Origin of the sequence: Arthrobacter gandavensis, from assembly GCF_039528575.1 — a bacterium.
Classification (GTDB): Bacteria; Actinomycetota; Actinomycetes; order Actinomycetales; family Micrococcaceae; genus Arthrobacter_B; species Arthrobacter_B citreus_B.
The window spans coordinates 286058-342534 of sequence record NZ_BAAALV010000002.1; the positions used below are offsets into that span (position 1 = coordinate 286058).

At 66.7% G+C, this 56477-nt stretch carries 53 protein-coding genes, 1 tRNA gene and 2 pseudogenes (1 of these 56 cut by a window edge); 37 read left to right on the forward strand and 19 right to left on the reverse strand.

Annotation, left to right across the window (positions count from 1 at the left end; all coding sequences use genetic code 11):
* Positions 1 to 39 precede the first annotated feature (39 nt).
* Both ABFX29_RS04545 and ABFX29_RS04550 read right to left on the reverse strand, forming a co-directional pair.
* Entirely contained in the window at positions 40 to 333 is a 294-nt protein-coding gene (locus tag ABFX29_RS04545; RefSeq protein WP_246167198.1) for a MoaD/ThiS family protein, read from the reverse strand.
* Positions 330 to 1433 carry a WD40/YVTN/BNR-like repeat-containing protein gene (locus ABFX29_RS04550; RefSeq protein ID WP_152225236.1) on the reverse strand — a complete coding sequence of 368 codons (1104 nt, stop codon included), beginning with the start codon at positions 1431 to 1433 and terminating at the stop codon, positions 330 to 332. The genes ABFX29_RS04545 and ABFX29_RS04550 overlap by 4 nt, the downstream gene beginning before the upstream one ends.
* Positions 1434 to 1578: 145 nt before the next feature.
* On the opposite strand from ABFX29_RS04550, the gene ABFX29_RS04555 reads away from it, so the two are divergent.
* The 5 genes from ABFX29_RS04555 (at position 1579) to ABFX29_RS04575 (ending at position 6197) form a co-directional block, all read left to right on the forward strand.
* Positions 1579 to 2499 carry a DUF4031 domain-containing protein gene (locus ABFX29_RS04555; RefSeq protein ID WP_152225237.1) on the forward strand — a complete coding sequence of 307 codons (921 nt, stop codon included), beginning with the start codon at positions 1579 to 1581 and terminating at the stop codon, positions 2497 to 2499.
* A complete protein-coding gene (locus ABFX29_RS04560) occupies positions 2492 to 3742 on the forward strand; it encodes an MFS transporter (RefSeq protein WP_152225238.1) in 1251 nt (416 codons plus the stop codon). The genes ABFX29_RS04555 and ABFX29_RS04560 overlap by 8 nt, the downstream gene beginning before the upstream one ends.
* Entirely contained in the window at positions 3739 to 5097 is a 1359-nt protein-coding gene (locus ABFX29_RS04565; RefSeq protein WP_152225239.1) for an MATE family efflux transporter, read from the forward strand. Before ABFX29_RS04560 ends, ABFX29_RS04565 begins: the two co-directional genes overlap by 4 nt.
* A 52-nt stretch (positions 5098 to 5149) precedes the next feature.
* Positions 5150 to 5740 carry a DUF308 domain-containing protein gene (locus ABFX29_RS04570; RefSeq protein WP_152225240.1) on the forward strand — a complete coding sequence of 197 codons (591 nt, stop codon included), beginning with the start codon at positions 5150 to 5152 and terminating at the stop codon, positions 5738 to 5740.
* Positions 5741 to 5804: 64 nt separating this feature from the next.
* Complete coding sequence (locus ABFX29_RS04575) at positions 5805 to 6197, forward strand: hypothetical protein (RefSeq protein ID WP_211372319.1); 393 nt, start codon at positions 5805 to 5807, stop codon at positions 6195 to 6197.
* A 27-nt stretch (positions 6198 to 6224) separates the two neighbouring features.
* Here the strand turns inward: ABFX29_RS04575 and ABFX29_RS04580 are convergent, their stop codons facing one another.
* The 3 genes from ABFX29_RS04580 to ABFX29_RS04590 all read right to left on the reverse strand — a co-directional run bounded on the left by ABFX29_RS04580 (position 6225) and on the right by ABFX29_RS04590 (position 10080).
* Entirely contained in the window at positions 6225 to 6620 is a 396-nt protein-coding gene (locus tag ABFX29_RS04580) for a hypothetical protein (protein WP_152225241.1), read from the reverse strand.
* Between the two features lie 185 nt (positions 6621 to 6805).
* Positions 6806 to 9349 carry a S1 family peptidase gene (locus ABFX29_RS04585; protein ID WP_152225242.1) on the reverse strand — a complete coding sequence of 848 codons (2544 nt, stop codon included), beginning with the start codon at positions 9347 to 9349 and terminating at the stop codon, positions 6806 to 6808.
* 161 nt (positions 9350 to 9510) lie between these two features.
* Positions 9511 to 10080 (reverse strand): CGNR zinc finger domain-containing protein, encoded by a 570-nt coding sequence (locus tag ABFX29_RS04590; protein WP_152225243.1) that lies wholly within the window; start codon positions 10078 to 10080, stop codon positions 9511 to 9513.
* Between the two features lie 99 nt (positions 10081 to 10179).
* Between ABFX29_RS04590 and ABFX29_RS04595 the strand changes: the two genes are divergently transcribed.
* Together ABFX29_RS04595 and ABFX29_RS04600 are read left to right on the forward strand one after the other, a co-directional pair.
* Positions 10180 to 11241: an EamA family transporter gene (locus ABFX29_RS04595; protein WP_152225244.1), complete on the forward strand. Its 1062-nt coding sequence runs from the start codon at positions 10180 to 10182 to the stop codon at positions 11239 to 11241.
* 94 nt (positions 11242 to 11335) lie between these two features.
* Entirely contained in the window at positions 11336 to 12265 is a 930-nt protein-coding gene (locus tag ABFX29_RS04600) for a cytochrome b/b6 domain-containing protein (RefSeq protein ID WP_152225245.1), read from the forward strand.
* Positions 12266 to 12293: 28 nt separating this feature from the next.
* Here ABFX29_RS04600 and ABFX29_RS04605 read toward each other — a convergent pair whose 3' ends face one another.
* Entirely contained in the window at positions 12294 to 13838 is a 1545-nt protein-coding gene (locus ABFX29_RS04605; protein WP_152225246.1) for a long-chain-fatty-acid--CoA ligase, read from the reverse strand.
* Between the two features lie 134 nt (positions 13839 to 13972).
* On the opposite strand from ABFX29_RS04605, the gene aztD reads away from it, so the two are divergent.
* Both aztD and ABFX29_RS04615 read left to right on the forward strand, forming a co-directional pair.
* A complete protein-coding gene (gene aztD / locus ABFX29_RS04610; RefSeq protein WP_152225248.1) occupies positions 13973 to 15199 on the forward strand; it encodes a zinc metallochaperone AztD in 1227 nt (408 codons plus the stop codon).
* Between the two features lie 106 nt (positions 15200 to 15305).
* Complete coding sequence (locus tag ABFX29_RS04615; protein WP_152225250.1) at positions 15306 to 15938, forward strand: ScbR family autoregulator-binding transcription factor; 633 nt, start codon at positions 15306 to 15308, stop codon at positions 15936 to 15938.
* 247 nt (positions 15939 to 16185) lie between these two features.
* Here the strand turns inward: ABFX29_RS04615 and ABFX29_RS04620 are convergent.
* Positions 16186 to 16347, reverse strand: a pseudogene (locus ABFX29_RS04620) (manganese catalase family protein); the annotation flags it as partial.
* A 1017-nt stretch (positions 16348 to 17364) separates the two neighbouring features.
* Between ABFX29_RS04620 and ABFX29_RS04625 the strand changes: the two are divergent.
* Positions 17365 to 17541, forward strand: a pseudogene (locus tag ABFX29_RS04625) (CinA family protein); the annotation flags it as partial.
* On the opposite strand, the gene ABFX29_RS04630 reads toward ABFX29_RS04625, so the two are convergent.
* Both ABFX29_RS04630 and ABFX29_RS04635 read right to left on the reverse strand, forming a co-directional pair.
* On the reverse strand, positions 17538 to 19187 hold the full coding sequence (locus ABFX29_RS04630) for a RecQ family ATP-dependent DNA helicase (RefSeq protein ID WP_152225253.1): 1650 nt from the start codon (positions 19185 to 19187) through the stop codon (positions 17538 to 17540). The pseudogene ABFX29_RS04625 and the gene ABFX29_RS04630 sit on opposite strands and share 4 nt — an antisense overlap.
* Positions 19188 to 19258: 71 nt before the next feature.
* Complete coding sequence (locus tag ABFX29_RS04635; RefSeq protein ID WP_152225255.1) at positions 19259 to 20143, reverse strand: dihydrodipicolinate synthase family protein; 885 nt, start codon at positions 20141 to 20143, stop codon at positions 19259 to 19261.
* Positions 20144 to 20207: 64 nt separating this feature from the next.
* On the opposite strand from ABFX29_RS04635, the gene ABFX29_RS04640 reads away from it, so the two are divergent.
* Positions 20208 to 21275 carry a serine hydrolase domain-containing protein gene (locus ABFX29_RS04640; RefSeq protein ID WP_152225258.1) on the forward strand — a complete coding sequence of 356 codons (1068 nt, stop codon included), beginning with the start codon at positions 20208 to 20210 and terminating at the stop codon, positions 21273 to 21275.
* Positions 21276 to 21308: 33 nt separating this feature from the next.
* On the opposite strand, the gene ABFX29_RS04645 is transcribed toward ABFX29_RS04640, so the two are convergent.
* A complete protein-coding gene (locus tag ABFX29_RS04645; RefSeq protein ID WP_152225260.1) occupies positions 21309 to 21821 on the reverse strand; it encodes a hypothetical protein in 513 nt (170 codons plus the stop codon).
* Positions 21822 to 22081: 260 nt separating this feature from the next.
* On the opposite strand from ABFX29_RS04645, the gene ABFX29_RS04650 reads away from it, so the two are divergent.
* The 8 genes from ABFX29_RS04650 (at position 22082) to ABFX29_RS04685 (ending at position 30042) form a co-directional block, all read left to right on the forward strand.
* Positions 22082 to 23608 carry a SulP family inorganic anion transporter gene (locus ABFX29_RS04650; RefSeq protein WP_152225262.1) on the forward strand — a complete coding sequence of 509 codons (1527 nt, stop codon included), beginning with the start codon at positions 22082 to 22084 and terminating at the stop codon, positions 23606 to 23608.
* 162 nt (positions 23609 to 23770) lie between these two features.
* Complete coding sequence (locus tag ABFX29_RS04655; RefSeq protein ID WP_152225265.1) at positions 23771 to 24655, forward strand: amidohydrolase family protein; 885 nt, start codon at positions 23771 to 23773, stop codon at positions 24653 to 24655.
* Positions 24652 to 25827: an acyl-CoA dehydrogenase family protein gene (locus ABFX29_RS04660; RefSeq protein WP_152225266.1), complete on the forward strand. Its 1176-nt coding sequence runs from the start codon at positions 24652 to 24654 to the stop codon at positions 25825 to 25827. Before ABFX29_RS04655 ends, ABFX29_RS04660 begins: the two co-directional genes overlap by 4 nt.
* Positions 25828 to 25841: 14 nt before the next feature.
* The gene (locus ABFX29_RS04665; protein WP_152225268.1) at positions 25842 to 27308 is read left to right on the forward strand and encodes an AAA family ATPase; all 1467 of its coding nucleotides are present in this window, start codon (positions 25842 to 25844) and stop codon (positions 27306 to 27308) included.
* Between the two features lie 67 nt (positions 27309 to 27375).
* Entirely contained in the window at positions 27376 to 27849 is a 474-nt protein-coding gene (locus tag ABFX29_RS04670) for an RNA polymerase sigma factor (protein WP_387011830.1), read from the forward strand.
* Positions 27846 to 28445, forward strand: coding sequence for a methylated-DNA--[protein]-cysteine S-methyltransferase (locus ABFX29_RS04675; protein WP_152225272.1), 600 nt, complete (start codon positions 27846 to 27848; stop codon positions 28443 to 28445). Before ABFX29_RS04670 ends, ABFX29_RS04675 begins: the two co-directional genes overlap by 4 nt.
* Positions 28442 to 29128, forward strand: coding sequence for an alpha-ketoglutarate-dependent dioxygenase AlkB family protein (locus tag ABFX29_RS04680; protein WP_152225274.1), 687 nt, complete (start codon positions 28442 to 28444; stop codon positions 29126 to 29128). Before ABFX29_RS04675 ends, ABFX29_RS04680 begins: the two co-directional genes overlap by 4 nt.
* A gap of 47 nt (positions 29129 to 29175) precedes the next feature.
* The gene (locus ABFX29_RS04685) at positions 29176 to 30042 is read left to right on the forward strand and encodes a DNA-3-methyladenine glycosylase family protein (RefSeq protein ID WP_275124632.1); all 867 of its coding nucleotides are present in this window, start codon (positions 29176 to 29178) and stop codon (positions 30040 to 30042) included.
* Positions 30043 to 30071: 29 nt separating this feature from the next.
* Here the strand turns inward: ABFX29_RS04685 and ABFX29_RS04690 are convergent, their stop codons facing one another.
* Positions 30072 to 30455: a DUF1304 domain-containing protein gene (locus tag ABFX29_RS04690; protein WP_170287695.1), complete on the reverse strand. Its 384-nt coding sequence runs from the start codon at positions 30453 to 30455 to the stop codon at positions 30072 to 30074.
* Between the two features lie 261 nt (positions 30456 to 30716).
* Here ABFX29_RS04690 and pstS point away from each other — a divergent pair, with 261 nt between their 5' ends.
* From pstS to ABFX29_RS04705, 3 genes are all read left to right on the forward strand, one after another.
* Complete coding sequence (gene pstS, locus ABFX29_RS04695) at positions 30717 to 31832, forward strand: phosphate ABC transporter substrate-binding protein PstS (RefSeq protein WP_152225280.1); 1116 nt, start codon at positions 30717 to 30719, stop codon at positions 31830 to 31832.
* Between the two features lie 166 nt (positions 31833 to 31998).
* Positions 31999 to 32199 (forward strand): hypothetical protein, encoded by a 201-nt coding sequence (locus ABFX29_RS04700; RefSeq protein WP_152225282.1) that lies wholly within the window; start codon positions 31999 to 32001, stop codon positions 32197 to 32199.
* A gap of 97 nt (positions 32200 to 32296) precedes the next feature.
* Positions 32297 to 33793 (forward strand): mannitol dehydrogenase family protein, encoded by a 1497-nt coding sequence (locus ABFX29_RS04705; RefSeq protein ID WP_152225284.1) that lies wholly within the window; start codon positions 32297 to 32299, stop codon positions 33791 to 33793.
* Here ABFX29_RS04705 and ABFX29_RS04710 read toward each other — a convergent pair.
* The 3 genes from ABFX29_RS04710 to ABFX29_RS04720 all read right to left on the reverse strand — a co-directional run bounded on the left by ABFX29_RS04710 (position 33790) and on the right by ABFX29_RS04720 (position 36485).
* Positions 33790 to 35193, reverse strand: coding sequence for an APC family permease (locus tag ABFX29_RS04710; RefSeq protein WP_152225286.1), 1404 nt, complete (start codon positions 35191 to 35193; stop codon positions 33790 to 33792). The genes ABFX29_RS04705 and ABFX29_RS04710 overlap by 4 nt on opposite strands.
* 277 nt (positions 35194 to 35470) lie before the next feature.
* Positions 35471 to 35547 (reverse strand) — tRNA-Met (locus ABFX29_RS04715).
* 80 nt (positions 35548 to 35627) lie between these two features.
* On the reverse strand, positions 35628 to 36485 hold the full coding sequence (locus ABFX29_RS04720; RefSeq protein WP_246167201.1) for a sugar-binding domain-containing protein: 858 nt from the start codon (positions 36483 to 36485) through the stop codon (positions 35628 to 35630).
* A gap of 195 nt (positions 36486 to 36680) precedes the next feature.
* On the opposite strand from ABFX29_RS04720, the gene ABFX29_RS04725 reads away from it, so the two are divergent.
* The 7 genes from ABFX29_RS04725 (at position 36681) to ABFX29_RS04755 (ending at position 45028) form a co-directional block, all read left to right on the forward strand.
* On the forward strand, positions 36681 to 38060 hold the full coding sequence (locus ABFX29_RS04725; RefSeq protein ID WP_152225290.1) for an ABC transporter substrate-binding protein: 1380 nt from the start codon (positions 36681 to 36683) through the stop codon (positions 38058 to 38060).
* Positions 38057 to 39001 carry a carbohydrate ABC transporter permease gene (locus ABFX29_RS04730; protein ID WP_055242366.1) on the forward strand — a complete coding sequence of 315 codons (945 nt, stop codon included), beginning with the start codon at positions 38057 to 38059 and terminating at the stop codon, positions 38999 to 39001. Before ABFX29_RS04725 ends, ABFX29_RS04730 begins: the two co-directional genes overlap by 4 nt.
* A gap of 2 nt (positions 39002 to 39003) precedes the next feature.
* The gene (locus ABFX29_RS04735) at positions 39004 to 39894 is read left to right on the forward strand and encodes a carbohydrate ABC transporter permease (protein WP_152225292.1); all 891 of its coding nucleotides are present in this window, start codon (positions 39004 to 39006) and stop codon (positions 39892 to 39894) included.
* The gene (locus ABFX29_RS04740) at positions 39891 to 40904 is read left to right on the forward strand and encodes an NAD(P)-dependent alcohol dehydrogenase (protein ID WP_338079127.1); all 1014 of its coding nucleotides are present in this window, start codon (positions 39891 to 39893) and stop codon (positions 40902 to 40904) included. Before ABFX29_RS04735 ends, ABFX29_RS04740 begins: the two co-directional genes overlap by 4 nt.
* Before the next feature lie 71 nt (positions 40905 to 40975).
* On the forward strand, positions 40976 to 41932 hold the full coding sequence (locus ABFX29_RS04745; RefSeq protein WP_152225295.1) for an AraC-like ligand-binding domain-containing protein: 957 nt from the start codon (positions 40976 to 40978) through the stop codon (positions 41930 to 41932).
* Between the two features lie 110 nt (positions 41933 to 42042).
* Complete coding sequence (locus ABFX29_RS04750) at positions 42043 to 43467, forward strand: aldehyde dehydrogenase family protein (RefSeq protein ID WP_055242372.1); 1425 nt, start codon at positions 42043 to 42045, stop codon at positions 43465 to 43467.
* 37 nt (positions 43468 to 43504) lie between these two features.
* The gene (locus ABFX29_RS04755; RefSeq protein ID WP_152225297.1) at positions 43505 to 45028 is read left to right on the forward strand and encodes a GMC family oxidoreductase; all 1524 of its coding nucleotides are present in this window, start codon (positions 43505 to 43507) and stop codon (positions 45026 to 45028) included.
* A 95-nt stretch (positions 45029 to 45123) separates the two neighbouring features.
* Here ABFX29_RS04755 and ABFX29_RS04760 read toward each other — a convergent pair whose 3' ends face one another.
* Complete coding sequence (locus ABFX29_RS04760; RefSeq protein WP_152225299.1) at positions 45124 to 45693, reverse strand: TetR/AcrR family transcriptional regulator; 570 nt, start codon at positions 45691 to 45693, stop codon at positions 45124 to 45126.
* Between the two features lie 83 nt (positions 45694 to 45776).
* Between ABFX29_RS04760 and ABFX29_RS04765 the strand changes: the two genes are divergently transcribed.
* Both ABFX29_RS04765 and ABFX29_RS04770 read left to right on the forward strand, forming a co-directional pair.
* Entirely contained in the window at positions 45777 to 46955 is a 1179-nt protein-coding gene (locus ABFX29_RS04765) for an MFS transporter (protein ID WP_211372322.1), read from the forward strand.
* Between the two features lie 114 nt (positions 46956 to 47069).
* On the forward strand, positions 47070 to 48308 hold the full coding sequence (locus ABFX29_RS04770) for a CynX/NimT family MFS transporter (RefSeq protein WP_152225301.1): 1239 nt from the start codon (positions 47070 to 47072) through the stop codon (positions 48306 to 48308).
* Here ABFX29_RS04770 and ABFX29_RS04775 read toward each other — a convergent pair.
* Entirely contained in the window at positions 48305 to 49120 is an 816-nt protein-coding gene (locus ABFX29_RS04775) for an SMP-30/gluconolactonase/LRE family protein (RefSeq protein WP_152225303.1), read from the reverse strand. The two genes, ABFX29_RS04770 and ABFX29_RS04775, sit on opposite strands and share 4 nt — an antisense overlap.
* Before the next feature lie 174 nt (positions 49121 to 49294).
* Here ABFX29_RS04775 and ABFX29_RS04780 point away from each other — a divergent pair, with 174 nt between their 5' ends.
* Both ABFX29_RS04780 and ABFX29_RS04785 read left to right on the forward strand, forming a co-directional pair.
* Positions 49295 to 49765 (forward strand): nucleoside deaminase, encoded by a 471-nt coding sequence (locus tag ABFX29_RS04780; protein WP_152225305.1) that lies wholly within the window; start codon positions 49295 to 49297, stop codon positions 49763 to 49765.
* 86 nt (positions 49766 to 49851) lie between these two features.
* Positions 49852 to 50673 carry a DUF1295 domain-containing protein gene (locus tag ABFX29_RS04785; RefSeq protein ID WP_152225307.1) on the forward strand — a complete coding sequence of 274 codons (822 nt, stop codon included), beginning with the start codon at positions 49852 to 49854 and terminating at the stop codon, positions 50671 to 50673.
* Here ABFX29_RS04785 and ABFX29_RS04790 read toward each other — a convergent pair.
* Positions 50670 to 51188 (reverse strand): GNAT family N-acetyltransferase, encoded by a 519-nt coding sequence (locus tag ABFX29_RS04790; protein ID WP_152225309.1) that lies wholly within the window; start codon positions 51186 to 51188, stop codon positions 50670 to 50672. The genes ABFX29_RS04785 and ABFX29_RS04790 overlap by 4 nt on opposite strands.
* Positions 51189 to 51318: 130 nt before the next feature.
* On the opposite strand from ABFX29_RS04790, the gene rlmN reads away from it, so the two are divergent.
* On the forward strand, positions 51319 to 52545 hold the full coding sequence (rlmN, locus tag ABFX29_RS04795) for a dual-specificity RNA methyltransferase RlmN (protein ID WP_152225311.1): 1227 nt from the start codon (positions 51319 to 51321) through the stop codon (positions 52543 to 52545).
* Between the two features lie 74 nt (positions 52546 to 52619).
* On the opposite strand, the gene purB is transcribed toward rlmN, so the two are convergent.
* Entirely contained in the window at positions 52620 to 54044 is a 1425-nt protein-coding gene (gene purB, locus ABFX29_RS04800; RefSeq protein WP_152225313.1) for an adenylosuccinate lyase, read from the reverse strand.
* A 212-nt stretch (positions 54045 to 54256) separates the two neighbouring features.
* Between purB and ABFX29_RS04805 the strand changes: the two genes are divergently transcribed.
* Together ABFX29_RS04805 and ABFX29_RS04810 are read left to right on the forward strand one after the other, a co-directional pair.
* The gene (locus tag ABFX29_RS04805; RefSeq protein WP_152225315.1) at positions 54257 to 54532 is read left to right on the forward strand and encodes a hypothetical protein; all 276 of its coding nucleotides are present in this window, start codon (positions 54257 to 54259) and stop codon (positions 54530 to 54532) included.
* On the forward strand, positions 54529 to 55890 hold the full coding sequence (locus ABFX29_RS04810; RefSeq protein WP_152225317.1) for a hypothetical protein: 1362 nt from the start codon (positions 54529 to 54531) through the stop codon (positions 55888 to 55890). The genes ABFX29_RS04805 and ABFX29_RS04810 overlap by 4 nt, the downstream gene beginning before the upstream one ends.
* Here ABFX29_RS04810 and ABFX29_RS04815 read toward each other — a convergent pair.
* A complete protein-coding gene (locus ABFX29_RS04815) occupies positions 55887 to 56285 on the reverse strand; it encodes a phage holin family protein (protein WP_152225319.1) in 399 nt (132 codons plus the stop codon). The two genes, ABFX29_RS04810 and ABFX29_RS04815, sit on opposite strands and share 4 nt — an antisense overlap.
* 114 nt (positions 56286 to 56399) lie before the next feature.
* On the opposite strand from ABFX29_RS04815, the gene ABFX29_RS04820 reads away from it, so the two are divergent.
* Positions 56400 to 56477, forward strand: partial view of a histidinol-phosphate transaminase gene (locus tag ABFX29_RS04820; RefSeq protein ID WP_152225321.1) — the 5' end (the start) only. Its footprint extends 1062 nt past the window's final position; 78 of the gene's 1140 nt are visible here — the first part of the coding sequence; its start codon is at positions 56400 to 56402; its stop codon lies beyond the right edge, outside the window.

The following is a 56477-nucleotide window of genomic DNA, read 5'->3' on the forward strand; positions in this document are numbered from 1 at the left end:
TAACTCCCGAGAACATCCCACCTGCCGGCAGGAAGATCCTTAGCCGCCGGCGATGGACTGCAGGATCAGCACTTCGGCCCCGGGACTGACCTCGCTGTGCTGGCGGTCCAGCCCGCGGATGTCCTCGCCGTCCACATATATATTGACGAACCGCCGAACAGTTCCCCGCTCATCGCGGATACGCCGTTCCAGGATGGGGAAGCGGGAACCCAGTCCGTCCAGCAGTGTGCCCACCGTCAGGCCTGCCGTTCCGGGAACGCTGAGTTCCCGGGTTCCGCCTGCGGCAGCCGCCAGGACATCCGGAAGCAGGATCCGCACTTCGGTGCCGGTCACGGAGCTGAACTTCCGACGGCGGCGGCCCGGACGCAGAGGACATCCGGCAGATTGGACGTGACGAGGGCAAAGGTTCCGCCCTCATCGGCACTGGCATACACATCGCCGGCCCGGGTCCCGAAGTAGACTCCGGCTGGCTCAGCCGTGTCCACCGCTGCGGCATCGCGCAGGACTGCGTTGTATTCGGCCGTGGGCAGCCCGCTGTCCTGCCTGGTCCAGGATTGTCCGGCATCCGTGCTTCGGTAGACGGCCAGCTCGCCGCCGGGCGGAATGCGCTCGCCGTCGGCAACCAGCGGAATGGTCCAGAGGGTGCCGCCGGTGTGCGGATGCGCCAGCATCACGAATCCGAAGTCCGCCGGGAGGCCGCCGGCAATCGACACCCACGTGTCTCCGGCATCGTCACTGCGGTAGACCCCGTGGTGGTTTTGCGCGTACAGCCGGTTCGTATCTGCCGCGTCCCGCGCCACCTTGTGTACGCACTGGCCGAATTCCGGGTTCGGATCGGGCAGGAAATAGGCGGAAATCCCCTGGTTGCGGGCCGTCCAGGACGTTCCGCCGTCATCGGAGCGGTAGACCCCGCCGGAACTGATCGCCACATGCACGCTCTCGTCCGCCGGGCTCGGAAGCACCGTGTGTGCCGCCGCTCCGCCGTAACCCTCGCCCCACTCCGGACGGTGGGGATGGTTCCACAGTGCCTCATTCAGTTCGAAGCTGGTGCCGCCGTCGGTGGACTTCCAGACCGAGATCGGTTCACAGCCGGCCCAGATGACCCCCGGGCGTTCTGCCGAGTCCGGCTGCAACTGCCAGATGCGTCCCAGTGCCTCCCCGGTTTCGGGCGGAAACGCGATGGCCCCCGCCTCGGGCTCCGTCCAGCTTTCACCCAGGTCTTCAGAGATCACGACGGTGGGCCCCCAGTGCGGGGAGAGCAGCCCGGCCAGGATGCGCGGCGGCGAATGCCTGGTGTCCAGGGCGACGCTGGCTACCTCATTCATAAGGAAAAAGGGCCCGCTGAGCTTCCAGTCTGTACGGTCGCTGCTTTGGGCAAGCCACAGGCCCTTGCGGGTGCCAATGGCAAGGAGGGTGTCCCCGGTCTGCGTCATGGCAGATATTGGACCACCCGGAGGGCGGCTGGACAAGGGAGTTCCGAAGCCGGATGGCGCGCCGGTTAAGGGCCGGATGGAAAATGCGCAGCCGGTGGGCTAAGGATGGAGGAATGGTTCCTGCAAATTCCCTGGACGTGCGCGCTTGATCTACATCGATCCGCCGCTCTGGCCGGCTCACGGGACGTACTTCTCCCACCTGGTTTCCGACTCCTCGCTGGAAGAGCTTCACGCCTTCGCCGACGCAGCGGGGATTCCCCGCCGTGCCTTCGACCGGGACCACTACGACGTGCCGCAGCAGCGCCATGCGGACCTGGTGGCCGCCGGAGCCACCCCGGTTGACGGCGCCACCCTGGTCCGTGCGCTGATTGCCGGTGGACTGCGCATCCCGGCACGCGAACGGGCAGCATCGCTGGTGCATCCGCTGCGCAGGCGCTGGGACTCCCTTGTCCCCGGCGCGGAGGACCTGGGTGCCGAGCTGCTGAACCGCTGGGGTGAGCCCCACCGGCACTATCACGACCGGCGGCACCTTTTGCAGGTGCTCGAAGCGCTGCACCGGCTGGGTTGTTCAGACCGTCCGGTGCTCCTGGCCGCCTGGTTCCACGACGCCGTGTACGACGGCGTGCCGGGGGCTGATGAGGACGCCTCGGCAGTACTGGCCGAGGAGCTTCTGCCGCCCGCCGGGATCCCTGCAGCGGAGTCCGCCGAGGCCGCACGGCTGGTCCGCCTTACGGCGGCCCATGACCCCACACCGGATGACGAACGCGGGAAAATGCTTTGTGATGCGGACCTGGCAGTGCTGGGCAGGGCACCGGCGGACTATGACCGCTACGCGGCCGACGTCCGGCGGGAATACCGCCATGTGGAGGATCCTGCCTTCGCTGCCGGCCGGAGACGAGTGCTGGAAGCACTGCTCGCCCGGGAGGGCGGACTGTACCGAACCCGCCGCGCAGAAGATCTCTGGGGAACCGCAGCGCGGGCCAACCTGGCCCGTGAACTGGCTTCCCTGGCGCGGAGCAGCTCCCCAGCCGGGACCAGCAGCGAATCCGGTGCGGGCCGTGGCTGAAACTGCCGGTTTCGCCGGCCACACCCGGGGCAGCTCCGGATACCGCAGGGTGCTGGTGGGCCTGGCCGCCGCGGGAGTGGCAACCTTCGCGCAGCTCTACTCGGTGCAGGGCCTTTTGCCCCAGCTCGCCGCAGACTTTGACATCAGCGCAGCCACGGCGGCGCTCAGCGTATCGGCGGCAACACTGGGCCTGGCCGCCGCGGTCATCCCGTGGTCAGCTGCGGCGGACCGCTTTGGCCGCCTGCCGGTCATGCGCGCAGCGATCATCACAGCCGTTGTCCTTGGGCTGATGGTTCCGCTGTCCACTGACTTTTCCGTGCTGCTGGTCCTGAGGTTCGCGGAGGGTGCGGCGCTGGGAGGGATTCCTGCCGTAGCACTCGCCTACCTGAGCGAGGAGGTCAGTCCGGTCCACGCAGCAGTGGCCGCCGGAACATATGTTTCGGGAACCACTGTTGGAGGTCTTGCAGGACGCATCCTCGCTGCGCCTGTAGGAGAATATTCCTCCTGGCGCATAGGTGTGGCGGCGGTGAGCCTGCTCGCTGCTGCCGCCGCCGTCGTATTTATGCTCGCCGCGCCGCGGCAGCGCGGCTACGTTCCGCAGCGCAGGGCCCGCGGCGGGGGTTCGCTGGCTTTCCGCCTGGCCGTAAACCTCCGTTCGGGGCGCCAGCTGGTGCTGTACGCGCAGGCCTTCCTGCTCATGGGCGGGTTCGTGGCCGTATACAACTACCTGGGATTCCGGCTCGAGCTTGCTCCGTTCAATTTGCCCCAGTCCCTCGCCAGTTCCCTTTTCCTGGCCTATCTGGCCGGAACCTGGTCCTCGCGCTTCGCCGGCAAGGCGTCAGGACGGGTGGGCGGCGGACGCCGGACCGTGCTGCTGGCGTGCACGGCAGTAATGGCCGGCGGTCTGGTTCTGACCGTGCTGCAGTCCCTGGCGGCCGTGATTGCGGGCCTGGTGATCTTCACCGCCGGTTTCTTCGGAGCCCACGCGGTGGCCTCCGGCTGGGTGCCGGTCCTGGCATCGGACGGCCGGGCCCAGGCATCCTCCCTCTACAATCTCGCCTATTACACCGGTTCCAGCCTGGTGGGCTGGGCAGCGGGACTGTTCTTCCAGGGCGCAGGCTGGAACGGACTGGCCGCATTTGTGCTCGCCCTCATGGGTGTTGCCGCGGCCCTGGCAGCAACCCTGCCCAGAGAGCAGAAGCAGCCGGGAAGCGCCCGTGCCGGCCGTAGGCTTAAAACGTGAAAACCCGGACCCCTGCCTCGAACCGGACGCTCGGCCGGCAGATCCTTGCCCTGGCCCTCCCGGCTCTGGGCGCACTTATCGCCGAGCCGCTGTTCCTGCTCGCCGACGCCGCCATTGTTGGCCATCTTGGCGTCAACCAGCTCGCCGGCGTCGGGCTTGCTTCCACCGTGCTCCAGACCGCCGTCGGACTGATGGTTTTCCTGGCCTACTCGACCACCGGAACCGTGGCCCGGTTCCTCGGCGGGAACCGGCGCCGCGAGGCCATTGCCGCAGGCAGGGACGGTATCGCCTTGGCAGTCCTGCTGGGCGTGGCGCTCTCCACCGCCGGCATCCTGCTCGCACCCTGGCTGACCGGAGCACTCGGAGCGCAAGGGGAAGTACAGCAGTTCGCGGTGGACTACCTGCGCTGGTCGATGCCCGGCCTGACAGCGATGCTTGTCGTTCTGGCCGCCACCGGCGTCCTGCGCGGCCTTCAGGACACCAAGACGCCGCTGGTCGTTGCAGTTGCCGGGTTCAGCGTGAACATTGGACTGAATTTCCTGCTGGTCTACGGATTCGACCTGTCCGTCACCGGCGCTGCGCTGGGCACCAGCATCAGCCAGTGGGGCATGGCTGCGGCCTACCTCGTCATGGTGGCGCGGATGGCCCGGCGACAGGGCGTGTCCCTGCGGCCAACTGCTGCAGGCATCACCGCCGGCGTGCAGGTTGGTTCCTGGCTCATGCTGCGCACGGCGAGCCTGCGCATTGCGGTGCTTGCCGCCGTCGTGGTTGCCACCGCCCAGGGGCCGGTCTCCCTCGCTGCGCACCAGCTGGTCATGACGTTCTTCACTTTCCTTGCCTTCGCGCTGGATGCCCTGGCGATTGCAGCCCAGGCCATGATCGGCAAGGAACTGGGCGCCGGGAACCGGGCGGCGGCCAGGGAGCTGACCCGAAAGATGTCAGTGTGGGGAGTGGGTTTCGGCATCATCACCGGTGTGCTGCTGGCTGCAGCGGCACCGTTCGCCGGCTGGATTTTTACCACCGATCCCTCGGTGGTCCACGCTCTGACCGCAGGCCTGTGGGTGCTGGCTGCGGCGCAGCCTGTCTGCGGCCTGGTCTTCGTCCTGGACGGAGTTCTGATCGGAGCCGGAGATGCCAAATACCTGGCCGTGACCGGCGTGCTTAACCTGCTGGCCTACCTTCCACTGCTCTGGTGGGTCCATGTCTCGGGCCTGGAAGGGGGCTCGGGAATCGCCTGGCTGTGGGCGGCCTTTGGGCTGGGGTATATGACAGCGCGTGCGGTGACGCTTTACTGGCGGGCCCGCTCGGATGCCTGGATGGTGACCGGTGCGGCATCCGGCAAAACGAACGACTAAGCTAAGAACCGGCCGGACCGGCCGTCAAGCAACCTGAAAGCGGAGGCTCGCCGTGGGCGCACCCCACCCCAAAGCACCCTGGGTTCCGATTCTTCTCCGTTCCGCGATCGCCGCGGTCTACGGCGGAGTGACCATCTTCTGGCAGGAACCCACACTTTCCGTGCTCGCATTCGCGGGCGGACTGTACTTCGTCCTGACGGGCGTAAGCCTGTGGCGCATGTCCGCGCTGGCCCGTTCCTGCCAGGTCCCGCAGGTTCCGGGAGCCCTGCTGGTGTCGGCCGCGCTGTACACCGTGGCCGGCGTCGTTGTTGCGCTGGCCCAGTCCACAACCGTCTTTGCCTACGTGGGCGGAGCCGCCCTGCTGGTGGGCGGCCTCATTGAGTTCGCCTTCTGGTTCCGGGTCCGCAGGGACTTCACTCCCGCACGTGACTGGCTGATTACCGGTGCCGCCGCGATCGGCGCCGCAGCCCTGATGCCGGCGTTCCTGGCACTGGCGGAAAGCAGCCATGTACGTGCGCTGCTGGGCGTCAGCGGAGGTTCCGCCGTCATCATTGCCGTGGTTCTGGCGATCTCCGGCCTGGGGCTGCGCCATGACGCGAGCCTGGCACCGGAGAGCAGCGAAGCGTCGAAGGCCGTAAACTAGTACCATCCGCGGTCTTCTACCAAAGGTAGAAGACCGCCCAGCCGACAACGCAGGAGGACAAATAGTGGCGAAGAGCCAGCCCGGCGGGACGCAGAAACGGAACTCCGTGAAGGCCCCGCTGGTTTTCTCCGCAGTCCTGGCCGTCATTGCCGGCATCACCACCATGATCTTCGCCACCGGCGGAGCCACCAAGGAACTGCGCCTCGACCTTGGCCTGACGGCCGCCGGGATCGCATTCATCGCCTCCCTGCTGATTTCCTCGCTGCTCCTGATGACGGAGAAGCCGAACCCGGACCACCTCAGCGAAGGGTCCGGCGTCAACCGGACCTCCGCCAAGATCCCGGGCGGCGCCGGCAGCGTCGGTGCACCCGCCCCGCGCAATGACAAGGCGCCTGCTGAAGGCACCGCTTCTGCCGACCCGGAGCCCAAGAACGCAAAGGGCGGCAGCGAACAGTAGGCGGGAAGCTGGTTCGCAGACTGCGGTTCAGCTTTTCCGGCGCTTCCTGGGCCGGTTTCTTTTGGCCGGGACCGTTCCGGCGGCGGCCGGCTCGGGAGCCAACGGCCCGTTCAGCAGCTGGTCAAGACCCGTTTCCTCGGCCTGGTCCAGGTGCGATTCCGGCTCCGGTGAGTCATCCTGCTCTTCCAGCGGCCTGCTTTTGCGGCGGTGCAGCAGCAGGGCTGCGACTGCGGCGGCAGCGGCCACCGCGCTGGCAAGGGCCGCCAAGGCATTGAGGTACAGCCACAGGAACATCAGTACCGGAGGTACTGACGAGGGCAGCTGCAGCAGTCCAAGGGCTGAAAGCAGCCAGAAAAACGCACAGATTCCAAGGACGGCCCATGCCGTCCGTGCGGGCAGGGCAGAAAGCAGCTTTTGCTCCATAAATGGCTCCAGGAGGCTTGGGGTGCCGTACTGCTCGACCCGGCAAGTCTAATTTTCCCCACTGCGCGCCGGACCCCCCTGTGCCCGAAAGCGCCGGCTCGAAGCAAACATTTCCTGCCCCGCGCATACAAGGCCCCGGCGGTCCGGGGGCCTGCACCGATGCACAGGCCCCCGGGCCGCACTGTTTACCGGAGAGCCGCCGCTTCCCCGCGGGTACGCCGGCGGCTGAGGCCGATGCCGGCGGCACCACCCGCCAGCAGCACCCCGGCGGCGGAGAGCAACGCCGTGAGGGATCCTCCGTCAGCACCGGTTGAGGCCAGGCCGCCCGGAGTCCGGGTCACGGCTGCGGCTTGGAGAGCCGTCACCGAGAAGGTGGCTGAGGCCGGGGCCGAGCCCACGCCGTCGAGTTCCTGAACGGCTGTGACGGTGAACTCCCCGGGCACCCAGGCGCCTGCCTCCACGCTCCAGGTCCCGTCCGCGGCGACCACGGCGTTGAGGGGTTCACTGCCGGCACTGAGAGTAAGCACTGCTCCGGCAATTCCGGTGCCGGAGATGCTCCTGGGTGCAGAAGCCTCAGTAAAGACCTCACCGTTGCGCAGCGAGGTAATGGCCGGTGCGGGGTGCAGCACCGAGAAGGCTGCTGCGGCGGCGGGGGAAACCGTCTTTCCGCCCACGCCGTCCTGGGTTGCGGCCAGGACGTAGTAGCCGGGGGTAAGCGGTTCGTCCAGTGTTGCGGCGAATGTGCCTGAGCTGTCCGCCGTGACAGTCACTGCCGCGGGCACCGCCAGGGCGCGGGCGCCGTCCTCTGCCGGGGTTCGGGCAGTTCCCAGCGCAATCTCCACCGTGGCGCCGGGCTCGGCGAGCCCTTCAACGGTGCTCAGCGCGCCAACCGCTGAAGAACCGTCAACGGGAGAGAGCAGAACCGGAGCATCCAGGGCGGAGTGCGCGGTTACCAGGTTGTACACGGCAGTTTCTGACGTGTTGAAACCGTTGACGGCGGTCAGACTGAACCGGGCGGACTCGCCGTCCTGGACGGTCCGGGGAACCAGCATGGACCAGCTGCCGTCCGCTGCCACCGGGATCTCGCCGCCGACTCCGGCGACGGTGACCCGGACAACCGCACCGGCCGGGGCGGTCCCCGAGAGCACCTGGTCGGTGTACACGGTGTCACCGTCTTTCACGTTCAGCGCGGGCGCTTCCAGGTGCACAGCGACGGAATAGCCGGGAACGTAGGCCAGGGCGGTTGCCAGGTCTGCAGATCCAACCTTGTCGATCGCGCCGTCCTTGTCGGTGTCAAAGCCGGCGCTGACCAGGCCCAGGGCAGTGCTGCCGCTGATTACGGGTCCGCCGGAGTCGCCGGGAGCGCCCTGGAAGTCCGAGATGAACCCGGTCACCGCGCGGATATCCGCCGGGTCGGTTCCGTTGTTGTGGCCCGGGACGGTGAAGATGGCCAGTTCCTGGACGAAACCGCAGGTCCAGCCGGTGGTCAGCCCGGAGCGGCACACCGGCGCCCCCACGACGGGCGTGCCCACGCCGGTGATCCGGGTTGTGGTTTCGGACAGATCTTCACTGGCCCAGTGGGTCACCTCCGGCACCAGCTCGAGGTCCGGGTTGATTGAATCGATGACGGCCACGTCGGTGCCGAAGGTTGCCGGGTCCGGGTTGTCGGGATTGACTGTTGCGTTTCCCGGACCGCCGAAGACCGAAGCGCCGAAGGTTCCCAGGGCAGTAGTGACCGGATCCTGCTGGGTTTCCGGTGCCAGCAGCGTGTTTTGAACCGTTCCGTCGAGCGTGCAGTGGCCCGCGGTAATGACGGCCGGGTTTCCGGAGGGATCCCAGCCGTTGAAGCCGATGGAGCAGGCTGCATATCCGCCCCCGGCATCGCCGAGGAAGCCCTGCCCGCCGAATACCTCCTGGGCCAGCGGCGTTCCGGTGCCGGCAGCGTCCTGGATGGTGACGTTCGTGAAGCCCGCCGCGTAGTCAGCCGGGGACGGGGATGACGCGGTGGCCATGCGGGCATTGTTTGGTGTCCGGGACACTTCGGGATCGGCAACCCGGATCGTAAAGCCGTCAGCACCCAGCCCCACGGACTGCAGCCCCTGGACACCGAAGGCGGCGATGTAGTCACGGGCCAGTTCGGCGAGGTCGGATGCCGTGCGCTTGGGTTTTTCCGCTTCATCTGCCACAGGAACCTCTTCCGGAGTGGCGGGGGCCGGTTCCTGGTTCTCCTCCTCCAGGACCTGTTCGCCGGACTGTCCTTCGGTCTCCGGCGCGGCAGGCTCCGTCCCAGTGGCGACGGCGACGGCGTCCGTGGCAGGTGCCGGGTCCGCAACGGGCGCGTGAAGGGTGGCGCCCAGGGCATCGGCCTGCGCCTGCAGCGCGGCGCCGGTTCCGTAAACCAGGATTTCGCCGTCCCGAAGTTCGAGTCCGGAGAAGCCTTCCGTTGCCTGGAGAGCCGGCAGGGCCGCGGCAGCGCGCTGTCCGGCCTCTCCTGCGGCCTGGAATGCCTCCTCGGTGATGCCGAGATCCCGCAGCAGTGCTTCCGCCAGTCCCGGGGGAAGCACAGAATCGTAGGCGGCGGCCAGTTGTTCCGGCGCGGCGTCGGCGCTGACGTCCGAACCGGGTGCAGCCTGGGCCGGCACTCCTATTAGAAAACCTCCCGCGGCCAGTGCAGCGGCTGCTGCCATGGCCCGTGCCGGTGCGGGTGTGGCCCGCGTTGCTCTTTTCATCTTCCAAAACCCCCATTAGGCGCTGACCAGCCCCGGTTAGGCCGGGCACGCCACAGAGGTTTTGTGAACCGGAGCTTCGAGACTGGAAGTTGAGCCGGCCATGGGCGATGGCCGGTCTGCCGGAGGCTAACGGCCAGCAACCGGGAGGACAATTCGAAAGGCTACTTGTTTTTCTGCTCAGGTACGGGCCCCGCGGAGGCGAGCCTGCGCCGATACGCGCGGACGTGCTCCCGGTTGCCGCAGTTGCCGGTGTCGCAGTAGCGGCGGGACCGGTTGCGGGACAGATCGAGGACAGCGTTGCTGCAGTCCGGTGCCGCACAGGTTCTCAGTCTGGCCAGCTCGCCGGCCCGGACGACGTCGGCCAGCGCCATTGCTGCCTCAGTGGCCATCCTGTCCGCCAGCTCGGCTTCCGGTGGAGTGCAATGGAGGTGCCAGTCCCAGCCGTCATGCCGGACAAGTTGGGGGAGCGCTTTGGCCCCGAGGAGGAGGCGGTTGATTCCCTCCACCAGGTCTTCCTCGCCGGCAGTCCACATGGCTGCGAGATCCGTCCTCAGGCGGTGAACCGCTCGCAGCTCCGAAGGGGTGTGGCTGCGGGATCCGGAGAAACGTTCCTGGGCCAGGAAGCGGGTCAGCCCGGCGTCGTCTGCCAGTGGGTCGGGCTCCTGGGAGCCGGTGTTGACCAGCGCCGCAGCAGTGGCCAGCGCCAGTTCGGTGTCATAAGTGAAAACCATCTTGACTCCTGACATTGGCGACCTTAGTGTCACTAGCATAGGCCCTTATAGCTCGTGACATGCCAGCGGGGAGCGGGCCCGTCTCCTGAAAGGTCCACCATGGCAAAGCCCATCTCCGCAGTTGCTGCACGGACTCCGCGCATACGTTCCGCAGGGGCCTCGGGCCTGCTGATCGCACTGCTCTCATCTTCGGTCTTTGGCCTTTCGGGTTCATTCGCCAAATCCCTCATGGAGGCGGGCTGGACGCCTGCCACTGCAGTCGCCGTCAGGATGGGGGGAGCCGCAGCGGTCCTGCTCATCCCCGCCCTCATTGCGCTGCACGGGCGGTGGTACCAGGTAAGGCAGAACTGGAAGACCATCGGGCTCTTCGGCCTGGTGGGTGTGGCAGGTTGCCAGTTCTTCTACTTCAACGCCGTGGAGCGGCTCTCGGTGGGTGTGGCCCTGCTGCTGGAGTTCCTGGCTCCGGTGCTGATGGTGCTGTGGATCTGGCTGCGGACGCGGCGCCGTCCCGGGGCGGCCACCATTGCAGGTGCCGCCGCCGCAGTGGTGGGCCTGATCCTGGTGCTGGACCTTGGCGGCGACCTGCGTGTGGATCCCCTCGGGATCATGTGGGGCCTGGCTGCGGCTGTCTGCCTCGCCATGTACTTCTTCATTACGGCCAAGCAGAACGACACCCTTCCTCCGCTGGTCCTGACCACGGGAGGGCTGCTCGTGGGTGCAGCGACCATGGTCCTCCTGGGCCTCACCGGGCTGCTGCCCGTTGGATTCAGCACCGACGACGTCGAACTGGCCGGCTGGGTCACGCGGTGGTGGGTCCCGCTGGTGGGCCTGGTGCTGCTCTCCACCGTCCTGGCCTATGTCACCGGCATCATCGCGGCCCGGGCCCTTGGTCCGCGGGTGGCATCCTTCATCTCCCTGACCGAAGTCCTGTTTGCAGTGCTCTGGGCCTGGCTGCTGCTCGCGGAACTGCCGCGTGCCGTGCAGCTGGCAGGCGGCGCGCTGATCGTCGCAGGCCTTGTGCTGGTGCGTCTGGACCGGAAAACCGATCTGCCGGACGTATCCGGTGAAGCGGTTCCGGCTGAGTCCCCTGAACCGATTGCCGGCAGCCGGAATGACCAGCGGCTGATTCAGGGTAGGCTCACCGGCAGAGACAGGCACTAGGACAAAACGGGAGAGCCACAACGATGTACCCCTCCACTTCGCATCCTCTCAGGAGACCCTGCCGGACCGGCAGCGGAGCGGCGGAGGCAGCGAAATGAGCCGCAGCGCCGTTAAACCGGCGGTACGCTCCCGCTGGACGAAGCTGATATGGCTGATTCCGGCGTCGCTCGCCGCGCTTGCCTTGATAGTGCTGGCAGCCCGGTGGCTGCGCGAAACCCCCGGTGGCCAGGAGTTCCTCAGTATGTATCCCGGGCACACCGACCTGCCTGCCGGCGCTCCGGTAGGCCTGCCCGCCTGGGTGGGATGGCAGCACTTCCTGAATTCACTGCTCCTGCTGCTCATTGTCCGCTCGGGCTGGCTTATCCGTACCCGGCAGCGGCCGGTGGGATCGTGGACCCGCAACAACAAGGGGCTCATCCGCACCAGGAACCAGCCCAAGAGGATCAGCCTGGATCTGTGGTTCCACCTCAGCCTGGACGTGCTGTGGGTGCTCAACGGCCTTCTCTTCTACATCCTGCTCTTCGCGACCGGGCAGTGGATGCGGCTGGTTCCCACCAGCTGGGGCGTTTTTCCCAACGCGGCCTCCACGGCCCTTCAGTACGCCTCGCTGGACTGGCCCATGGAAAACGGCTGGGTGAACTACAACAGCCTGCAGGTCCTCTCCTACTTCTCCATCGTTTTCATCGCCGCTCCGCTGGCCATCCTCACCGGCCTGCGGATGTCTCCGTCGTGGCCCTCGAAGGCCAAGCGGCTAAACCGCGTTTTCCCCATCGAAACTGCCCGGGCCCTGCACTTCCCGGTGATGGTCTACTTCGTGCTGTTCATCATTGTCCACGTGACCCTTGTCCTGACTACGGGTGCACTGCGGAACCTGAACCATATGTACGCTGCCTCGGACGGCACCGGCTGGACCGGATTCTGGTTCTTTGCCGCGTCACTGGCTGTGATGGTGGCGGCCTGGGTGGCTGCCCGCCCCCTGTTCCTGCGGCCGGTGGCTGCGCTGACCGGCAAGGTTTCCCGGTAGGAAACCCTGCCGGCCAGCCCAGGGCGGGCTAGGCCTCTGCGGCCGTGGCCGGCACACCTGACTGCTCGTCGCGGATTTGGCGCTTGAGGATCTTGCCGGTGGGACCCTTGGGCAGCTCGTCGGTGAAGATCACCCGGCGCGGATACTTGTACGCAGCCAGCCGGTCCTTGGCGAACTGCTGGATCTCGGCAGCCAGGGCCTGCCGTCCATCATCCCCGGCGGGTACGGCATCGGGTTTCAGGCCGATGACTGCGGCCACTTCCTCGCCGTTGAGCTGGTCCGGAACACCAATGACGGCAGCCTCGGAGACTGCCGGGTGTTCATACAGCACTTCCTCGACCTCCCGCGGGTACACGTTGTAGCCGCCGCGCAGGATCATGTCCTTCTTGCGGTCCACTATGTAGATGTTTCCCTCGTCGTCGAAGCGGGCCAGGTCGCCGGTGCGGAACCAGCCGTCCGGGATTGCTGCTTCGGTCGCCTCCGGGTTGTTCCAGTACCCCTTCATCACGCCCAGGCCGCGGACGGAAAGCTCCCCGATCTCTCCGATCGGCACGTCGTGGCCCTCGCCGTCGAGCATTCGCACCTCCATGCCGTAGACGGGCTTGCCGATTGAGCCGGGCCGGCGGCCTCCGCCGGGGAGATTGAACGACACGATCGGGGAGGTTTCGGACAGGCCGTACCCCTCAAGCAGGTCGATGCCAAAAACCTCCTCGAACTCCCGCAGGACTTCAAGCGGCATGGGTGCCCCGCCCGTGATCGCACCCCGCAGCGATGATGTGTCTGTCTGCGCGAGGTCAGGGTGGCGCAGCATCGCGATGTACATGGCCGGCACGCCCTGGAAGATGGTCACCTTGTCCCGTCCGATGATCCTGAGCGCTTCACCGGCATCGAAACGCGCCAGCAGGCTGATCATGGCGCCGGTCAGCACTGCTGCGTTCAGCGCAGAGGTCTGGCCGAACACATGGAAAAAGGGCAGTCCGCCAAAGATCACGTCGTTTTCCTGCGTGTCCAGGAGGTTCCGTGCCACTTCGGCATTGCTGAGGAGGTTGTCATGGCTGAGGGCGGCACCCTTTGGCCGGCCCGTGGTTCCGGAGGTGTAGAGGATGACGGCGATGTCCCCGCCGTCCACTTCCGCTACCGAATCGTCCGCATCGCTGTCCGCCAGGAGCTGCCGGAAGCTGCCGGTATTGACGGGAATGACGTCGACGCCGCCGGCTTCCTGGGCGCCGGCTGTTGCTTCCGGGAGCATCAGTTCGAACGCAAACAACAGCCCGGCACCTGAATCCTGCAGGGTATGGGCCACTTCGCGGCTTTTCAGCAGCGGGTTCATGGGCACCACCACCGCCCCGTACCGCAGCACTCCGTAGTACACCGAGGCCATGGGCGGGATGTTCGGCATCATGAGGGCCACTCGGTCTCCGCGCTGCACCCCACGGGCGCGGAGCAGTCCCGCCACCTTTGCGCTCATCGCGTTCAGCATTGAATAGCTGATGACCGTGTCATTGATCCGCAGGGCAGGACGGTTGGGCACCCGCGCAGCGGTTTCGGTCAGGATTCCAGCGAGGTTGGGCATGGACGATCTCCTTTGATCGGGCCCGGGGCGAGCCGCAGTGCTGCGAGGCTACCAACCTGCCGCCGCCGGGGGAATGCCTGACGCACCATTCCGTAACTTAACGATAATGATTCTCATTAAGTTATGGTTTCTGTATGAAGACTTCGAGCCTCCCAGTTACCGCACTCACTCTTTCCGTCCTGCTGCTCTCGGCGTGTGCTTCACCGTCCGGTTCTCCGGCGGCCTCTCCTGATCCGGAACCCGATCCGCGGCCCGCCGTGCAGGAGCAGCCCTCTGCCTCGCCGCGCCTCGTCGTGACCCATGAGGGCGGGCTCACCGTGCTGGACACTGAATCCCTTGAATCCGTTGCCGAAATACCCCTTGAGGGATTCCTCCGCCTCTCAGATGCCGGAGACGGCCGCCACCTTGCCGTCTCGGCTGCCGGCGGTTTCCACCTGCTGGACACCGGAAGCTGGTCGGAAGCGCACGGGGACCATGCCCACCACTACACGGCGGAGCCGGCTCTGACCGGAGGGCTTCTGCAGGCGGACAAGCCGGGGCATGTTGTTGCGGGTGCCGGCCGCACGGCTTTCTTTGACGATGCCTCAGGAGAGGTGACCCTCGTTAACACCGGCCAGCTGGCTGGTTCCGTGCTCGACGCCGAGCAGATTCAGCTGCCGGCGGCGCACCACGGAGTGGCGGTTCCGCTTGGCGGGGACAGCTTGATTGTCTCCCGAGGCTCCGATGAGGGCCGGACGGGTGCGGCAGTGCTGGACAGGGACGGAGCGGAGATCCTGCGCAGTGATGAATGCCCTGGCCTCCATGGAGAGGCAGGGGCCGCCGGGGCCATAGTGTTCGGCTGTGACGACGGCATGCTGGTCTACCGGGAAGGGGCGTTCAGCAAGGTGGCGAGTCCGGACGGCTATGGCCGGATGGGGAACCAGGCGGGCTCACCGAAATCGCCGGTTATCCTGGCCGATTACAAGACGGATCCCGGTGCGGACCTTGAGCGTCCGGAAACGGTGGCACTCGTGGACACGGCTTCCGGCGGGCTCCGGCTGGTGGATCTGGGCACCAGTTACACATTCCGCTCGCTGGGGCGGGGTGACGCAGGAGAGGCTGTGGTGCTGGGAACGGATGGGGCACTGCATGTGATTGACCCAGGAAGCGGCGCCGTCGTTTCCAGGATCCAGGTTATTGACCCCTGGGAAGAACCCGTTGACTGGCAGGAGCCCCGTCCCGCCCTGCAGATGGCCGGCGGAACGGCGTATGTCACGGATCCGGTAGGCTCGCGGGTGCTGGCGGTGGATTTGGAGTCCGGGGCGGTGCTCCACAGTGCTGCCCTGCCTGCGGCGCCCAATGAGATCCTGGCCGCGCAGTAAGTTCAGCCGGGGCCGGCGAACCACCGTAACCCTTTTCCATCTCGATTGATTTGCATCTAACTTGGAGTGGGGGCACTGCCGAGCGGAGGACCGTACCATCAGAGATTTGCAGGACAGGGCGAAAGCCACGCGCGATGCCATCCTCGCCGGAGCGGCGTCTGTTTTTGAAGAGATGGGCTACGGCCGGGCCTCGCTGAGCCAGGTGGCGGAAAGGGCCGGGGTCACCAAAGGGGCCCTCTACTTCCACTTTCCGTCCAAAGAGGACCTGGCTAGGGCGGTTATTTCTGAACAGCACGGGTATATCACCGCGGACAACACTGCTGTGCTCAACCGGGGTCTGCCTCCGCTGGAATCCATGATCGTGCTGTGCCGGAGGTTCGCCTGGAATCTGCTGCAGGAGCCCATCGTCAGGGCGGGGACCCGGCTGACCCTGGAGGCATCAATTTTCCATGAGGATGTCCGCCAGCCGTACGACGACTGGGTGGATGTCATGGCGAGCCTTGCCTGCCAGGCACAGGAGCAGGGCCAAATTCGAAAAGAAGTGGATGGTCCAGCCTTTGGCCGCCTGGTCGTTTCCGCCCTGATAGGTGTGCAGATTACCTCGGCAGTGCTGACTGCCCGCGCGGACCTGTTGGAGCGGGTGGAGCAGATGTGGGCGCTGATGCTTCCCGGCGTCGTGGCTCCTTCACTGCTTGATAGAACAGGCGAACTGGCCCGGTATTCACTGGACAGGGATTAGTTACTGATGCAAAACCGGTCAACCGCCTTGTTTTAATCGGGTAAACAATTTAGGCTCATGGGCTGTGGGGGGTACTGGGAGAAAAAAGCCGGTTGTCCGCTGCCCGCCTATCGGGCACGCTGTGTGGACGCAGCGGGTTCTGAACCAGACCGGGGCGGGTATTGGCTTTCCGGTCTCGCAGTAGGGGAGGGCGGGTGGAGGCTTGGGCCGCCACCCGCCTGTACTGTCCTGGCCGCCGGGGCGGTGCTTACTCCTTCTTCAGTTTGTCCTGAACGGACCCGGCAATTTTCTCCACGGTGTTCGGCAGCTCGGTGGTGCCGTAGAACCGCGAATCCGGGTGGGTGGGCGGAGGCATCGGCGCCGAAGTGGTGGGCCCGTCGTGATACGTGAACTCCCCCTTCCCGTCCGGTTTCGTTGTGGGTATAGCCAAAGACAGGGCCCTGGTCAGCATAGAAGCCGCAGTCCGGTGCTGCGACTGCCGTGCCGAGGTCGCGGCAGGCTTCCAGCCAGCCCGAATGGGTACCGAAACGGTAGGGCAGCACTGAGAGGTCGAGGCTGGCCAGGTACTCCCAGAGCTGGTCATCCGGCAGGAAGTCATGGATGCGCACATCCAGCCCCCCGCCTGCCGACTCCTTTTCGAGGAATGCGGCCAGGGCGGCGTCGTACCGTGCGCCGCCGGGCTCCAGGACGTCGCAGTGGCCGTTGACCTGGACCACCATTCCGCCGTCCTCCCGTGCCACCTCCAGAAGTGTCTGGATGACCGGCAGCGGGTCCATGCTGGCGCGAAGGCTCTTGACGTGGACGCCGGCCCGGAAGGGAGCTCCGGCGGTACGCGGCCGGCTCGCGTAGTCCGCCATGGTGTCGAGTTCGACGACGTGCGGGTGGGGGATGACTTCGGCCCTCCGGTCCCAGCGGCGCTCGATTTCCGCTGCCGCGCCCTTCGTGAGGGTGATCAGGGCATCAGCGGCGGGGATGAGCACATCCAGGTGCGCGTCATGGGCAGCAGGGGATTGGTGGTGGGGATTGCGCAGGTCGTGAACGGTGTAGATCAGGGGTTTGCCGTGCCGGCGGAGTGCGGTGACGGCCTCCTGCAGGGCGGCCGGGTCCTGGGCATCGAAGCCGAAGTGAATGTGGAACACATCGAACGAGCCCGCGTTCGCGTCGATCCAGCCGGCGTTCAGCATGACCGGCGGCCACCACTTGCCCGTTGCCGGATTGTCCGGGGATTCCGGATCCGGGTCAGGGAGGCGGAGAACCTCGGGCAGCCCCGGAAGGTTTCCCTCCACCGGACCAAGGTGGTGGATGTAGACGTGTCCTGCGGGGACACTGGCGACCCGAATGCGGTTTTGCGGCGGCAATCTGGGACCCCTTTTTCGGTTGTGGCAGCGGCCCTGGGTGAGGGTGCTGCCGTGCGAGTGGGCCGGGTTCCTTGGAAGGACAGCCCGCAGGAACGGTGTTTATCGGATGGAGCCTGCACGGCGAAACAGGCTCCACCGGGTACTCCTTCGACGGGGATCCGGCGGAAGTGCTGAAGAAGACGGAGGCCGCGGCGCTGCAGAAACTGTACGACCTGGCCCGGAAGGTTACCGCTTCCCGAGACTAGGGCTCCTGCAGCAGTCCCTTTTCCAGCACCAGTTCCACGGAGAGTGTCTTATAGCCCGCGGATTCAAAGAGCACCGTGACGGTCTCGTCCTCATAGCTCATGACAGTCCCAAGCCCCCACTCGGAGTGGATGACTTCAGACTGCAGGGGGAACGGCTGGGCCGTGTCGGATTCCTTCGGTCCCAGCTCTTCGCCTTCTGCTTCCGCGCGCTCGCAGTTGTCGCAGTAGCCGCACATGTCCGGGGCGTCTTCACCGAAATAGTTCAGCAGGAAGCGGCGCCGGCATTCGGTGGTTTCGGCGTACTGCCGCATCATCTCCAGCCGTGATTCTTCAATGTTCCGGCGCTGTTCGGAGAACTCGAGGGCTGCCTTCACTGCGGTCTTGGCGCCCACGCCGCTCCTGGCGGAGTATCCGTCGTCGGCGGCGGTGACGGAACCGGACTGCTCCAGCAGCCCCAGGAGCGATGAGAAGCGGCGCGGGTTCAGGTCCAGCTCCTCCCTCAGGCCGGCCTGGGGTACCGGTTCAGTGTGTTTCTTGACCGCTTTGAACAGCTTCGCCAGTGCCTCCTCATCCGGTGCCTTGGCGGCAAAGAACCGCCGGATCCCCAAATCTTCGGGACGGTAGTGCAGGAAGATTTCAGTAGGTTCACCGTCGCGTCCCCCGCGGCCGATCTCCTGGTAGTAGCTGTCCACGGAATCCGGAATGTCCGCATGGACGACGAAGCGCACGTTGGGTTTGTCGATGCCCATGCCGAAGGCGGTAGTCGCCACCACGATGTCTACCTCATCCTGGAGGAACTCTTCGTGGATGCGGTGCCGGTCTTCGTGGCTGCGGCCCGCATGGTAGGCGTCCGCACGCAGTCCGGACTCCTGCAGTGCAGCAGCATACTCTTCGGTTTCCGCGCGGGTGGCTACGTAGACAAGGCCCGGAACGTCCAGCTTGCCCGCCTGTTCCAGCACCGCGCGCCGCTTGTCTTCGGCGTCCTCGTACCGGGCAGCCGCCAGATGGAGGTTGGGCCGGTCGAACCCCAGGGAGATCTCCCGCGGGCTGCGCATGCCCAGCTGCTCGGCAATTTCTGCGCGTACGGGCGGTGCGGCCGTGGCTGTCAGTGCCACTACGGGTTTGTCCAAGGCGCGGACCAGCTGGTCCAGCTGGAGGTAGTCGGGACGAAAGTCATGCCCCCAGGCGGAAACACAGTGCGCCTCGTCGATCACCAGGAGTGACACGTCCAGTGCCTGCAGCAGCTCCAGCACTTCCTCCCGCGCTGCCTGCTCCGGGCCGAGGAAAAGGAACTTCGCTTTTCCCGGCCCATCGTCCTTTCCGGCAGCAGCCCAGGCTTCATCCCAGTAACCCTGCGGCTGCGCGGAGTTCAGGACATAGGCGCGGGTGGCGCCGGCGGCTTCATTGATGGCCTCCGTCTGGTCGCGCTGAAGCGCAATCAGCGGCGAAATCACGACGGCGGTACCCGGCAGCGTCATGGCCGGCACCTGGTAGACGGCGGATTTTCCGGCGCCTGTGGGCATCACGCAGATGACGTCCTGCCCGTTGACAGCCGCTTCCATCGCCTCGAGCTGGCCAGGGCGGAAGTCCTCCCAGCCAAAGACCTCCGAAGCGGTGCGCTGCAGGTCGGCGCGGGACGGTGACATGGGCATTCCTCCTGGGGATTTCGCGGATTATCAGCTTACTGATGACCCCCTCCCCGTGTCGCATCGGAGGCCTACCCCAGGCCAAGCTCCTCAACGACGCCGGCAACCCGCAGGCGGTCCCGGGCACCGAGCCCCCGCACCGGCAGCGGCAGGCAGTTCCGCTGGACCAGGCCCAGCTCCTCAGCGACCGCGGCAATGACACGCACACTGCCGTGTTCGGCGAAGAGCTCCCAGAGCGGGGCAAGCCGCGCAGACTCTGCCGCTGCGTCGTCGTACCGCCCTTCGGTGACAGCCCGCACGATCCGAACCGCAGGCTCCGGCAGGGTGCCCGCCACCGCGGAGTACCAGGCATCGCAGCCGGCGTTCAGGCCGTCGCATGCGGCAGCATCACCGGAGATTCCAAGGGTCACATGTTCCGGAATGACCGCCCGGACTGCTTGGACTCGGGCAGCAGCCGCGGCGGGGGAAACCGGAGGAATCTTGATGGAGGCTATGCCGGGAAGCTCGGCGATCCTTCCGTAGAGCGCGGTGCTGAAGGTGAAATGGGTCGTGCCGGGGTTGTCGTAAACAATGACAGGTAAATCCGTGGCGTCGGTGACATCGCGGAAGAGGCCGTACACGTCCTCGTCCGTCAGCACCTGGTAGCTCACCGGGGCCAGCAGGATTCCGGCGGCGCCGGCCTCCTCCGCAGACCGGACATTCGCCAGGACCTCGGAAGTGCGCAGTGCGCCGACGCCGGCGATCAACGGCTTCGATCCCTTGTGAGCGGCAGCCAGCTGCACCACGCGCCCGCGTTCTTCCGGGCTCAGGTAGGCGTAGGAACCAGTGGAGCCCAGCACTGCGATCGAATCGACCTCCGACTCTGCCAGCCGGCTCACCAGGGCGGAGAAGGAAGCCTCATCCACGGCGTCGTTCTGCAGCGGGGTCAGTGGGAAAGCGCTCAGGCCGGTAAACAAAATGCGACTTCCTTCCGGTACCGGCAGCGAAGAGGCATCCTCCGCTGCACATTAGTATTCGGTTATGTTCCCAGACATCGACGCCGAAGCCGTGGACCGCATCCTTCATGACGCCGCCTCCCGTCATGAGTTCTCCGGAGCTGTCCAGCTGTCCCGCGGCGGCAGGGTCCTGCACGAAGGCGCCTACGGTGTGGCCTCCCGCCGCTGGAATGTGCCGGTCTCGACGGGCACGCGGTTCGACGTCGCTTCCATCACCAAGCTGTTCACCTCCGTCGCGGTGCTGCAGCAGGTGGACGCCGGGACACTGGCGCTGGACTCGCGGATTGGGCGGTTCGTTGAGCTGGAGGGAACCCGGATAGACCCGAGCGTTACTATTGGCCAGCTCCTGACCCACACCTCCGGCATCGGCGACGACGCCGACGAGGAAGCCGGCGAATCCTACGAAGACCTCTGGGTAGACAAGCCCACCTACTCGGTCACAACGACCGCGGACTTCCTGCCGCAGTTCGTGCACAAGGAGCCAAACTTCGCTCCGGGAACCGGTTGCCGCTACTGCAACTGCGGCTACATCCTCGCCGGTCTGGCGCTGGAAGCCGTTACCGGTACGAGCTACCGGGACTACGTCCGGGAACATGTCTTCGGTGCGGCGGGCATGCAGGACTCCGGGTTCTTTTCAATGCGCGACGCCGCCCCTCATGTCGCCGAGGGATGGGACCCTGTACAAGACGAGGCCGGGACAGTGATCTCCTGGCGGCAGAACATTTTCAGCTACCCGCCGATCGGATCGCCCGACGGGGGTGCGCACGCAACGGCGGCGGACCTTGTCCGGTTCCTCGACGCCGTCCGGGACGGAAAGCTGCTCTCCGCCGAATCCACTGCCGCGTTCCTGAGTCCGCAGGTCAAGCACTCGGACCTGGACGCCGGCGAGCTGCACTACGGCTACGGACTGGAGTTCCGGCTGGGTCCCACAGGCGAGGTCCGCTCGCTGTACAAGGACGGCATCAACGCCGGGGTCAGCGCGTTCCTGGGGCATTACCCGCCGGCGGATGTGACCCTCGCATTGGTATCCAACTCGGAGGACGGGGCGTGGGTGCCGCTGAAGGACATCACTGCCCTGCTGCAGGCTGGCTGACTTCGGCGTCGATTCCAACGGATGGATCCAGGGCTAAAAATGCTCGGTCTCGCTCTGGATACCGGAGACCCGGTCCGCGGGGATCCAGCCAAAAACACTCTGGTGTGAGAGCGGTTCGCTGGCATAGATCGGGGAAAAGTCCCAATAAGCGATGACCCGGCGCTGATCCGACTCGTCCCAGTGGTTCGACTGGATGACAGCCAGCCTCCCTTCCGCGTCTTCAGCGAGTATTTCCACCTTCCGGTTTCTGCCCAGGTCTCCTGTGGCGGTAACCCGGACGATGCCCGATACCTCAGCAACGGGAACACCGAGCACGTGCTCCACCGGGGTTGCAGCGAAGTTGTTGGGGTGGCGGCGGATGGTCTTCCACTCGGGCCCGGGGGCGTCATCAGACCGGCTGACCAGCACCAGCTCCCCCTCCTGGGACGGTCGGACACCCCTGAGCTCGTACTCCCGCCCCCGCCACATTCCAAAGGATGCGGTGAGCCTGGTTCCGTCAGCGCGCCATCTGCTGACGCCGGGTACAAATGAGTGTTCCTCGTTCAAGGTTCCTCCTTTCGTTTTTGGTGTGCCCAGTCTGCAGCATGCTCCGGCGTCCGCAGCGCCGTATAAACCTGCATGTCCCGCCGCTCTCCGCCGGCCAGGGGCTGCTCCCGGCGCATGCCGGACCCATTATTGCCGGACGCGCCCGCTGCCGCGGGGATTCGGGGCGGTGGCTGCGGCGGTAATCTGGAACCGGATCCGATGAACGGCCCCGGCAATCCGCCCCGGCCGCCGGATTTCCCCGCACTCGAAATGGAACCGCCTTGTCCCTTCCTGGTCCCGTCCCCGCACCGGGCGCAGTCCCCGCACCGGACACCGCCACTGCACCCCGGCAGACCGTCCTGCGCACCCTGCGCTCGCCGCGCCTGCTGAAGACAGAGATCCTGGCCGGACTCGTCGTCGCGCTGGCGCTCATCCCGGAGGCGATCGCGTTCTCGGTGATTGCCGGCGTTGATCCGCGCATGGGCCTGTTCGCCTCCTTCACCATGGCCGTCACCATTGCCTTCGTCGGCGGCCGGCCGGCGATGATTTCCGCGGCTACCGGCGCAGTCGCCCTGGTGATCGCGCCCGTGGTGGCCACCTACGGCGTGGAATACCTGGTGCCAACGGTGATCCTGGCCGGGGTCCTGCAGATCCTGCTGGCCGCAGCGGGCGTTGCGAAGCTGATGCGCTTCATTCCCCGTTCAGTGATGGTTGGCTTCGTCAACGCGCTCGCGATCCTGGTGTTTTCCTCCCAGCTTCCTGAACTCATCGGGGTGCCGTGGCTGGTGTACCCGGTTGTCGCCGTCGGGCTCCTGATTGTGTTCCTGCTGCCGCGGCTGACGACGGCGGTTCCCGCCCCGCTCGTGGCGATTGTCCTGCTCACGGTCGCGGCGGTTGCCGCCGGCTGGAACATTCCCACGGTGGGGGACAAAGGCGAGCTGCCGGAGTCCCTTCCGTCGCTGCTGTTCCCGGACGTGCCGCTGACCCTCGAAACCCTGGAGCGGATCCTGCCCTACGCCGTGGCCATGGCGTTCGTCGGACTGCTCGAATCCCTGCTGACCGCCAAACTGGTGGATGACATCACCGACACTCGCTCCTCCAAACCCCGCGAGGCGGCCGGCCAGGGCATCGCCAACATTGTCACCGGGTTCTTCGGCGGCATGGGCGGCTGCGCCGTCGTCGGCCAGACCATGATGAACGTGAAGGCTTCCGGCGCCCGCACCCGGATTTCCACGTTCCTGGCCGGAGTTTTCCTGCTGGTCCTGGTGGTGGTGCTTGGCGACGTGGTGGCCCTGATCCCCATGGCTGCGCTGGTCGCCGTAATGATTTTCGTGGCCTGGGCCGCGTTCGACTGGCACAGCATCCGCCCCTCCACCCTGCGCCGCATGCCCAAGTCGGAGACAGCAGTCATGCTGATTACCGTGCTGGCCACAGTGATCACGCACAACCTGGCGATCGGCGTCGGGGCCGGCGTGCTGACCGCCATGGTGCTGTTCGCCCGGCGGGTGGCCCACTTTGTGACCGTGCAGCGCACGCTGGCGGACGACGGCGGCGAGGTCACCTACCTGGTGCACGGTGAGCTGTTCTTCGCCTCCTCCAACGACCTCTACACGCAGTTCGAGTACGCCTCGGATCCCGGGCGGGTGGTGATCGATCTCAGCGGCTCGCACCTCTGGGATGCCTCGACGGTGGCGGCATTGGATTCGATCACCGAGAAGTACCGGTCCCGCGGAAAAACCGTTGAGGTCACCGGGCTGAACCAGGCGTCGGCCTCCATTCGGGACAGACTGACGGGGAACCTGCCCTAGCGGGGCCCGGAAGCACCATCGAGAGGCCAGTTACGGCTCTTTTGAGCGTCCATACGAGCCGTAACTGGCCTCTCGCGGGAGGGAAAACCGTTGACTTTCTCAACTATTGTCGACAGGATGAGGTAAATCCGCTGGTCAGCTACAACAGGAAGTACCCCACTCATGGTTTACACACTCGGCCTCGACGTCGCGGCCCTGGATGCCATTGACACCCACGTCCACATTGAAGTGGATGATCACGGGCACAACGCCCTGCCCCAGCCGCTGGTTGACGCCGCGTCCAAGCATTTCAAGACGGACGGGCCGCGTCCCGGCCTGGACGAGATCGCGGCCTATTACCGGGAGCGGAAGACCGCGGCCGTTGTCTTCACCGTGGATGCTTCCAAGTCCCTGGGACACCCGCCGAACTCCAGCGAGGACATCGCCGAAGGTGCAGCCCGCAACAACGACGTCCTGATTCCGTTCGGCTCCGTGGACCCCACCTCCGGTACGGACGCACTTGCCCGCGCCAAGGTGCTGGCCGGGGACTACGGGGTCCGCGGCTTCAAATTCCACCCCACGGTGCAGAACTTCGACCCGAGCGACCGCGCTTTCTACCCCCTCTGGTCCCTGATCCAGGATCTGGGTGTTCCGGCCCTTTTCCATACCGGCCAGACCGGCATCGGCTCCGGTCTTCCCGGTGGTTTCGGGCTGAAGCTTGGCTTGTCCAACCCCATCCTGCTCGACTCCGTGGCCGCTGACTTCCCGGAGCTTCAAATCATCATGGCGCACCCCTCGGTCCCGTGGCAGGACGAGGCGATTGCCGTGGCCACGCACAAGGCCAACGTCTGGATCGACCTCTCCGGCTGGTCGCCCAAGTACTTCCCCGCGAACCTGGTGCGGCACGCCAACTCGCTGCTGCAGGACAAGATCCTCTTCGGCTCGGATTATCCGCTGATCACCCCCGATCGGTGGCGCCGGGACTTCGACGCCCTGGAAATGAAGGATGAGGTCCGGCCCAAGATCCTCAAGGAGAACGCCGTCCGGCTGCTCGGGCTGGACTCATGAGCGGGCTGTATTCCTCGGACCGGTACGGGTATTCCGAACTGCTGACCGGCCCCGAGCAGGAAGCGCTCGGCAAGCTCCGCGCCGTCCTGGACGAACAGGTCTCCCCGCTGCTGGCCGACTACTGGGAAGCGGGTGAATTCCCCGAACAGATCCGCCAGCCCCTGGTGGACCTGAACCTGATGGCCCCGGACGGCGCCAGTGACGGCCAGGGCCGCACCTCCGGGCTCTACGGCGGATTCCGCAACTTCGAACTGGCCCGCACGGATGCCTCCGTGGCCACCTACTACAACGCACAGTCCGGGCTGTTCCGCTCCACGGTGCTCCACGGCGGCAGTGCCGAACAGGCCGCCGACCTGGATCCCAAAATCCGCGCCTTCGAGTACACGGGTGTTTTCGCACTGACTGAACCGGAGCACGGATCGGACATCGCCGGCGGACTGGCGACGACGGCACGGCGCGACGGCGACAGCTGGATCATCAACGGAGCCAAGCGCTGGATTGGCGGAGCCGGAACCGCCGACGTGCTGGCGGTCTTCGCCCGCGATGAAGCCGACGGGCAGGTCAAGGCGTTCCTGGTTCCCAGGGACGCCCCGGGTGTCACGCTGACCAAGATCCTGCGCAAGACCTCGCTGCGGATGATGCAGAACTTCGACATTGAACTCCACGGCGTACGGGTTCCAGGTTCCGCCCGGCTGGAGAACATCAACTCCTTCAAGGATGTTGCGGCGTTGATGCGCCGGCTGCGCTCCGACGTGGCCTGGATCGCCGCCGGCATGCAGGCCGGTGCCTACGAGGCCGCCGTCCGGTACACCCTGGCCCGGGAACAGTTCGGCCGCCCGCTGGCATCCTTCCAGCTGACCCAGCAGAAACTCGCCACGATGCTGGCCAACCTAACGGCGTCCCTGGGGATGGTCGTGCGCCTGACCCAGCGCCAGGAAGAGGGGATCTTCCGGGACGAAGATTCAGCCATGGCGAAAATGTTCACGTGCACCTCCCTCCGGGAGACCGTCGCGCTGGCTCGCGAAGTCGTTGGCGGCAACGGGATCACGCTGGATACCGGCGTCGCACGTTTCCACGCGGACGCTGAGGCCGTCTACTCCTACGAAGGCACGCATGACATCAACGCCCTGATCCTGGGCCGCTCAATCGCCGGGGTGGGCGCCTTCCGCTGATAGGGTCTGCGGCCATGGAGAAAAACCTCGCCGCCTTCCTGGCCAGCTTCAACACCGCCGTCGAACTGGCCCAGCAGCAGCGTGCCGCGTCCTCGGACCGGCAGCGCCTTCGGGATGCCCTCAGCGAGCACCTCGGGCTGCCTGCCCAGGACGTGCCGATCGTGGTGGAATCGATTCCGTTCCACCGCTTTGCCGACGTGGACATTGCCATGGAACAGATAGCTGCCCAGGACCCGGAGAGTACGCTGATCGGCCTCGGCGGGGGACAGCAGCGCCAGCACCTCGGTCTGTCCGACATTGTGCAGGAGGAAGGCTACGGGTATATCCCGGTGGGCCAGCCGGACTTCGTCAACATTGCAGTCGGACCCGACAGCAGCCGGGAAGCGGTAGGCCTCGGTGTGCGGCTCTTCTCGCACGGCGGGGTCCCGGTAGCCGTCCTGCAGAGAAAGGGTGATCCGCAGACCGGCAGTCCCGACGTGCAGCTGGCCGTCATGGCGGCCGAGCGTCCCGCCGCGGCTGCTGTCCTGGCAGCCGTCCAGGAGCACCTGAGGGTCCACAGCATCCTGCGGGGCCAGGTTATCTCGCTTGGCTTCGATCCCTACGGGCCCGGCGGTGCAGGCGTGAATTTCCTGCAGCGACCCTCGCTCCCGAGGGACAAGGTGATCCTGCCCGACGGCGTCCTCGAGAGGGTCCGCAGCCACGTCCTGGGTATCGCCGGGCACCGGGGACGCCTGCAGGCCGCCGGCCAGCACCTCAAACGCGGAGTCCTGCTCTACGGCCCGCCCGGGACAGGGAAAACGCACACCGTCCGGCACCTGCTCAGTGAGAGTCCGGGCACGACGGCGGTCCTGCTCACCGGCGCTGCGCTCGGCGCCATCTCGCAGGCGGCGAGCCTCGCCCGCGCCATGGCTCCGTCCCTGGTGGTCCTGGAGGACATCGACCTTGTTGCCGAAGACCGGAGCATGGGCCACGGTCCACAGCCCCTGCTTTTCCAGGTGCTCGATGCCCTGGACGGTCTCGATGCCGACGCAGACATTGCGTTCATCATGACCACCAACCGGGTGGACATCCTGGAGCCCGCCCTGGCCCAGCGCCCCGGACGCGTGGACCTCGCCGTCGAAATCCCGCTGCCCGGTTCGGCGGACCGCGTCCGGCTCATGGAGCTCTACGCTCCCGCCGGCGTGTTCTCCCCGGGCGCCCTCGCTGCGGTGGCGGAACAGGCGGACGGGGCGACGGCGTCGTTCGCCCGGGAACTGGTGCGCCGTGCCATCCTCGCGGCAGCCGAAGCCGGAGAGGGTCCGGCCGACGGGCACCTTCTCGCGGCCGCGGCGGACCTGTCCGGGCAGCGCGAAGCCATGACCCGCTCACTGCTGGGCGGAACGGACCCATCCGCCGGTTTCACTGCGAACGGTGCGGGGCCTTCGCACGGCGTGCCCGCGCCCGGGCCCGGGATCGGCTGGGAGTACGGCCCGCTGAGATGACGTGATGGCGACGGCGGGGGTGCCCACCTCACAAAACACCGCTGCCGCGCGTTTACAGTATGTGGAAGTGAAACCGTTCGAAGCGATCGTCAGGGAACACGGAGCTGTGGTGCTGCGCGTCTGCCGCGCTGTCCTGGGACCGGACGACGCCGAGGACGCGTGGTCGGAGACGTTCCTCGCGGCGCTGCGCGCGTACCCCTCGCTGCCCCCGGGCGCGAACGTGCAGGCCTGGCTGGTGACGATCGCCAAACGCAAAGCGATTGACGTGCACCGGGCGGCTGCGCGCCGTCCGGTCCTGGTGCCCGAGCTGCCCGACCAGGCCGGCGCCGAGACGGCCGGCCCCGGGCAGCATGATGGGTTGTGGGCGGCACTCCGGACCCTGCCGCAGCGCCAGCGCGAAACCCTGGCCTACCATCACTTGGCCGGACTGCCCTTCGCGGAAGTCGCCGTCCTCCTGGACAGCACGGAAGCTGCGTGCCGGCGGGCAGCAGCAGACGGCATAAAGAAACTTCGAACCCTGGAAACGGAGGAACTGCGATGACGCCGGACACCCTGGCCGGACTCAGCACCGGTGAAGACGCAGCCCTTGCCCGCCTGCACACCCGGCTCACAAGTGCAGCGCAGGAGCAGGACCTGCTGGACGTCGCCTACACCGTGATGCCCTCACCGGTGGGTGAGCTGCTGCTCGCCGCGACCCCGGCCGGCCTGGTGCGGGTCGGGTTTGGAATTGAAGGGCACGACGCCGTGCTGGCGCAGCTGGCGCTGCGGGTGAGCCCGCGGATCCTGGAAGCGCCGGAACGCCTGGCCGAACCGGTCCGGCAGCTGGAGGAGTATTTCGCCGGGACGCGCAAGGTGTTCGACCTGGCGCTCGACTTCCGGCTGGCCACCGGGTTCCGGCGCACCGTCGTCGAGCATCTGCCGGATATAGGTTACGGTTCCACCGCCAGCTATGCGGCCCTCGCTGCCCTTGCCGGGAGCCCCGGGGCCGTCCGCGCGGCCGGCACGGCATGCGCCCGGAATCCGCTTCCGGTGGTGGTGCCCTGCCACCGCGTAGTCCGCTCGGACGGGAAGATCGGCAACTACCTGGGCGGCACCCAAGCCAAAGCCGCCCTTCTGGCGATGGAGGCTGCAGCATGACCGGAGCGCTGTTCCCCCGCGAACGCTCCGCACCCTCAGCAGGGGCTGTGCACGTACCCGGCTGGCTGGAACCGTCCCGCCAGCGCGAGATCGTCGAAGCGTGCCGGGCCTGGGCCGTGGGGCCGGTCCCCATGCGCTCCGCGGTGCTGCCCGGCGGGCACAGGATGTCCGTGCAGACGGTCTGCCTCGGCTGGCACTGGCAGCCCTACAAATACACGCGAACAGCCAACGACGCCGGCGGCGGCCGGGTCGCCGACGTCCCCGGCTGGCTGATCGAACTGGGCCGTGATGCCGTCCGCGCCGCGTACTTCGCAGAAGGGGAAGCAGGCTACGCGCCGGACATCATCGCCCCGGAGGATTACACCCCCGACACTGCGCTGATCAACTTCTACGCCCACGGCGCCCACATGGGGATGCACCAGGACAAGGATGAACGCTCCAGTGCTCCGGTAGTGTCCTTCAGCATTGGCGACACCTGCATATTCCGTTTCGGGAATACACAGACGCGCACCAAGCCCTACACCGATCTTGAGCTTGTATCGGGTGACCTGTTCGTCTTTGGCGGCCACTCCCGATTCGCCTACCACGGCGTACCCAAGACCCTTCCCGGCACGGCCGATCCGGAGACCGGCCTCGAATCGGGGCGGATCAACATCACCCTGCGGATGACCGGGCTCGAGTGACCGGGAAACCCGCGGAGCCAGCAGTGTCGAGGACCCACCTTGTGCCCGTGGCGGAGCCGTTTCCCTGGATTCCGCTGGTCCGCAGCCTCGCTGCCCATGCGGTCCCCGGGCTCGAATCCGTGCAGTTCGGCGGTACGGCCGCCTCGGTCTCCCGCCTGCTTCCGGCGCCAGGGGGCACGATGCTGGGAAGCCCGGTGCTGGTGGAGGTCGCCTTTGGCGCGCCGGGCAGTGTGACGGTCCGGTTTGCCGGCGGGGAGCCGGCGGACGACGATGCGGTGCTGGCCCGGCTGCGCAGGTGGCTGGACCTGGATGCCCCGGCCGCCGCCGTCGACAGCTTCCTCTCGGGGTTTCCTCTCCTGGCTCCGCTGGTGTCGGCGCGGCCGGGACTTCGGATCCCCGGAACCGTGGACGCGTGGGAAACGGCCGTGCTGACCGTGCTGGGACAGCAGGTTTCGCTGGCTGCGGCACGGACCTTCGGCTCCCGGCTGGTTGCGGAATTTGGCACACCCGGGCCTGGGGGTTTCCGGCTCTTTCCGTCGCCGCAGCGCCTGGCCGGGACCGGGGCGGACGAACTGCAGTCCGCCGTGCGGATCACCGGTTCCCGGGCAAGGACCATCCAGGCATTGGCAGCAGCAGTGGACGGCGGGCTCGAACTGGCAGGGACCGGTGCCGGTACCCGTGCCGACCTCCTCGCCCTGCCGGGAATAGGCCCGTGGACGGTGGATTACCTGGCGGTGCGGGCCGCCGGGGACCGGGACGCGTTCGTTCCCGGCGACCTGGTGCTGCGTCGGGCACTCGGCGTCGGAACCCCGCGTCAGGCCGCTGAACTCTCGGAACCGTGGCGGCCCTGGCGTGCCTACGCGCTATTTCATCTCTGGACCGCTGCGGCCTACGACGCCCCCGCACCCGCATAGCGAACGCCCTCCGGGCAACCGCTGGGGGCTCAGGAACCCATAAGGGCCAGCACCAGTGCAAAGAGTGCCGGAATGCCCCGGATCATCGCGATCCGTGCCAGCGGCCACCTGCTGGCCAGCAGCACCACGGAGGCCAGCACCATGCACGCTGTGGAAAAGCTGATGAGCGTCATGCCGGCCACGGGGTTGCCTACCCCCACGAGCAGCACTCCCAGCACTGCCCCGACGCCGAGGAACAGGTTGTAGAAGCCCTGTGTGTAGGCCAGCGGCTGGGTGGTCTGCGCATCATCGGAGGATGTGATTCCGTACACGCCCATGGTCTCCGGGACATTCCAGCGCAGGGACTCCAGCACAAAGAAATAGAAGTGGACGGCGGCGGAAACCAGGGTAAAAATAGCGGCAGCGACCAGCACGGAACCCCCTCGGGGCAGGGACCGCGCTGCCGTGCGCCTTTTCGGCGGGACGGTCCGCAGCGGTCCGCGGTCCGGCCAATCTTTGCACCTGGGCGTTGCCCGGCCAAGGGTGGGAGGCGCTCCCAGTTGGCGGTGGAGACTAATCGGCGGCTAGCCTTGAACTGGCGGCAGCACCGCTGTGCCCCTGGGCATGCCCAGCTGCCCGCCAAAACGCCGTTAACGCCGGTTGGCCCCAAGAACAGCCCCTAAAGGAGCACCTTCGTGCGCACTTCCCGTTCACTCCGCGCCCTGGCAGTTGCCGCCGCCGCTGCGCTGGCGCTAACCGCCTGCGGATCTGACTATCCCTTGGGTGAGGAGCAGCGCGAAGCGGCCGAGAACAGCACATCCACGCTGTCCGGCATCATCTCCGGCTCGGGCTCCACTGCCCAGGGCCCGGCCATGGATGCCTGGATTGGCGGCTTCCGGGTGCTGCACCCCAAGGTGCAGGTCCAGTACTCCCCGGACGGCTCGGGCGCGGGCCGCAACGCCCTGCTGGCGGGCGCGGTGCAGTTCGCCGGCTCGGACGCCTACCTGCAGGACGAAGAGCTGGGGGAAGCGCGTGAGGTCTGCGGGCCCGACGGCGCACTGGACATCCCGGCCTACATCTCCCCGATCGCCGTTGCCTTCAACCTGCCCGGAATCGAGTCGCTGAACATGGATGCGGACACGATCGCCAGGATCTTCCGCGGCGACATCGAATTCTGGAATGATCCGGCAATCGCAGCCCAGAACCCCGGTGTGAAACTGCCGGAAACCCGGGTCACGCCCGTCAGCCGCGCCGACGATTCCGGCACCACGGAGAACTTCACCGAATACCTGCACGAAGCCGCTCCCGAAGCCTGGCCGAATGACCCCTCCGGCTCATGGCCCGGAGGCCTTGGCGGCGAAAACGCGCAGGGCAGCGCCGGCGTGATCAGCACCGTCACCCGCACCGAAGGCTCCGTTGCCTACTCGGATGACTCTGTGGTGGATGACTCGCTGGGCACCGTGAACCTCAAGGTGGGAGAGCAGTACGTTCCGATCAGCGCCGAAGCCGCCTCGATCGCCGTCGAGCAGGCCACACGGGTCCCTGGGCGAAGCGACCATGACATTGCCCTGCACCTTGACCGCACCACCACTGCTCCCGGAGCGTATCCGCTGGTGCTGATCTCCTACCAGATCTTCTGCAGCGGCTATGAGGATGCCGACACCGTGGAGCTGGTGAAGACCTTCGGGCAGTACGTCATCAGCCCGGAAGGCCAGGAAGCCTCCGCCGAAGCGGCCAAGTCGGCGCCGATCCCGCAGGGCCTTGCAGAAGATGCCAAGGCGGCGATCGAGAGCATCACCACGCTTCCGTAGCTGCGGCGGACACCCCCCGCGAAGCTGAATACGGCCGCTGAGAAGGCGGTTTATCCCCCCGGCGAATATTCCCTGCCTGCCATCCTCGGCGGTCTTCGCTGGACCCCTTGCGCCCCTTTGTGGCCGGTGGCACCGTGGACTCACCGCGACGGAAAGGGGGCAAACCATGCAACCCATCAGGATCGAAAGATGGTGGCCGTATCTCGACACCACCGCCAAGCAGTGGCTGCGGGAGAACCTGCGGCAGGACGGGATTCCGCCCAAGGTTCAGGACCGGATTGCCGAAGCGGGAGGCCCCGTCATAGACCCCATTCTGGGTGTTCAGGACTGGGACTTCATCGAAACACAGTCTGAGCTGGTGGATTAGCCCCGCGCTCCGGCCATGTTTGCTCATTTGAGTGGAACTGTGATGCTCACATGATAAATTGAGCCGCACCTATCCGCTCGTCCCACAGGTGTGACCCATGAGCAAACTGAAAACCGAGTCCCTGGCCGGCCTCACCGAAGCCCTGGCCGTTCCGACCTACGACCGCGCCGCGGTACGCACCGGCATTGTTCACTTCGGGGTGGGCGGATTCCACCGCGCACACCAGGCCATGTACCTGGACCGGCTGATGAACGAGGGCAAGGCCCTGGACTGGGGCATCTGCGGGGTGGGTGTGCTGCCGCAGGACTCGGCGATGAAGGCGGTCATGGATGCCCAGGACTGCCTCTACACGCTGGTGCTCAAGAATCCGGACGGAACCCGTGAAGGTCGGGTCATCGGCTCCATTACCGAGTACCTGCTGGCTCCGGAGGACCCTGAAGCCGTCATCGCCAAAATGGCCTCACCGCAGACGCGGATCGTCTCCCTGACCATCACCGAGGGCGGGTACAACTTCCACCACGTCACCGGGGAGTTCGACGCCGGCAACGCGGGCGTGCAGGCGGACCTGGTTCCGGGGGCGGTCCCGGCTACGGTGTTTGGGCTGGTCACCGAGGCCCTTGCCCGGCGCCGCGAGGCAGGCACCCCGCCGTTCACCGTGATGTCCTGCGACAACATCCAGGGCAACGGCGACGTTGCCCGCCGAATGTTCACTGCCTTTGCCGACCTGAGGGATCCGGAGCTGGGGGAGTGGGTGCGCGCGAACGTGGCTTTCCCCAATTCGATGGTGGACCGGATTACCCCGGTCACCACGGATGCCGACCGGGACATGGTCGCGGAGGACTTTGGCGTCGAGGATGCCTGGCCGGTAGTCAGCGAGGACTTTGAGCAGTGGGTCCTGGAGGATCACTTTCCGCAGGGCCGCCCGCCGTTCGAGGACGCCGGCGTGCAGGTGGTGGGCGACGTCGAGCCCTACGAACTCATGAAGCTGCGGCTGCTCAATGCCAGCCACCAGGGCCAGTGCTACTTTGGCTACCTTGCCGGCTACCGGTACGCCCACGAGGTCTGCCAGGATCCGCTCTTCTCCCGCTTCCTGCTGGACTACATGGAACGCGAAGCCACGCCCACGCTCAAGCCCCTGCCCGGCGTCGACCTCGATGAGTACCGGCACAAACTCATCGAACGATTCTCCAACGAACACGTAAGGGATACCCTGGCCCGGCTCTGCGCCGAAAGCTCGGACCGGATTCCCAAATGGCTGCTCCCGGTGATCCGCGAAAACCTCGACGCCGGCGGCGAGATCCACCGCTCGGCAGCCATTGTGGCCAGCTGGGCCCGCTACGCAGAGGGAACCGACGAGCAGGGTGCGGAGATCGACGTCGTCGACCGGCTGCGCGAACCGCTGATGGCGGCCGCGGCACACAACCGCGAAGATCCGCTGGCCTTCATTTCCCAGCCCGAGCTCTTTGGTGACCTGGCCTCCAACGAGCGCTTCGTCGAGGCCTACACCCAGGCGCTGGCCTCACTGCACGACGCCGGTTCCCGCGCCACGGTCGAAAACCTCGTCCGCGGGCACGGGAACCGGGAGGGCGGCTAGCGCCGGGAAGCGTCCGCCGGTTCCTGGGCGTCAGCCGGCGCCGGGCGGGTGCTGGCCGGCAGGGCGGCGGCCACCGCAAACACGATCACCAGGGCTGCGCCCCAGATGATGGCAGCGAGGTTGCCGCCCACCAGGAACGGGAAGTTCCAGAGGGAGAGTGCCAGCACGCCGAGCAGGCCGATTCCGCCGGCCACAGCCGCGGCCCGCACCATGCCGGGAGCGGAGACTCCGCCGCCGCGCGTACCGAAGCCTACGATCGCGAAGCTGGTCAGGGTCATCATGACGATCACGCCGATGGCCCCTGCGCCGGAGTACCAGGTGTAAATCTCCAGTACCGGATCCAGCTGGGCCACGGCGGAGACCAGCACGACGGCGGCGGTCACGCCGGTAACCCAGAAGGAGGCACGCGAGGGTGCGCCGTGGGCGGGGTGGACGGCGGCCAGGCCGGCGGGCAGCACCCCGCGCTGGCCCAGGGTGAAGAGGTAGCGCGAGACGATGTTGTGGAAGGCCAGCATGCAGGCGAACATGCTGGTCACCACCAGCACCTGGACGATGTCCGTCATGATCGGGGCGAGGATTTCCCCGGCAAAGCCGACAACCACGCTGTCCGGGCTGTCCGTGGCCAGGGCCACGGCGTTGCCGGCCCCGAGGCCGCTGATGATCAGCCAGGAAGAGAGGATGTACAGCGCGCCGATGGACAGCACGGCGATGTAGGTGGCCCGGGGGATGGTGCGCTCCGGATCCTTGGCCTCGTTGCGGAACACCGCCGTCGCCTCGAAGCCGAAGAAGCCAAGGAAGGCGAACAGCAGGCCCAGGCCGGGTGCACCGGACATGGCTTCGGCCGGGCTGAACGGGAGGGCGGTGAGTTCCCGGCCGGAGAAGAGCACACCGAGGTCGATGGCCAGGACAGCAGCAACTTCCAGGACCAGGACGGCGCCCAGCACCTTGGCGGAAAGGTTGATGTCCCGGTAGCCCAGGAAGCCGACGACGGCGATCATGGCAGCAGAGATTGCCCACCAGGGGACCAGCACCCCGGTCCAGAGCTCAATCAGGTTTCCTGCCTGCACGCCCAGGTAGCAGGTCATCGAGACCGTCAGCAGGACGTAGGCGAAGAGCGCCAGTCCTGCGGTGCCGAGCCCGGCCCGGCGGCCGAACCCGCGGTCGACGTAGGAGTAGAAGGCGCCGGCATCCGGCACGTGGGGGGTCATCCAGGCGTAGCCGACCGAGAACAGCAGCAGGATGGCCGTGGCGGCCAGCACCATCAGGGGCATGCCGACTGATTCGGAGACGGTGAGGATGAGGGGGAAGTTGGCCGCGACAACGGTGATGGGGGCCGCAGCGGCGACCACCATCAGGACGATGCCGGGCACCCCCAGCCTGCGGGTCAGAGCGGTTTGCACAAGTTCTTCCTAACTATGGAATGTGGTGAAAAGAACCACGTGCATGTAGGAAGTACTCCTGCACCGCTGGGCTGCCGCATGGACAGGCGAGCCGTGGCTTCAGCCAACGTTCCCGATATTAGCCAAGGGAAGAATCCGGCTATCAATGCCGGCGAATATCCGCGTCACATCGCGTCAGCGATGAGTCCCAGATCACGTCCGCTTCTTTGGGTGGACGCAGAAGGCGGAGATGCAAAAATGGCCCTGATCCGGCGAACCGGTTCAGGACCATTTTCTTTGGTTGCGGGGGCAAGATTTGAACTTGCGACCTCTGGGTTATGAGCCCAGCGAGCTACCGAACTGCTCCACCCCGCGGCGTGCTTAGAACTCTACCGTACGCCTGCCGGAGGGACTAATCGCGTGGTCCGGGTCACTGGTTTGTGCGCGGGAACAGCTCACCGGCCGGAGAGGGCGACGGCCAGATCCTCATCGATGAGCAGCGTGGTCACAAACCCGGCGGCAAGCACCGCACGCACCGCATCGGCGCGGGCGGCCCCCTGCGCGACCGCCACCACCCGGGGAGTGCTCTGCAGCTGTTCGAGGCTGACGGCGAGCACCCGCTCATCCAGTTCCGAACGCACCGGCCGCCCGTCGGCGTCGATCAGCCTGCCGGAGCATTCAGCCACCGCGCCGGCCTCGGCCGCTTCGAGCTTGAGGTGGTTGTCCACGCGGTTCCAGACCGTGGATAGTCCAGGGACCCAGGCGCCCACGGCCACCACGGCGGCGTCGAGTGAGCTGGCCTTGGCAAGTGTGTCCGCAATCTCCGGCTGGCGGCGGAGGCTCTGTGCGGTCAGGGCGTTTTCCACCACCAGCGGAGCCCACAGCGGCCAGGTGGCAACGCCGTCGTGCCGGCCAAGGTTTTGGATCAGTTCCAGGGAATTGCCGCTGCCGGGAACTGGCAGGGCACCGGCCAGCTGGACGATGTTGCAGGGCGGCAGGTTGGTGACGTAGCGGGCCGCCAGGTCCAGCGTGCGGGACCAGGAAACCCCGATGCTGGCTCCCGGCGCGGCTGCCGACATGATTTCAGCCGCCGCATGCTGGGCCATTGTCTCGCGCGTTGCGCGGTCGTCAGCACCGGTGGGGCTGATGCGGACATGTTCGACGCCGAGGGCGGCAGCAAGGTGCTCCGGAGCAAGTTCTGCGGCTGCTTCCGGAAAGCGGACGTCAATGCGCACGATTCCCAGTGCGCGGGCCTCGTCCAGCAGGCGGGCCACCTGGAACCGGGAAATCCCGTAATCCTTGGCAATGTCCACTTTGGAGTGGTTGCTGAGGTAGTAATCCCGGCCAATCCTGGCTAGGAGCTCCTCGTGGGAGGCACCTGTTCCGGTAATGATTCGGCCCTCCCTGTTCCCGAACGAGCAATCCTTTGTTGCTCATTTGAGTCTATATGACTAGAGTCACTCCCCAAATGAGCGCAAGGAAAAATCTCAAATGAGCAAGGGTGACGTATGAGATCAGGACGCAGCCGGCCGGAGCGGCGCGGACGCACGGCAAGGCAGCTCGCAGCGGCCTCCGCGGCAGCAGCATTGGTGCTAACCGGCTGCGGCAGCGCTAATGCTGACGGACGCCAGGAGATCGTGGTGGCCATCGTCTCGAATCCGCAGATGACGGATGCCATCTCACTGCAGGACCAGTTCAAGGAAGAGCACCCGAACGTCGACGTGCGGTTCGTGTCCCTGCCGGAGAATGAGGCCCGTGCCAAGATCACCGCCTCGGTTGCCACCGGCGGCGGCGAGTTCGACGTCGTGATGGTGTCCAACTATGAAACGCCCATGTGGGCGGAGAACGGCTGGCTGACCAACCTGCAGGACTACGCGGACAACACCCAGGGCTACGATCCGGATGACTTCATTCCCAACATCCGCGAAGCGCTCAGCTACGAAGATGACCTGTACTCGGTCCCGTTCTACGGCGAATCAGCCTTCCTTGCCTACCGCCAGGACCTCTTTGACGAAGCCGGGCTCACCATGCCGGAACAGCCCACCTGGGAAGACATTGCCGGGTTCGCCGAGACCCTGCACAACCCGGACGACGGATTCTCCGGCATCTGCCTGCGCGGACTGGCCGGCTGGGGCGAGGTCATGGCCCCGCTGACCACCATGATCAACACGTACGGCGGCAGCTGGTTTGATGAGGACTGGAACGCCACCCTGGACAGCCCCGAAGTGAAAGCTGCCGTCACCGACTACGTGGACCTGATCCGCAATTCCGGCCAGCCCGGGGCGGCAACCAGCGGCTACGGCGACTGCCTGACCCGTTACAGCCAGGGCAACGCCGCCATGTGGTTCGATGCCACCGCCATGGTTTCCACCGTGGAAGACCCGGACTCCTCCCTGGTGGTCGGCAAGACCGCCTATGCCCCGGCGCCGGTCGAAAAGACCGATTCGGCGGGCTGGCTGTACTCCTGGTCCCTGGCCATCCCCTCCACCAGTGAGGAAAAGGACGCAGCGTGGGATTTCATCTCCTGGATGACGGACAAGGACTTCATCGAACTGGTGGGGGAGGAAATCAGCTGGGAACGTGTTCCCCCGGGCAGCCGGCTCTCCACCTATGAAATCCCCGAATACGCCGAAGTGGCACAGGCCTACGCCGAGCCCACGCTCTCCGCAATGGCCGGCGCCTCGCAGGAAACGTCCATGACGGGCAGCGTGCCCTATCCAGGACTCCAGTTTGTTGGCATCCCCGAGTTCCAGGACCTCGGCACCCGGGTGGCGCAGCAGATCTCCGCCGCTATCGCGGGCCAGAAAACCGTCGAGGAAGCGCTGGAACAGTCCCAGCGGTACGCGGAAACCGTCGCCGAGAGCTACCAGTCAGGAGAGAGCTCATGACCACGCTGGTAGAGCGGCACAACGCGAAGGCACGCCGCGACGTCGAGAAGCGGCAGTCCGGCGGAATGTCCCGGGCGGAAGGCTGGCGGCGGCGCGGACCGCTGCTGCCGGCGCTGATCTTTACGATCATCGTCACCCAGGTCCCGTTCCTGTTCACCATCTGGTACTCGCTGCAGAACTGGAACCTGCTCAATCCTGAAGGTGACAGGTTCGTCTGGTTCTCCAACTACGTGGAGATCTTCGCCGATTCAACATTCCGGCAGGCAGCCCTGAACAGCGTGATCTTCACCCTGGGCTGCGTGTTCTTCGCGATGATCCTCGGCATCATCTTCGCCCTGCTGCTGGACCGTTCCTTCGCCGGCCGCGGCATCGTGCGGACACTGCTGATCACACCCTTCCTGATCATGCCGGTTGCCGGCTCGCTGCTGTGGTCCGTGTCCATCCTGAACCCCAGCTACGGCCTGCTCAACTGGCTAATCGGCCTGGTGGGCATCTCCCCGGTGGACTGGACCTCCGCCCACCCGATCGCCTCGATCCTGATGTCCCTGGTGTGGCAGTGGACGCCGTTCATGATGCTGCTGGTCCTGGCCGGACTGCAGGCCCAGCCCAAGGACGTGCTGGAGGCCGCGCAGGTGGACGGGGCCGGCTGGTGGCGCACGTTCTTCTCCGTCACCCTGCCGCAGCTGCGCCGCTACATCGAGCTGGGTGTGCTGCTCGGCGCGATCTACGTGGTGAACACGTTCGACCAGATCTACCTGATGACCGCCGGCGGCCCCGGCACCGCCAGCGCCAACCTGCCCTTCTACATCTACCAGCGGGCCTTCCTCGGCTTCGACATAGGGCAGGCCGCAGCCATGGGCGTGGTGGTGGTGATTGCCACGATCATTGTGGCCACCTTCGCCCTCCGCCTGATCTTCCGCAGCTTCGACACGAAGGACTAGCCGTGGCCACCCAGACACCGCCGGCTCCGGCCGAACGCACCCCCGCAGTTCCCGGCACCCCGCCGCAAAGGCGCAAACCCAAGCCGCGCGCCGGGGCGTCGCTGATTACCGTCTTCACCTGGATCATTGCCATCGGGTTCTTCTCGCCGGTGCTCTGGATGGTACTGACCTCCTTCAAGCAGGAATCAGCGGCCGCCTCCAATCCGCCGTCGTTCTTCTTCACCCCCACCCTGGACCAGTACCGGGCGGTACTCGACGCCGGCGCCGGCAGCTACTTCGTGAACTCGGCGATTGCCACGGGAGTTTCAACCCTGCTGGTGATTATCCTGGCGGTCCCTGCGTCCTACGCCCTGAGCATCCGCCCGGTGAAACGCACCCAGGACGTGCTGTTCTTCTTCATCTCCACCAAGATGCTGCCGGTGGTGGCGGTGATCATGCCGATCTACGTGATTGCCGGGCAGTTGAAGGTCCTGGACAATGTCTGGACGCTGGTGGTGCTCTACACCTCCATGAACCTGCCCATTGCCGTGTGGATGATGCGTTCCTTCTTCCAGGAGGTTCCCTCCGAAGTGCTGGAGGCAGCGCAGATGGACGGCGCCGGCCTGCTGAAGACCCTGTGGCGGGTGCTGATGCCGATGGTGGCTCCGGGCCTCGCGGCGACGGCGCTGATCTGCGTGATCTTCGCCTGGAACGAGTTCTTCTTCGCCCTGAACCTTACGGCGGCTAAATCGGCCACGGTGCCGGTGTTCCTGGTTTCACAGATGACCAGCGAAGGCCTGTACCTGGCACAGCTGTCCGCTGCGTCCGTGCTCGCCTCCCTTCCCGTGGTCATTGCCGGCTGGGTCGCGCAGAAACAGCTGGTCCGAGGCCTGTCGATGGGAGCGGTCAAGTGAGCGGGTCGTCCACTATGCGCGTTTCGGTACTCGATGCCCCGGGCAAGCTCCGCCTCGAGGACAGGCCCGTGCCGGTCCCCGGCCCCGGTGAGGTACTCGTGCGGATCGCGTCCGTGGGGGTCTGCGGCTCCGATACGCACTATTACCGCGAGGGGCGCATCGGCAGTTTCGTCGTGGAATCCCCGCTGGTGCTGGGGCACGAGGCGTCCGGGCGGATCGAAGCGGTGGGCGACGGTGTTGACCCGGCCCGGGTGGGGCACCGGGTTTCACTTGAGCCCGGCATTCCGCAGCCGTACTCGAAACAGACACTGTCCGGGCATTACAACCTGGATCCCGACGTGCGCTTCTTCGCGACGCCTCCGGTAGACGGGACCTTTGCTGAATACGTTGTCCATCCGGCAGCCTTCAGCCATCCCGTCCCGGAGCACGTATCCGACGACGCCGCTGCCCTCCTCGAACCGCTTAGCGTTGCGCTTGCTGCCCGGGCAGCCGGCCAGGTGCAGCTGGGCGACAAGGTGCTGGTGGCCGGAGCCGGGCCCATCGGGCTGCTGGTTTCTGCCGTCTGCACGCTCGCCGGTGCCGACGTGACGGTGACGGATGTCCGTGCCGAACGGCTGGACGCGGCGGCCCGCTACGGCGCTGCACACACCTTCACCTCGGCCGATGCGCCCGAACCTGCCCCGGAGTATCAGGTCTTCGTCGATGCTACCGGCGCCGAACCCGCTGTGCTGTCCGGGATTCAGCGGCTGGCACCGCGCGGCCGCTGCGTGCTGGTGGGCATGGGGGCGGACACCATCGCACTGCCGGTTCCGCTGGTCCAGGGCCGTGAACTCACCATCACCGGGACGTTCCGGTACGCCAACACCTGGCCGCTCGCCGTTGACATCGCCTCCCGCGGGTTGGTGGACCTGGACGGGCTGGTCACCTCACGCCACGGGCTCGACGACGTCGAAGCAGCCCTGGTTGCCGGGGCCCGGGAAGGTGCGCTGAAGGCCGTCATCACGCCGTAACCCTGCCGCCCGACCTCAGCCCATGGTGATAGGTTCAGCTGAAACAGGCCGGCTCAGTGCGGAGGACAGGCATGGTCAAATCAGCGGACACGGCACCGGACGTAGCCCACGCGTCGAGTTTCCCGGAGTGGAAGAGACTCGTCTCCGAATCGTTCGTGCCGCTCGAAGCCACTCCGGTGGAGCCGGGCGCTGCGGCGTTCTCCGGTCGTCTGACCGGCCGCCGGCTGCGTGAGCTGGCCATTGTCCAGGTGGACGCCATGCCGCACTGCGTCGAGCGGACACCGGAGCTGATCAACGGGGCCGACGGCGGGTTCTACAAACTCAGCCTGCAGCTCTCCGGAACCGGGATCCTGGTCCAGGACGGCCGTGAAGCCGTCCTCGAACCCGGAGACCTGGCCATCTATGACACCGGCGCGCCCTACACCCTGACGTTCCACGAGCAGTTCACCACCCTGGTGCTGATGTTCCCGAAGCAGCTGCTCGGGCTGGCACCCGAGGACATGGCGGAGATGACCGCCGTCCGGCTGGGCCGCGGGCACCGGCTGGGCCGCGCCGTCGTTCCCTTCCTGACGCAGATCGGGCGGATGCTGCCCGAACTGGACGGCCCGATCGGGCACCGGCTGGCCATGAACACCGTAGATTTGCTCTCCACTCTGTTGGCGGATGAGGCCCACGCGCTTCCGGACGCGGAAGCCGGCGGCCAGGAGCGCCTGCTGCGCCGGGTGCAGCACTTCATCGACGGGCAGCTGGCGAACCCGGACCTGTCCCCGGGGTACATCGCGGCCGCGCACTTTATGTCCGTCCGCAGCCTGCACAAGCTCTTCGAGGACTCCGGCACCACCGCTGCTGCGTGGATCCGCGCCCGGCGCCTGGACGGTGCCCGCCGGGACCTCGCGGATCCGCTGCAGGCAGACGTTCCCGTCGGGGCTATCGGTGCGCGGTGGGGGCTTCCGGATCCGGCGCACTTCAGCCGGGTGTTCCGTGCGGCGTACGGGCAGTCGCCGTCGGCGTACCGGGCAGGCCGCTGAGAACCCGTGCACGGTTAGTCAACTGGCGCACGCGCAAAGCCAAGCAATAAAGCGTGACCTGGCACACAGTGGGATGAGCGATCCGTCCCGCCGTTTGCAAAGGAGCAATCATGCACACCACCGAATCCCTCACCAGCTTCCAGGACCTGCTGGGTGCCATTCCGGCAGCGCCGGAGTCCCGCGACATCCTGGACCCGGCTACCGGCGAGGTGGTCGCGGCCGCTCCCGTCCACACGCTTGCAGACCTTGAGGCTGCCGTTGCCTCCGCGCGCCTGGCCCAGCCGGAATGGGCCGCCCTCGGCCACGCCGAACGCTCCGCGTACCTGCTCAAGGCAGCCGACGCCGTCGACGCGGCCGCCGAAGGCCTGGCCGAACTGCTCTCCCGCGAACAGGGCAAGCCGCTGAACGGTCCCAACGCCCGCTTCGAAGTGGGCGCCTGCGCCGCCTGGCTGCGCGCCACGGCGTCGTTCGAACTCGAACCCGAGGTGCTGGTGGACGACAACAGCGGCCGCGCGGAACTGCACTACCGTCCGCTGGGCGTGGTGGGTGCGATCGGCCCCTGGAACTGGCCCATGATGATCAGCATCTGGCAGCTCGCCCCGGCCCTGCGGATGGGCAACACCGTGGTCATGAAGCCCTCCGAATACACCCCGCTCTCCGTCCTCGCCCTGGCCGCGGTCCTGAACCAGGCGCTGCCCGCGGGCGTGCTGCACGTGGTTTCCGGCGGCCGGGACGTGGGCGAGGCCCTGGCCGGGCACGCGGACATTGACAAGGTCATGTTCACCGGCTCCACCGCCACCGGCAAGGCGATCATCCGCTCCTCCGCGGACACGGTGAAGCGCCTGACCCTCGAGCTCGGCGGCAACGACGCAGGCATTGTGCTGCCCGACGCCGATCCCGCCGCGATCGCCGAGGACCTGTTCTGGGGTGCCTTCATCAACACCGGCCAGACCTGCGCGGCGCTGAAGCGCCTGTACGTGCACGAGGACATTTACGACGCCGTCGTCGATGCCCTGGCCGGCGTCGCGAACGCCATGCCGATGGGTGTGGGGCTGGATGAAAACAACGTCCTGGGCCCGCTGCAGAACAAGGCACAGTTCCAGATCGTCGCGGACCTGGTCCAGGCCGCGAAGGACGCCGGTGCGCGGATTGTCACCGGCGGAAACCCGCAGACGGACCAGCCCGGCTACTTCTACCCCGCAACCCTCGTGGCGGACATCGACAACGACAATCCGCTGGTGGCGCAGGAACAGTTCGGTCCCGCCCTGCCGATCATCCGCTATTCCACTGTGGATGAGGCAGTAGAGATGGCCAACGCCCTGGACGTGGGCCTCGGGGCTTCCGTCTGGTCCTCGGACAAGGACGCGGCCCTGGCCGTCGCTGCCCGGATCGAAGCCGGAACCGTTTGGATCAACAAGCACGGCGCCGTGGATCCCCGGATGCCGTTCGGCGGCGCCAAGCAGTCCGGCTACGGCCTCGAATTCGGCGTCGAAGGCCTCAAGGCCCTCGGGGCCCCGCAGGTCCTCAGCTACTAACTCCACCGTCAGAACGAACGAAAGCAACGAAGCTTCCATGGAAACCGAATACCTTGTGATCGGCGCCGGTTCAGCCGGCAACGTCGTCGCCCGCCGCCTGCTCGACGCCGGCAAAAAAGTCACCGTCCTCGAAGCCGGGGACCAGGACACCAACCCGGACATCGCCCACCTGAACACCCTCGGCGCGCTCTGGCACAGCCCGCAGGACTGGAACTACTACACCACCGAGCAGGCCGGAGCCTCGGGCCGCCGCATCCATCTGCCCCGCGGCAAGGTGATGGGCGGATCGCACGCCCTGAACGCGTCCATCTGGGTTCGCGGAGACCGCTGGGACTACGACTCCTGGGCTGATGCGGGGTGCGAGGGCTGGTCCTGGGAGGATGTCCTGCCCGTGTTCAAGCAGATTGAAAACTACGACGGCGGTGCTTCCGAAACGCGCGGTACCGGCGGCCTGCTGGACGTGGTCCAGGACTTCCCGCGCAATCCCGTCCAGGAGGACATGCTGGCCGGTGCGCAGGAGATCGGCCTGGAGCTGAACCCTGATTACAACTCCGGCAGTGTCGAGGGTGTCTCGCGGATGCAGCTCAACGTCCGGGACGGGAAGCGGTTCAACACCTGGCATGCCTACCTGAAGCCGGTCATGGACCACGCGAATTTGACTCTGGTGACCGGTGCCCATGTGCGCCGGCTGCTGGTGGAGGACGGCGTGGTCCGCGGCGTCGAATACGAACTTGGCGGGGAACTGCAGACGGCCCTCGCGGGGGAGACCATCCTGTGTGCGGGTGCGATCAACTCGGCCGAGCTGCTGCTGCGCTCTGGGATTGGCCCGGCCGCGGAACTGGAGGCCGCCGGCGTCGAACCCGTCCTGGACCTGCCCGGGGTGGGCAAGAACCTGCAGGACCACCTGCTGGCCCCGGTCATCTTCTCCGCCGGTGCCCGCCCCGTGCCGGACGGCGAGGTTGCCCCTGCCGAAGTGCACATGTTCGCCAAGTCCCGCCCGGAGCTGCCGGTGCCGGACACCCAGCCGATCTTCTTCTCCGTGCCGATGTACTCGCAGGATTATGCGGGCGGCGAGATGACCGGCCCGGAAAACGGGTTCTCCATGCTCGGCGGGCTGGTGCGTCCGGCGAGCCGCGGCGAGATCACGCTCACCGGACCGTCGCCGGAGGATCCGCTGCGGATCGACCTGGGTGCGCTCAGCGAGCAGGCCGACGTCGATGCACTGGTGGCATCGGTGCGGCAGTGCCGGGAGATCGGCCGGTCCGAGGCGCTGGCCAACTGGGAACCCAAGGAACTGCATCCCGGCCCCGCAGTCTCAGACAGCGACGAAGACCTGGCCCAGTATGTGCGCGACTCCGTGGTCACCTACCACCATCAGGTTGGCACCTGCCGGATGGGTACTGACGACCTCGCCGTCGTCGATCCTGCTGACCTGACGGTGCGCGGGCTGTCCGGAATCCGAATCGCCGACGCGTCGGTTATGCCTATGGTTCCCACGGGCAACACCAACGCTCCCACAGTGATGATCGCCGAGCGTGCTGCGGGGATGATCCTGGGCTAGTTCCCTTATTTCCGACCCCCGTCGAGGGGCCAGTTACGGCCGGTTTGAGCGCTCAAACCAGCCGTATAACTGGCCTCTCGATTGATGATCCTCGGTTAGTAGGCGGCAGCTGCCGCAGCAGCCACCCGCCGGCCGGCAGAAATCGGGTCCGCCGGGCAACCACGCAGGTACGCGGCAAGCGTGCCGTTGTAGGCCAGCACGACGTCGTCGGCCAGCTCCGCGGCGTGGTTCCCAGCCAGCGGCTTGGCAAAGTGGCGCAGCCTTTCGGTCAGCAGCGCCGTGTCCGCGGCGAGGACGGCAGATATTTCATCCCCGGCGTCGGGCAGTTCAGTGGCAGTAGCGAGGAAGGCGCACCAGCGGGCCGCCGCCTGCCGCCCCCGAAAGGCGGCCAGGGCATCGAAGACGGACAGCAGCCGGTCCAGGTCGCTCCCGGCGTTGACCGCGCACTCGTCCCAGACGGACTGCCATTCGGCGAGGCGGACGCGCAGTGCCTCTGCCACAAGTCCGTCCTTGCTGCCGAAATGCGAATAGAGGCTGGCAGCGGACACGTTGGCAGTGCGCAGCACTTCGTCCACGCCGGTGGCGCGGATACCCCGGCGGAAGAACACGTCTTCAGCTGCCGCGAGCAGCCGTTCGCGGGCGGGGAGTTTCGCTCCGGTGGTCATGCGGTAACTCTAACCAGCCTTGATCCACAACGATAGTTCTGCTCTACTGTAACGATCGTTCTGGTCGAAGGGGAGGGGCTGCAATGCGGTGGAAGCTGGTGGCCAGCGGTCTCGCCCTCATAGCGGCCACCTACGGGCTGGCCCGCTTCGGATACGGCCTGTTCCTGCCCCGTTTCGCCGAAGCCTTCGACATGGGTCCCGGCCTGTCCGGAGCGATCCAGGCCGGAAGTTTCCTTTCCTACTGCGTAACTGCTTTGCTCGCGGCCCGGCTGGGATCCCGGCCCCGGCTGGTGATCGTGCTGGCCGGGGCAACAGCTGCGTTGGGTGCCGCGGGCGTCGCCGCCGCTCCGAACGCGGAAGTCCTGGCGGCCGCAGTGGTCCTCGCCGGAGCCGGGGCAGGCTTTGCCACGCCCGGACTCGTGACCCTCATCGAATCCAATGTGGAGTCCCGGCGGCAGGAGAATGCGCAGACCATCGTGAATTCGGGGACGGGCGCCGGCCTTGTGGCGGCCGGGTCGCTCCTGATCCTGGTGGGCAGCCACTGGAGGCTCGGCTGGGCGGCGATTGCCGCCGTCGTCATCCTGGCGACCGGTGCCACGCTGCGGTCCGACCGGAAGAAGAAGCCGGCGGCCCCGGCCCCAGCCCCGGGCAGAAAGGAACTGGTGCTGCTGGGCCGGCCCCTCGTTGCTGCTGGCCTGGCGGGTGCGTCAAGTGCCGCAGTCTGGACCTTCGGCCGGACTGTTCTGGCGGAAGGAAGAGAGACTGAGCTTTACTCCATCGGTGCGTGGATGGTTCTCGGAGCCTTTGGGGTGCTCGGGGCAGGAGCAGGAAGAATCGTACAGGCGTGGAGCCTGCGCACGGCATGGACGGTGACCACCCTCCCGATGGCCGGAGCAACCATGCTGATGGGTGCATTTCCCGGGACAGCGGCGGCCGCCTACGCTGCCGCGGCGCTGTTCGGAGCCAGCTACATTGCGATGAGCGGGGTGCTGATCGTGTGGGCGTCCGGATTGTGCCGGAGCAGGCCTCCGCCGGAACGGTTGCCCTCTTTATTGCGCTCGCCGTGGGCCAGGCCGCCGGATCAGTCGGCCTTGGGGCCGTGCTCGCGCCGGATGCGCCGGTGGGAGCCTTCAGCCTCGCCGCCGCCGTCGGGGTTCTTGCCGTCTTCCCCGCCTGGATCCGTGGATGCGCCGCTCCCAAACATTCGGACGACACCGTCTCCATTCCATCGAGATGACAGAAACTGTCCGATACCGCGCTGATACGGGCAGTTTCTGTCATCTCGACGGGGAGGTTTTGGTCCGGCCACAGAATTGCTCGTACCGTTGTCCTGCGAACGTACGGGGCTTGTCCTCGGGGGAGAGGACACCGGAGACATGAGCAACACCGCCACAGCGATCCAGGCGCCGGAACGCACCGCACCGCCGAAGGCCCCCACCCGGCGCAGCGCCGGCATCCTGCTGGCCGTCTGCATTGTGCTGATCGGCCTGAACCTGCGCACCGTCTTCTCCAGCTTCTCTGCCATCCTTCCCGAGATCACCGAAGCCTCCGGCATGCCCGCGGCCCTGGTCAGCGTGCTCACCACCGGCCCGGTGCTGCTGCTGGGCCTGGTGGCTCCCGCTGCGCCCGTGCTGGCCCGGAGACTGGGGATTGAGCGCACGATCCTCGCCGCGATGGTGGTCCTGGCCGCCGGACTCGCGGTCCGCGGCACCGGCGACTTCACCGCCATGGCCGCCGGAACCATCGCCGCCGGGGCGGGCATCGGCGTCGTCAACGTCCTGCTCCCCACCCTGGTCAAGCGCGACTTCCAGCACCGGCTGGGCCTGATGAGCGGCCTGTACACAGGCTCGATCTGCGCCGCAGCCGCGCTGGGCGCCGGCTTCACCCAGCCCTTGCTGCAGGCCACCGGCTCCTGGCAGGACGCGCTCGCGTTCTGGACCCTGCCGGCAGCGCTGGTGGTACTGCTCTTCGCGCCGCTGGCACTGCGCCGCGGCCGCACCCCGGCGGACAGGACCAACGACGCCGGCCCCTCGGTCTGGCGCTCACCGCTGGCCTGGCAGATCACCGGATTTATGGCCCTGCAGGCCATGATGTCCTTCAGCGTTTTTGCGTGGCTGGCCCCGATCCTGCGGGAACGCGGAATCGACGGCGCAACAGCAGGCTACGTGGTGGCAGGTTCGATCGTGGTGCAGGTCCTTGGGTCCTTCCTGGCTCCTCCGCTGGCCGCCCGGCTGCGCAGCCAGGGCTGGCTGAACGCATTCATCGCGCTCCTTACGGGCGCCGGTTTCGCCCTCACCATCCTGGGCCCGCTGGATCTCGTCTGGCTTTGGGCCGTGATGCTCGGCGTCGGGCAGGGCAGCCTGACGGCGCTGGCGCTGACCATGATCGTGCTCCGCACCCATGACGCCGCCACCGCGGGCCGGGTGTCTGGAATGATGCAGTGCATTGGCTACGGCGTGGGCTCCTCCGGAACCCTGCTCGTGGGTATCCTGCACACGGCTTCGGGCTCCTTCACACCCGCAGCGGTGATGTTCCTGCTGATCGGTTCTGCCGCGGCGGGCATGGGCTTTTTGGCCGGGCGCGCGCGGTTCGTCGGCGGTTCCCGGCAGGACTAGGGCAGGACCTCTGACAGGGCTGCTGTGAGGGTGCAGCCGTCCAGCGGCCCCGGGTCTGAGAGGCCGGAGGCGGCGCTGGTGACCAGCACCAGGTCCCCGGTGACCAGCACGCTGGTGGGCTGCCGGACCGGCACCGGCACGGCGGCCAGGCGTTCGCCGTTTTCGGAGTACACGTCAAGCCGCGCAGCGCCCCAGACCGCGCTCCAGATCCGTCCGGAAGGGTCCACGTGCATGCCGTCCGGGTTTTCTCCCGGCGCCCGGGCGAACTCCTCCGCTGACCCGGGATTCGCCGTCGTCGTCCGCAGGATTATTCCGGCGTCGGTATCCGAAATCAGCACGCTGTGTCCGTCCGGCAGGAACAGCGGCCCGTTGGGAATGGGGATGCCGCCGCGCAGGCGCACGACGGCACCGCTCGCCGGGTCCCAGCGCCACACCGCGCCGTCGGGGTCGGAGCCGTCGTGGACCATGGTGCCGAACCAGAGCGACCCGTCCGGTGCAAAAGCGCCGTCGTTGATGCGGTAGCGCGCCGGGTCCAGTCCCGTGTCGGCCAGCGGAACAGACGTGCCGTCAGAGAGCAGCTCGACGACGCCGGTGCCGGCAGCGCCGATCAGCCGCCCGGAGGAATCCTGTTCGGCGAAGCCCAGGGGTTCGGCGAGGCGGTGGGTGAGCACCGGAGCGCCGCCGCCTGGGGCCCAGGCATAGAGTTCCCCGTTGACCAGGTCCACCCACCGGGCGCCGTTGGGCGTACGCCGCAGCCCTTCACCCAGTTCCAATGCGGAAGTGCTTACGGGAATCCACGGCGTCTGGTCCATGCCTGCCTCTCAGGGGAGTTGTGGTGTGGAAGTAATCTACCGGACCCGCCTGCCGCGGACGGTGGACGTGGTGCTAATCTCGATTCTGCGAAGGCGGGCACCGGCCGGTGCTAACTACCTGGCATTTCCCGGCCGGAGAGACCGCTGGGGCCAAGATCGCAGGGGGCAGCACCCATGAATTCAGACGCCGCATACCTTTCCCGGGCCATCGAGCTGGCCACCGCCAACGTCGCAGACAATGGCGGACCGTTCGGCGCCGTCATCGTTACCGCGGACGGCCAGGCGTTCGACGGCGTGAACCGGGTTACCGCTAATAACGACCCCACCGCGCACGCGGAAGTCACGGCCATCCGCAACGCATGCGCTGCGCTGGAGACCTTCGACCTCAGCGGCGCGGTGCTCTACACGAGCTGCGAGCCCTGCCCCATGTGCCTGGCCTCGGCGCTGTGGGCACGCATTGACCGGGTGGTCTACGCAGCGGACCGGCACGACGCCGCTGCAGCCGGCTTCGACGATGCCGTCTTCTACGAATACTTTGAGACTCCCGTCGAGGAGCGCTCGATGCCCGTTGACCAGCTGCCCGGGGACACCCGCAACGCCCCGTTTGACGCCTGGACCGCAGCGGCGTCGCGCATCGACTACTAAGTCCTCAAGGTCCGGGTCCGGGCCTTTGGCCGCAGTCAGCCAGGCCGGGGCTCCCGCCCGGGCCACACGAGCCGTATCCTCCAAGGATGGACCCGGTTCGTGTGTGCCTGTGGATCTTCCTGGCGGTCACCGCCGCAACGTGGATCCTGTCCCTGATCACCCGGGAATACTCCTGGACGGACCGGATCTGGTCGATCGTCCCCGTGGCCTACGTCTGGGTCTTCGCGGCGGCGTCGGGCTTCGAGTCACGGCTGGTGCTTATGGCTGTGTTGGTGACTCTGTGGGGCGGCCGGCTGACCTTCAACTTTGCCCGCAAGGGAGGCTATGCGCCCGGCGGGGAAGACTACCGGTGGGCGATCCTGCGCGGCCGGCTGCGGCCGTGGCAGTTCCAGCTGTTCAACCTGGGGTTTATCAGCATCTACCAGAACGTGATCATCTGGCTGATGACGCTTCCGGCGCTGACGGTGTTCCAGAGCCCGGGACCGCTCAGCGCCTGGGACTGGGTGCTCGCTGGGCTTTTCCTGGCCGCCCTGGCGGGGGAGACCACCGCGGACCAGCAGCAGTGGAACTACCAGCAATGGAAAAAGGCTGAACGGGCGGCCGGCAGGGAAGCCGGACGGGGTTTTGTACAGACCGGGCTTTTCCGGTATTCGCGCCACCCGAACTTCTTCTTCGAACAGGCCCAGTGGTGGCTGTTCTACGGTTTCGCCGTAGCTGCCTCCGGTTCCTGGCTGCACTGGACACTCGCCGGACCCGTGCTGCTGACCCTGCTTTTTGCCGGGTCCACGGTGTTCACCGAGAGCATTTCCGCCGGCCGCTACCCGGCCTACGCCGAGTACCAGCGGAGGACCTCACCCATTATTCCGCTGCCGCCGCACGGGCACTCCCGCCCCCTCGAAGCCGGCTAAAAGTTCCTAAAGGATGCACTCAGCTCCGTTGAACGCACGCCGGGTTCGATCACCTTCGCAAAACACATGGAAAGCGGCAGATCCTCGTACGGCCCGAAATTCGGCACCTCGGCATACCCCGCCTGTGCATAAAACCGCTTCCCGTCGGTCTGGGCCGAGCCCGCCTCCGCAGTAACCGCGCCGAACCCTGCGGCACGGGCCCGGAACTCCAGCGAGGACAGGATCGCGGTCGCTATGCCTGAGCCGCGCGCATAGGGCAGCACATAGATCCGCTTGATTTCCGCCGTGGAACGGTCCAGCCGCCGGAGCCCCCCACACCCCAGCGGCTGTCCCGAGCTTCGTTCGTAGGCGATCACGAACACCGCCGTGTCCGCTTCGGTAGGCGGAGAAGGGTCGTGGTCCGGGCGCCCGTAGCGGGAATCCAGTTCAGCCTGCTGGGCCCTCCGCAGGTCAGCGCCCACCGGGTTGGACCAGGGCACCTCACGGATGGAAAGGTTCGGGGGAAGCGGGAACACGTGAACCTCCTGGGCCTGCGGGACTGGTTCACCTCAATCTACGAAGACCGGATTTCGGCCGTGTTTCCGCTGTGTGAGAACTGGGCTAAGCCAAATACACGATTCGCGAAGGCATGCAAAAATGGAAGGGATGACTTCCCCCAAAACTTCCCCAGCTGCCCTGAGCGTATCCGGCGACAAGCCGCAGGTACGTCCCGCAACCGAAGGCTGGGAGCAGGCCAAAGAGCCAGACGGCCGCCCCCTGCTGCAGTTCAAGTCCCCGCGTGTGTCACAGCCGCCGGAACACCTGGCCGACCTGACGCTTGCCGAACGCCAGGAGAAGCTCAAGTCCCTGGGCCTGCCCGCGTTCCGCGCCAAGCAGCTCTCGGTGCACTACTTCCAGCACTACACCACGGACCCCGAGAAGATGAGCGACCTCCCCAAGGAGCGCCGCGACGAGCTGGTCAAGGAGATGTTCCCGACCCTGCTCACCGAGGTGAAGCGCCTGACGACGGACAAGGGCGACACCATCAAGTTCCTCTGGCGGCTGTTCGACGGCTCGCTCGTTGAATCAGTGCTGATGCGCTACCCCGGCCGGATCACGCTTTGTGTTTCCAGCCAGTGCGGCTGCGGCATGAACTGCCCGTTCTGCGCCACCGGCCAGGCGGGCCTGACCCGCAACATGTCTGCCGCGGAAATCCTGGACCAGATTGTCCAGGCCAACCGGGTCATCGCTGAAGGCGGGCTGGGCGGCAAGCGCCGCGACGGCGGGCACGACGCCGAGCGCGTCACCAACATCGTCTTTATGGGCATGGGTGAACCGCTGGCCAACTACAAGCGCGTGATGAACGCCGTGCACCGCATGGCCGCCGAAGCTCCCGAGGGCTTGGGCATGAGCGCCCGCAACATCACGGTCTCCACGGTGGGCCTGGTGCCGGCCATCAAGAAGCTGGCCGAGGAGAACATTCCGGTCACGTTCGCGCTGAGCCTGCACGCACCGGATGATGAACTGCGTGATGACCTGATCCCGGTGAACAGCCGCTGGAAGGTGGACGAGGCCCTCGACGCCGCGTACAACTACTACCGCGTCACCGGCCGCCGTGTCTCCATCGAGTACGCACTGATCAAGGACATGAACGACCACCCGTGGCGCGCTGCGCTGCTGGCCAAGAAGCTCAACTCCCGCGGCCGCGGCTGGGTCCACGTGAACCCGATTCCGCTGAACCCGACCCCGGGTTCCATCTGGACCTCCCCGGAACCCGAGGTGATCCAGGAGTTCATCGACACCCTGATCGACGCCGGCGTTCCCACCACGGTCCGCGATACCCGCGGCAAGGAAATTGACGGCGCCTGCGGGCAGCTGGCCGCTGCGGACTAGAAACCGCAGAACAACGACGGCGGGAGGCCGGGTTTGAAACCCGGCCTCCCGCCGTCGTTGTTTGGTGTGGAGTCCTACTTCTGCAGGTGGTCCACGAGGTTCTCGGCGATGCCGATGTACTTCGCCGGGGTGAGCGCAAGCAGGCGTGCCTCGGCCTCGGCGGGCAGGCCCAGCCCGGAAACGAATTCCTTCATGCGCTCGGCGTCCACACGGTGTCCCCGGGTGAGTTCCTTCAGCCGCTCGTACGGGTTTTCCATGCCCGGTGCGCCGGCGATGGCCTCGGCGCGCATGACCATCTGGATCGCTTCGCCAAGGACTTCCCAGTTGGTGTCCAGGTCTGCTGCTAGGACATCCTCTGCAACGTTCAGCCGCTCCAGGCCCTTCGCCACGTTGGAGATCGCCAGCAGGGAGTGGCCGAACGCGACGCCGATGTTCCGCTGCGAGGAGGAGTCAGTGAGGTCGCGCTGCCAGCGGGAGGTCACCAGGGTGGAAGCCAGGGTGTCCAGCAGGCCGTTGGAGATCTCCAGGTTCGCCTCGGCGTTCTCGAAGCGGATCGGGTTCACCTTGTGCGGCATGGTGGAGGAGCCGGTGGCGCCTGCGACGGGGACCTGGGCGAAGTAGCCGATGGAGATGTAGCTCCACACATCCGTGCAGAAGTTGTGCAGGATCCGGTTGAAGCGGGCCATGTCCGCGTACAGCTCGGCCTGCCAGTCGTGCGACTCGATCTGGGTGGTGAGCGGGTTCCAGGTCAGGCCAAGGCCCTCGACGAAGGACTTTGCCACCTGCTGCCAGTCGGCGCCCGGAACGGACGCGTAGTGCGCCGCGTAGGTGCCGGTGGCCCCGTTGATCTTGCCCAGGAATTCGGTGCCGGCTACGCGGTCCAGCTGGCGGGTCAGGCGGTGTACCGTGACGGCCAGTTCCTTGCCCAGGGTGGTGGGGGTGGCGGGCTGGCCGTGGGTCCGGGAGAGCATGGGAACGGCGCGGGTTTCTTCTGCCATGGCGGCGATCTGGGCCACCATCTTCCGTGCGGCAGGCAGCCAGACGTTCTCCACCGCGCCCTTGACGCCCAGGGCGTAGGAGAGGTTGTTGATGTCTTCCGACGTGCAGCCGAAGTGCACCAGCGCGGTGAGGTCCTCAATGCCGATCGTGGCCAGCCGGCGGCCAATGTAGTACTCCACGGCCTTTACGTCATGAACGGTGACCTGCTCGATTTCCGCCAGTTCGTTGACGGAGTTGCCGTCGAAGCCGGACACGATTTCCCGCAGTGCGGCCTGCTGTTCCGCGGTCAGGGGCGAGGTGCCCGGCAGGACGGAGTTGGAGGTGAGGTGGATCAGCCACTCGACCTCAACGTGAGTGCGGTCGCGGTTCAGCGCAGCCTCGGAGAGGTAGTCGACCAGAGGTGCGGTCGCGGAGCGGTACCGGCCGTCCAGTGGGCCCAGCGCGATGGCGGGGGTCACGGAGGCAAGGGAGACGCGGGGTGCGGAAGAAGAATCGGCCATGGGGCAATTCTTCCACGGTCCCGCGCCGGGGCCGATTCCATGACAGGACGTTCCAGCTACCCTCCACAACGCTCCGGTGAAGTGCTGGTTTCCCCTGTGCGGGAGGAGGCGGCGCCGGCACGTGTGCGGGCTGCCTAGAGTTGCCTTTCCGGTGGGCGGCAGGTGCCGCCTCACCCGGAGGCTCTGGTCCGGCGGTGCATGAAGGAGCAGGTGTGGCAGGCGGGGAGACAGCGGCCCAGGCACTGAGGGCCGCGGAAACGGCGGAGGCTTTGGAGGAGCATGCAGCGGAGCTGGGCAGCTTGCAGCGTGAACTGGGGAACAGGGACGAAGAGCAGTGGCGGTCCACGGCGGGCACGGCTTTCCGGGAGCAGGTGTATGCCCTGGTACTTGAATTGGCCGCGTGCCGGGAGGCCCTGGAGCGGGCAGCGTCTGCGCGCCGTGTGGTTTCCGCGGCCGAACAGCTGGGGGAGTGGGGGTGGCCGGAATGAACGGCACGTGTCCGCTGCCACCGCCTGCCTATACGGTCCGCGGCGGGCCGAACAGCATTCTGGTGGAGTTCGACGCGCTGGAGATCCGGGCAGCGCGGCTGGAAGCCATCGCCGGAACCCTGCGGGAAATTGGCGCAGACCTGCAGCGGCTGTGCGCGGAGGAAACAGCCTGGAGCCGGATGCAGCCTGCCCATGCGGCCGAAACTGCCAGGGTGGAGCTTGACCGTGCTGTTTTCCTCCTACGAGCCTGTACGGAAGCGGCCCGTGATGCGGCCTCGGGGCTGCGGACTGCAGCCGCCAACTACCGCGACGCCGAGGGGCGTGCCGAGCGCCTTGCCGGACTTCCCGGGCTGCTGCCGCTGGGCCTGGCGCTTCTGGACGCCGGTCCGGGCGGATTCCCGAAGCTGCGGTGGGTCGAGTCCCTTCCCCTGCGGTTCGTGGACACTCCCGCACTGCTCACCATGGCCGGGCTGTTCGGCGGACACCGCGCGCTCAGCGAGATCAACGTGGAAAAGGTTGAGTCTGCACACGGTGCGGGGGGATTGGTCCCGGTCTCCGGAACCGCGGCCGGGCTGCTGGAGCGGAGTGCCGTCCTGCTGCGTGAGGATGATCCCGGTGTGGTGGAAGTGCTGCGCCTGGAAGCGGCGGACGGAAGCACCGGGCGGGGGAAGGTCTTTGTGGTGACACTTCCGGGAACACAGCCGGGCCCCGGGAGGGCGGGGGAGAACCCGTTCGACAACTACGGCAACGCTGAAGGCCGGGCGGCCGAAAGCCGGTTCGTCGCGGCTGCTGTGGCAGAGGCGCTGCGGCAGGCCCAGGCCGAAGCAGGTGACTCAGTCATCCTCGTCGGTTACAGCCAGGGAGGCATTCACGCCTCCCGCGCCGCGGGTTACCTTCAGGAAACAGCAGGACTGGATGTCCGTTATGTTCTCACTGCAGGAGCCCCGGCCGGCGATGCCGAGATCCCGCCCGAGATTCAGGCGCTGCATCTGGAACATGCACAGGACTGGGTGCCCGGCGCCGACGGTACCTCGAATCCGGACGCATTCAACCGGGTGACCATGACGCTGACTGACAACGTTCCGGTACTCGCCGGGGACAACGGGCTGGGCCCGGCCCACAAGCTGCCCGTCTATCTGGAGGGAGCTGCGGCGGCGGATGCCAGTGAAGACCCGTCCCTTCGCGCATCCCTGTCGGGGGTCGGCGCTGTGGTGGGGGCGGGCGGTATTGCTACCCGCGAGCTCTACCGTTTCAGGCGCCGGCACCGCAGGCCGCCGCTGCGGGTAGTGCCGAACAGCCTTCCCGGTCCGGCGCCCGGGCCGGTATCGCCCCGTACGGTGAGTTCAGACGGGGACTAGCGGCGGGTGCCGGCGAGCGACCCCGCCACCAGGGACACCAGGGAGATGATGATCGAGGCGAAGATTGCCGTCCAGAAGAAGGAATCAATCTCGAAATGCACCGGCGTGAAGCTGGTGAGCCAGGCCGTGAGCATCAGCATGGCGGCATTGATGATCACCGTGAAGAGACCGAGGGTCAGGATGGTGAGCGGAAGGGCAAGCAGCCGGACTATGGGGCGCACCAGGGCGTTCACGACTCCGAACACCAAGCCGATGAAGAGGTACGCCAGCACAATGTCCAGAGTGGTGTTACCGGTGGCCGGCGTACCGGCTTCTCCCACCGCGATCCCGGGCAGCGCCCACGCGGCAACCCACAGGGCGAGGGCATTGATCAGGACTCTCAGCACTAGGCGCATGCCCTAATGCTGGCACAGCGGCGGCGCCCACCCAAGCGCCGGACCGCTTCGGCCCCGAACTGCCCTGTGCGTCACGTCACATAGGCACCCGGAAATCCGGACTAGTCTTAAGCCATGACCACTACCGAGAATGACACCAGTGCTGTGGCAGGCCAGGCGTCCGGAATCAGCCCGCGCCCGGTCGTTGACCGG

Coding starts and splice junctions, on each gene's coding strand:
- ABFX29_RS04810 (WP_152225317.1), top strand. CDS start 54,529: ATGAACGGCACGTGTCCGCTGCCACCGCCTGCCTATACGGTCCGCGGC.
- ABFX29_RS04765 (WP_211372322.1), top strand. CDS start 45,777: ATGCGGTGGAAGCTGGTGGCCAGCGGTCTCGCCCTCATAGCGGCCACC.
- ABFX29_RS04760 (WP_152225299.1), bottom strand. CDS start 45,693: ATGACCACCGGAGCGAAACTCCCCGCCCGCGAACGGCTGCTCGCGGCA.
- ABFX29_RS04750 (WP_055242372.1), top strand. CDS start 42,043: ATGCACACCACCGAATCCCTCACCAGCTTCCAGGACCTGCTGGGTGCC.
- ABFX29_RS04775 (WP_152225303.1), bottom strand. CDS start 49,120: ATGGACCAGACGCCGTGGATTCCCGTAAGCACTTCCGCATTGGAACTG.
- ABFX29_RS04705 (WP_152225284.1), top strand. CDS start 32,297: ATGAGCAAACTGAAAACCGAGTCCCTGGCCGGCCTCACCGAAGCCCTG.
- ABFX29_RS04590 (WP_152225243.1), bottom strand. CDS start 10,080: ATGGTTTTCACTTATGACACCGAACTGGCGCTGGCCACTGCTGCGGCG.
- ABFX29_RS04665 (WP_152225268.1), top strand. CDS start 25,842: ATGGAGAAAAACCTCGCCGCCTTCCTGGCCAGCTTCAACACCGCCGTC.
- ABFX29_RS04605 (WP_152225246.1), bottom strand. CDS start 13,838: ATGCCCAACCTCGCTGGAATCCTGACCGAAACCGCTGCGCGGGTGCCC.
- ABFX29_RS04600 (WP_152225245.1), top strand. CDS start 11,336: ATGAGCCGCAGCGCCGTTAAACCGGCGGTACGCTCCCGCTGGACGAAG.
- ABFX29_RS04550 (WP_152225236.1), bottom strand. CDS start 1,433: ATGACGCAGACCGGGGACACCCTCCTTGCCATTGGCACCCGCAAGGGC.
- ABFX29_RS04580 (WP_152225241.1), bottom strand. CDS start 6,620: ATGGAGCAAAAGCTGCTTTCTGCCCTGCCCGCACGGACGGCATGGGCC.
- purB (WP_152225313.1), bottom strand. CDS start 54,044: ATGGCCGATTCTTCTTCCGCACCCCGCGTCTCCCTTGCCTCCGTGACC.
- ABFX29_RS04730 (WP_055242366.1), top strand. CDS start 38,057: ATGACCACGCTGGTAGAGCGGCACAACGCGAAGGCACGCCGCGACGTC.
- rlmN (WP_152225311.1), top strand. CDS start 51,319: ATGACTTCCCCCAAAACTTCCCCAGCTGCCCTGAGCGTATCCGGCGAC.
- ABFX29_RS04815 (WP_152225319.1), bottom strand. CDS start 56,285: ATGCGCCTAGTGCTGAGAGTCCTGATCAATGCCCTCGCCCTGTGGGTT.
- ABFX29_RS04680 (WP_152225274.1), top strand. CDS start 28,442: ATGACCGGAGCGCTGTTCCCCCGCGAACGCTCCGCACCCTCAGCAGGG.
- aztD (WP_152225248.1), top strand. CDS start 13,973: ATGAAGACTTCGAGCCTCCCAGTTACCGCACTCACTCTTTCCGTCCTG.
- ABFX29_RS04700 (WP_152225282.1), top strand. CDS start 31,999: ATGCAACCCATCAGGATCGAAAGATGGTGGCCGTATCTCGACACCACC.
- ABFX29_RS04595 (WP_152225244.1), top strand. CDS start 10,180: ATGGCAAAGCCCATCTCCGCAGTTGCTGCACGGACTCCGCGCATACGT.
- ABFX29_RS04755 (WP_152225297.1), top strand. CDS start 43,505: ATGGAAACCGAATACCTTGTGATCGGCGCCGGTTCAGCCGGCAACGTC.
- ABFX29_RS04675 (WP_152225272.1), top strand. CDS start 27,846: ATGACGCCGGACACCCTGGCCGGACTCAGCACCGGTGAAGACGCAGCC.
- ABFX29_RS04725 (WP_152225290.1), top strand. CDS start 36,681: ATGAGATCAGGACGCAGCCGGCCGGAGCGGCGCGGACGCACGGCAAGG.
- ABFX29_RS04745 (WP_152225295.1), top strand. CDS start 40,976: ATGGTCAAATCAGCGGACACGGCACCGGACGTAGCCCACGCGTCGAGT.
- ABFX29_RS04660 (WP_152225266.1), top strand. CDS start 24,652: ATGAGCGGGCTGTATTCCTCGGACCGGTACGGGTATTCCGAACTGCTG.
- ABFX29_RS04655 (WP_152225265.1), top strand. CDS start 23,771: ATGGTTTACACACTCGGCCTCGACGTCGCGGCCCTGGATGCCATTGAC.
- ABFX29_RS04585 (WP_152225242.1), bottom strand. CDS start 9,349: ATGAAAAGAGCAACGCGGGCCACACCCGCACCGGCACGGGCCATGGCA.
- ABFX29_RS04770 (WP_152225301.1), top strand. CDS start 47,070: ATGAGCAACACCGCCACAGCGATCCAGGCGCCGGAACGCACCGCACCG.
- ABFX29_RS04780 (WP_152225305.1), top strand. CDS start 49,295: ATGAATTCAGACGCCGCATACCTTTCCCGGGCCATCGAGCTGGCCACC.
- ABFX29_RS04630 (WP_152225253.1), bottom strand. CDS start 19,187: ATGTCACCGTCCCGCGCCGACCTGCAGCGCACCGCTTCGGAGGTCTTT.
- ABFX29_RS04640 (WP_152225258.1), top strand. CDS start 20,208: ATGTTCCCAGACATCGACGCCGAAGCCGTGGACCGCATCCTTCATGAC.
- ABFX29_RS04785 (WP_152225307.1), top strand. CDS start 49,852: ATGGACCCGGTTCGTGTGTGCCTGTGGATCTTCCTGGCGGTCACCGCC.